Genomic DNA, 57671 nt, shown 5'->3' on the forward strand with positions numbered 1-57671 from the left:
TATCGGCGTCTTCCTGCAGGTGACGGCATCGTCCGCCACGGACCTGTCCATCCCGGAGCGGCCGTTCACGTTCGGCGAGCTGATCTCGGCACAGGCCGCGGGTGACGCACAGGTTCTCAGCGAGCATGGACGTCCGGTCCTCCGCCTGCACCTCACGGACCGCGCCGCCGGCGTCAAGCAGCTGCAGGACGTCATTTCAGCGCTTGCCGGCCAGGCAGCATCCCACACTGAAAGCTAAGGCACCGAAGCAACCATGCCAGAAACTGAAAACGGCAGCAGGAAGTCAGCAGGGCGGGGCCGCAACCCGTTGAGGGACCCTCGGGACCGCCGGCTGAACCGCATTGCCGGCCCCTCCTCGCTGGTCCTCTTTGGGGTGACCGGCGACCTTGCCCGCAAGAAGCTCATGCCTGCCGTGTATGACCTGGCCAATCGTGGCCTGCTGCCGCCGAGCTTTGCCCTGGTGGGCTTTGGCCGGCGGCAGTGGGACAACGAGGACTTCGCCGCCGAGGTGAAGGCCTCGGTGCAGGCTTATGCCCGTACGCCGTTTGACGAGGCGGTGTGGAACCAGCTGTCCGAGGGCATCCGCTTTGTCCAGGGGGAGTTCGACGACGACGACGCCTTTGAGCGGCTCGGCGACACGATCGATGAACTGGACGAGCAGCGCGGAACGCGCGGCAACCACGCGTTCTACCTGTCGATCCCGCCGAAGGCGTTTGAGCAGGTCTGCCGGCAGCTGTCCAAGCACGGGCTGGCGCAGGCCGAGGGTGAGAAGTGGCGCCGGGTGGTGATCGAGAAGCCGTTCGGTCATGACCTGGAGTCGGCCCGGCAGCTGAACGACATTGTGGAGTCCGTCTTCCCGCCGGATGCCGTGTTCCGGATCGACCACTACCTGGGCAAGGAAACGGTCCAGAACATCCTGGCCCTGCGCTTTGCCAACCAGCTGTTCGAACCGCTCTGGAACGCCAATTACGTGGACCATGTCCAGATCACCATGGCCGAGGACATCGGCACCGGCGGCCGCGCAGGCTACTACGACGGTGTGGGCGCGGCCCGCGACGTCATCCAGAACCACCTGCTCCAGCTCCTGGCCCTGACGGCCATGGAAGAGCCCATTTCCTTCAACGCGGACGACCTGCGTGCGGAGAAGGAAAAAGTCCTGGCCGCGGTCAAGCTCCCCGAGGACCTGTCCACGCATTCGGCCAGGGGCCAGTTCGCCGGCGGCTGGCAGGGCGGCGAGGAAGTGCAGGGATACCTGGAGGAAGAGGGCATTCCGGCTGACTCCACCACGGAAACCTACGCGGCCATCCGGGTGGACATCCACACCCGGCGCTGGTCCGGTGTGCCGTTCTACCTGCGGGCCGGCAAGCGCCTGGGCCGCCGGGTGACGGAAATCGCCGTGGTGTTCAAGCGCGCCCCCAACCTGCTGTTCCGCGATCACGCCGACGACGACTTCGGCCAGAACGCCGTGGTCATCCGGGTCCAGCCCGATGAGGGCGCCACGATCCGGTTCGGCTCCAAGGTCCCCGGCACACAGATGGAAGTCCGCGACGTGACCATGGACTTCGGCTACGGACACTCGTTCACCGAGTCCAGCCCGGAAGCCTACGAACGGCTCATCCTGGACGTGCTGCTGGGCGAACCGCCGCTGTTCCCCCGGCACGCCGAAGTGGAACTGTCCTGGAAAATCCTGGACCCCTTTGAAGAATACTGGGCCGGCCTCGGCGAACAGCCCGAGCCCTACGCGCCCGGAAGCTGGGGCCCCGCCTCGGCCGACGAGCTGCTGGCCCGCGACGGACGAACCTGGAGAAGGCCATGATCGTAGATCTTCCCGACACCACCACCTCGGCCATCTCCAAGAAGATCATGTCCCTGCGCGAGCAGGGCGGCGTGATCGCCCTGGGCCGGGTCCTGACGCTCGTGGTGGTCACCAAGTCCGGGCTGGAAGAGGAGGCCATTGAAGCGGCCAACGACGCCAGCCGGGAACACCCCTGCCGGATCATCGTCCTCGCCGACGCCGGCGCCAAGGCACCGACCCGGCTCGACGCCCAGATCCGCGTGGGCGGCGACGCCGGCGCCTCCGAAGTCATTGTGCTCCGCGGCTACGGGGAACTGGCTGAGGAAAGCGAATCCCTGGTCGCCGCGCTGCTGCTCCCGGATGCGCCGATCGTGGCCTGGTGGCCGCACGGGGCACCGAAGAGCGCCTGCGAGACCTCCATCGGCCGGATCGCCCACCGCCGGATCACCGACTCCGCCAACGAGGAGGACCCGCAGCGGGCACTGGACAACATCCGCAACACCTACAAAGCCGGCGACACCGACCTCGCCTGGACCCGCCTCACCAACTGGCGGATCCAGCTGGCCGCGGTCCTGGACCAGGTGGACTCCTCCCCCGTCACGGCAGTCGCCGTCGAAGGCGCCTCGGACTCCCCCAGCACCCTGCTCCTCGCAGCGTGGCTGACACTATCCCTGGACGCACCCGTCACCATCGTGGCCGACCCCGCCGGCACCGGCATCCGCCGCGTCCGGCTGAGCCGTGCCAGCGGCGACGTCCAGCTCTTCCGTCCCGGACTGTCCGTGGCCGAACTCACCCAGCCGGGCCAGCCCGCCCAGCGCATCTCGCTGCCACGCCGCAGCCTCCGCGACTGCCTCGCCGAAGAACTCCGCCGGCTCGACCCCGACGAAGTCTTCGGTGAAGTGATTACTATTGGACTGCCCCGTACAAACCTAAGGAGTGTCCGTCCCAGTGAGCGCTGATCCCCGAGTAAGCATCCACCCTGACTCATCCGTACTGATGGCGGCCATTGCGGCGCGGCTCATCACCAAACTTGTGGATGTCCAGGACAAACACGGTGAGGCAACGGTGGTGCTGACGGGCGGCACTGTGGGCATCGGAACCCTCAAGGCGGTTGCTGATTCCGCGGCGGCGCCGGCAGTGAACTGGTCGAAGGTCAACTTCTGGTGGGGCGACGAGCGCTTCGTCGGCAGCACGGACAGCGACCGCAACACGCTCCAGGCCCACGAAGCCCTGCTGTCCCAGATCCCGGTGGACCAGGAACGGGTGCACCAGCCGGGGTCCTCGGACGACTTCGACAGCCCGGAGGAAGCTGCGGCAGACTACGCGCGACGCCTTGCCGAGGCGGCAGCCGCCGAGCACGCGGCCGACATGTCCGATGACCGTCCGGAGAACCCGGGCACACTTCCCCGGTTCGATGTGGTGCTGCTTGGCGTAGGCCCGGATGCCCACGTGGCCTCGCTCTTCCCCGAGCAGGCCGGCATCCGCGAAAAGGAGCTCACTGTGGTGGGTGTCCGGAATTCGCCGAAGCCGCCCCCGGAACGGATTTCCCTGACCCTGCCCGCGATCAACACCGCCAGTGAAGTGTGGATGGTTGTCGCAGGCGAGGACAAGGCCGGTGCCGTTGGTCTGGCCCTGGCGGGTGCCAACCCCGTTCAGGTCCCGGCAGCAGGACCGACCGGACGCTCACGGACGCTGTGGCTTATCGACGAGAACGCCGCTGCACGCGTTCCGGAGCAGCTAGTCCGAAAAGGTCCCGCGGGCTCTTAGCCGTTCCAGCGCTCCAGCCAGTACGTCTTCGGCGTCCTGGCTGGAGCGCCGTTCTTTAACGTACTCAAGGTGGCTCTTGTAGCCCTCTTCGGGATGATGTGGGAGCTCCACCGGAGACTCGTCCCGCGTTGCGGTGCCACCGCAGCGGCGGCAGTCCCACACGACCGGGATCTGGTCTTCCGGGAGCTTAATGAAAACAGGCCGCGTCTCGTGTCCCTTGGCGCACCAATAGGAAACACGAATACGCGGCAACCGCTCACCCACAAAATCATTTGGCTGGATTTTAGGGGCTGACCCCTCTGTTACACCCACGCGGGTTCCCCGAAACCCTGAAGTAGCATGCACCATCGGGAACTCCTGGCTACTCGACTGACGGACTGTTGCAAGCAACAGCCACAGTTTAGTTCGGAGTTCCCGACGGCGGCAGGGCCGTTAGTACCGGTCGTGTAAATTCCCGGGAAATTCCAGTCCGGGTGTGTTTCCGGCAGAAACTGCTAGGAGTCCCCGCCCGAGGAAAAGCGCATCACGAGGCCGAGGGCGATGATGACAACACCCCACGTGATGCCAAGGACGACCGTGAACCTGTTGAGGTTCCGTTCCGCCACACCTGACGAGCTGAGGCCCGAGCTCATGCCTCCGCCGAACATGTCCGACAGACCGCCGCCCCGTCCCTTGTGGAGCAGGATGAGCAGCGTCAGCAGGAGGCTGGTGATGCCCAGGAGGATCTGCAGAATGACATGAAGAACGTCCACGACGGCCTTTCAGAAGTTGATGATTGCGGAGGTCAAGCCTGTGTCCGGACTAATCCGTCAGCAGGTGACTCTCGAACCTGACAATATTAGCAAACTCAGCGGGGTCGAGGCTGGCGCCACCAACCAACACGCCGTCGACGTCGGGTTCGTCCAGGATGGCTGCCACGTTGTTGGCCTTGACCGAACCGCCGTAGAGCAGGCGGACCTTAGCGGCAACGGCGTCGCCGAACAGGGTGGTGAGTTCCGCGCGGATGGCTGCGCACATTTCCTGTGCGTCCTCCGGGCCGGCCACTTCGCCGGTGCCGATGGCCCAGACGGGTTCGTAGGCAACCACGAGACTGGCTGCTTCGTCGGCGCCAAGGCCCTCGACGTTGGCGCGCAGCTGGTCCAGCGTGTGCTGGACGTGCGTCCCGGCCTGGCGGATCTCAAGGCCCTCGCCCACGCAAAGAACCGGGGTAACCCCGTGGCGGTAGGCGGCCTTGACCTTGGCGTTGAGGACGTCGTCCGACTCGTTGTGAATCGTGCGCCGCTCGCTGTGGCCCACCAGGACGTACTTGCAGCCCAGCTTGTTCAGGAACTGGCCGGAGATGTCACCGGTGTAGGCGCCGGAATCGAACTGCGACAGATCCTGGCCGCCGTAGACGACCTCAAGCTCATCGCCCTGGACCAGGGTCTGGACGCCGCGAAGGTCTGTGAACGGGGGGAAAACAGCAACTTCAACGCGGCTGTAATCGTGCTTGGCGTCGGACAGGGTCCAGGCCAGTTTCTGCAGCAGAGTGATGCCCTGGACGTGGTCCATGTTCATCTTCCAGTTGCCGGCAATGAGGGGCGTGCGGTCGAACTTGCCATTAGTTGACGTTGTCACGTGTTCTCCAAAATGTGCTTGTCATGTGAAACAGCCGGCAGGGCGCCCCACTTTTCGTAAGGGGCGCCCTGCCGGCTGGAGGATCTAGCGGTCCAGGACGCTGAGTCCCGGCAGTTCCTTGCCTTCGAGGTACTCCAGGCTGGCGCCGCCACCCGTGGAGATGTGGCCGAACTGGTCATCGGCGAAACCCAGGGTACGGACAGCAGCTGCGGAGTCGCCGCCACCAACCACCGTGAAGGCATCCGCTTCCGTCAGTGCCTGGGCGATGGCACGGGTGCCGCCGGCAAAGGCCTCGAATTCGAAGACGCCCATGGGGCCGTTCCAGAACACGGTCTTGGCGCCCTTGATCCGGCTGGCGAACGCCGCTGCCGATTCGGGTCCGATGTCCAGGCCGATGCCCTGCGCGCCGAAGCTGCTGCCTTCGATGGCGTCAGCGCGGACCGTCTCGTGGTCAGCGTCAGCCGCGAATTTGGCAGCCACTTCAACGTCGGTGGGCACGATGAACTCGGTGCCGGCGTCGGCTGCCCGCTTCAGGTAGTCCTGGACCACGGGGATCTGGTCTTCTTCCAGCAGGCTGCCAGCCACCTTGTGGCCGGCCGCTGCGAGGAAGGTGAACAGCATGCCGCCGCCGACCAGGATGGTGTCGGCCTTGCCGATCAGGTTGTCGATGACTGCGAGCTTGTCCGAGACCTTGGAGCCGCCCAGGACCACAACGTAGGGCCGCTGCGTGTCAGTGGTGAGCTTACGCAGCACCTCGACTTCCGTGTGCACAAGGTCGCCCTGGTACGACGGCAGCCGGGTGGCGACGTCGTACACGCTGGCGTGCTTGCGGTGGACGGCGCCAAAGGCGTCATCCACGTAGGCACCGTTGCCGCCTGTCAGCGCAATGAGTTCATCCGCGAAGGCGCCCCGCTCGGCGTCGTCCTTGCTGGTCTCGCGGGCATCGAACCGGACGTTTTCAAGGACCAGCGCTTCGCCGTCCTGCAGCGAAGCGGCAAGCTCCTTTGCCGAGGCACCGACGGTGTCTCCGGCAAGGGTGACCTTGAAGGAGGCCAGTTCCGCCAGCCGCGTGGCGGCAGGCTTGAGGGAGTATTTTTCCTCCGGAGCGCCCTTGGGGCGTCCGAGGTGGGCTGTGACCAGCACGCGGGCACCGGCGTCCGTGAGCTTCGTCAGTACTGGCAGGGAGGCCTTGATGCGGCCGTCGTCAGTCACTTCAGAGCCGTCGAGCGGCACATTCAGGTCACTTCTGACAAGAATGTACCGCCCGCGGACACCATCAGCGATCAGTTCGTTGAGGGTGTGGAATGTCATGTGTCTAACCCTAGCCCAGCTTGGATGCGACGAGCTCCGTGAGGTCGACAAGCCGGTTCGAGTAGCCCCATTCGTTGTCATACCAGGAAACAACCTTGACCTGGTTGCCAATGACCTTGGTCAGTCCTGAGTCGAAGATGGAGGAAGCGGGATCGCCGACGATGTCCGAGGAGACGATCGGAGCGTCCGTGTAGGTCAGGATGCCCTGGAACGCGTCCGAATCGGCAGCCTTCTTCAGCGCAGCGTTGACTTCCTCAACCGTGGTCTCGCGACCGACGGTCACGGTGAGGTCCGTGGCGGAACCGGTGGGGACCGGTACGCGGATGGCGTAGCCGTCCAGCTTGCCCTTCAGTTCCGGGAGCACCAGACCGATGGCCTTGGCAGCACCGGTGGAAGTGGGGACCATGTTGATGGCGGCGGCGCGGGCGCGGCGGAGGTCGTTGTGCGGGCCGTCCTGCAGGTTCTGGTCGGCAGTGTAGGCGTGAACCGTGGTCATCAGGCCGCGTTCGATGCCGAACTCGTCGTTGATGACCTTGGCCAGGGGGCCGAGGCAGTTTGTGGTGCAGGAAGCGTTGGAGATGATGTTGTGGGCTGCGGGGTCGTACAGCTCATGGTTCACGCCCATCACGATGGTGATGTCCTCGTCGGAGGCCGGGGCGGAGATCAGGACCTTCTTGGCGCCGGCGTCGATGTGCTTCTGCGCGGCTGCGGCCTTCGTGAAGAAACCGGTGGACTCGATGACGATGTCAACACCGAGCTCGCCCCACGGGAGGTTGGCGGGATCGCGCTCCGCCAGGACCTTGATGACGTTGCCGTTGACAACGATGTTTCCGTCCTTGACCTCAACGGTTTCCTTCAGGCGGCCGCCGACGGAGTCGTACTTGAGCAGGTGGGCCAGCGCTTCGGGGCTGGTGAGGTCGTTGACGGCAACGATCTCGAGGTCCGCACCCTGTGCGAGTGCAGCGCGGAAGTAATTGCGGCCAATGCGGCCAAAGCCGTTGATACCAATACGGGTCGTCACTTTTTTAGTCTCCTTGGTGCTTGTAGAAGCACAACTAGTTAAGCGGGCGTTCAAGCCAACTAACAGATCCCGCACGCCATTGGGCAGAGATGATTACCAGATCGGAGGGCGACCAGCCACATTGCTGAAGGCTAACCGCCTTCCGTGATCCATCTTACGTTTAAGAAGGTCCGCCCCCGCAAGTGCGGGGGCGGACCGTCCACGATTCGGCCCAAAACGGGCCAAATGTGAACTTTGTTACACGTGGATGTCTTCCACATCACACCTGAAACGCATTAGAGGGTAATGAGTCCCGTTGCGTTCTTGCGCGCGCCGTCGAAGCGCTTGGCGACGTCGGCCCAGTTCACGATGTTCCAGAAAGCCTTGACGTAATCGGCCTTGACGTTGACGTAGTCCAGGTAGAAGGCGTGCTCCCACATGTCGAGCATGAGCAGCGGGGTGGTGCCGAGCGCCACGTTGCCCTGCTGGTCGTAGAGCTGCTCGATGACCAGGTTTCCGCCGATGGGCTCGTAGGCCAGGAAGCCCCAGCCCGAACCCTGCAGGCCGAGTGCTGCGGCGCTGAACTGCGCGCGGAACGCGTCGAAGGAACCGAAGGCGTCGTCGATGGCTGCCGCCAGCTCACCCTCGGGCTTGTCGCCGCCGTCCGGGGACAGGTTGTTCCAGAACACGGAGTGGTTGACGTGGCCGCCGGTGTGGAAGGCCAGGTCCTTCGAAAGGCGGTTGATGTTGGCGAAGTCGCCCTTGTCGCGTGCCTCGGCCAGCTGCTTCAGCGCATTGTTGGCGCCGGCCACGTAGGCAGCGTGGTGCTTGCTGTGGTGCAGCTCCATGATGCGTGCGGAGATGTGGGGCTCCAGCGCTGCGTAGTCGTAGCTGAGTTCAGGCAGTACGTACTCGGTCACAAAATCCTCCAATGTCGTGGACAGGTTGTCCGGTTTGGTAACTCTCGGATTGTGCATCCGGATGACGGGTCACCCGGAAATCTGTGGGGACGGAATCCAGCGCGGATCCGGCAGGCATGGGTCCCAGGGGGCACAACCGCCGAACGCCGCGAGGTATTTCCGTCATCCGGTCTCGATTCTAGGGGCGCCGTTACTCGTCCAGCATTTCCGGCGTCACATTGGCCTCGGTCCCGGGAATCCCCAGGTCCAGGGCACGTTTGTCCGCCATTGCCAGCAGCCTGCGGATCCGGCCGGCGATGGCGTCCTTGGTCATGGGCGGATCAGCCAGCCGGCCGAGTTCGTCAAGGCTCGCCTGCTTGTGCGCCACGCGGAGCTCACCGGCATATTTGAGGTGGTCCGGGACGTCGTCACCGAGGATCTCCAGGGCGCGGTCCACACGGGCACCGGCAGCCACTGCGGCCTGGGCCGAGCGGCGGAGGTTGGCGTCGTCGAAGTTGGCCAGCCTGTTGGCCGTGGCCCGCACCTCTTTGCGCATGCGGCGTTCTTCCCACACCATCAGCGCGTCATGGGCTCCCATCCGCGTGAGCAGGGCGGCAATGGTGTCCCCGTCCCGGATGACCACACGGTCCACTCCCCTGACCTCGCGTGCCTTGGCCTGGATGCCAAGCCTGCGGGCCGCGCCGACCAGGGCAAGGGCCGATTCAGGGCCCGGGCAGGTCACCTCCATGGCGGAGGACCTCCCCGGCTCGGTCAGGGATCCGTGGGCCAGAAACGCGCCGCGCCACACGGCCTCGGCGTCGGCGGCCGAGCCGTTGACCACGGCTGACGGCAGGCCCCGCACGGGGCGGCCGCGCGCGTCAAGCAGGCCGGTCTGGCGGGCAAGGGCCTCACCGTCGCGCACGACCCGCACCACGTAGCGGTTGCCGCGGCGGAGGCCGCCGCCGGAGACGACGATGATCTCGCTCTGGTGGCCGTAGACCTCGGCGATGGCGGCACGCAGCCGGCGCGCCGTGGAGGCGAGATCGACCTCGGCCTCAATGACGATCCGGCCCGAGATAATGTGCAGGCCGCCGGCGAAGCGCAGCATTGCGGAGACTTCAGCCTTGCGGACCGAGGACTTCTTTATGTCCAGGCGGGACAGTTCTTCCTTGACTGATGATGTCAGTGCCATGGCACCTTCCTAACTGTTCCCGAAAATATCGTGGTACGCCGTTGCCAGACGCAGGGGGTCGTGGATCGGACGGCGGCTCGACGCCCCTACTTTACCCAACACCACCTCGGCACCGAGCATCCCGGCGGCCCGCTTGAACTCCTCAACGTCCGGTACGGACACCGGGTCCGCAAGCACGACGTCGACGCTGAAGTCGGGCGCGTAACTTCGCAGCACATGCAGATGGTCGGCAGCGGACATCCCGGAGGTTTCCTTGGTGTCCGTGGCCAGGTTCATGGTCAGGCACCGCTTCGCCGGGGTGTCCGACAGCGCCTGGCGCATTTCCGGCAGCAGGAGGTGCGGCAGCACGGACGTGTACCACGAGCCCGGGCCGAGGATGACCCAGTCAGCCAGTTCGATGGCCGTCAGGGCCTCTACGCAGGCCGGGGCCGAGTCCGGCAGGAGCCGGACGCTCTCAAGCGAACCCGCCACCGCGCATTTGGCCTGGCCCCTGACCGTGTCCACTGTGAAGGTTCCGTCCGGGCCCGGCACGCGGACATCGCCCTCGATGGTCAACGGCACACTCGACATGGGTAGGACCTGCCCGCGGGCCCCCAGGAGGGCCCCGGCCCATTTCAGGCCGCCCACGGTGTCGCCCAGCAGTTCCCAGAGCGTGACGATGAGCAGGTTGCCCATGGCGTGGTCGTCGAGTGAACCGCCCCGGCCTTCCCCGGGCTGGAAACGGTGCTGCATGACGTCCCGCCAGGTCCTGCCCCAGTCGGTGTCGTCACACAGGGCAGTAAGTGCCATCCGGAGGTCTCCGGGCGGGAGGACGCCGTACTCCTCGCGCAGACGCCCGGAAGACCCGCCGTCGTCCGCAACGGTGACGATGGCGGTCAGCTCGGAGGTCAGCAGTCTCAGTGCGGACAGGGATGCTGACAGTCCGTGGCCGCCGCCCAGGGCAACGACGGACGGACCCTTGTCCAGCTGCCCGCCGCCGGAGCCGCCCGCCGGCGGCACCAGGGGCAGCGGCCCGGTAAGCAGTCCCATTATTCGCGGCCCAGGTCCCGATGGGTGGTGGTCACAGTGACGCGAGGATACTGTGCCAGCTTCTTCGACAGTTCGACGGCCACTGCCACGGAACGGTGCTTGCCGCCGGTACACCCCACGGCGACGGTGGCGTAGTGCTTGTTTTCCCTGCGGTAGCCGTCCAGGACAGGCTCGATGGCCAGCACGTAGCGGTCCACGAAGCTCTTGACCCCTTCGGCCTCGAGGACGTAGTCGCTGACGTCCTTGTCCAGGCCCGTGTGCGGACGCAGCTGCGGGACCCAGTGCGGGTTCGGGATGAAGCGGGCATCGACCACAAAGTTTGCGTCCACCGGCAGGCCGTACTTGAAGCCGAAGCTCATCACGTTGAGCCGCAGGGCCACGGGACCGGTTTCGCTGAAGAGCTCCGTGATGGCCGTGGCAAGGGCGTGGACGTTGAAGTCGGACGTGTCCAGGACAATGTCCGCGGAATCACGGAGTTCATGCAGCAGTTCCCGCTCGGCGGCGATGCCGTCGAGGATCCGTCCGCCCTCCTGAAGGGGGTGCGGACGGCGGCCCTGCTCAAAACGGCGCACCAGGACGTGGTCGTTGGCGTCCAGGAACAGGACGCGGAACATCACGCCGCTTGCCTCGAGGGTCTTCAGCGCCGTACGGATGTCCGTGAAGAGCGCCTTGCTGCGGACGTCCACCACCACGGCGAGCTTGGGAATGGACTGCGGGGCGTGCGACACCAGTTCGGCCAGGGTGCCGAGCATCTGCGGCGGGAGGTTCTCAACGACATACCAGCCATGGTCCTCGAGGGCGTCAGCGGCAGTACTGCGGCCTGCCCCGGACATCCCCGTCACTACGAGCAGCTCCGCTTCAACGGGTTTGACGGGCGTCATGCCGTCCTGTTCCGCTTCGGATCCTGCCGTTGACTCTGCCATGAGTAAAGCCCCATTCCTACTATGTAATTCGACGCAACCGCGCGTTCCGCTTCCGGTCCTTACCCTAGCTAAGTTTCAATGATTTCGCCGGTCGTCATATTGATGGCCGGTACGTCCGCACCGGAGGCTGCGCCGCCGTTGCCGAAATGACTGATGATCGCATCCGCCAGCGACGGCCCGATGCCCTTGGCCGTTGCCAGTTCGGCGGCGCTGGCGGTCCGAATGCTCCTGACCGAGCCGAACTGTGCCAGCAGGGCCTTGCGCTTGGCCTCGCCGAGCCCGGGGACGCCGTCCAGGGCCGACACCGTCATGGCCTTGCCGCGCTTCTGCCGGTGGAACGAGATGGCGAAGCGGTGCGCTTCATCGCGGATGCGCTGGAGCAGGTAGAGCCCCTCGGACGTCCGCGGCAGGATCACCGGGAAGTCACTGTCGGGCAGCCAGACCTCTTCCAGGCGTTTGGCCAGGCCGACGACGTAGACGTCCTCGATGCCGAGTTCCGCCAGGGCGCGTGCAGCGGCGTTGACCTGGGGCTTGCCGCCGTCCACCACCACGAGGTTGGGCGGGTAGGCGAACTTCGCGCGGGGTGCCGGCGTTGTGGTGTCCTGCACCGAGGCAACCGCAAGGGCCTCGAGCGCGGCCTGATGCCCGGGCAGCTGCGCCGCTTCCGCCTGCACCGCCTTCTCCTGGAGGTAATTCCGGAAGCGGCGCGTGAGGACGTCATGCATGGCGGCGGTGTCATCCTTAGCCGCGGCTCCGGTGATGGAGAACTTGCGGTAGTCGGACTTCTTGGGAAGCCCGTCTTCCACCACCACCATGGACGCCACCACGTTCGTGCCCTGCACGTGGGAGATATCGAAGCACTCGATGCGGAGCAGCGCGACGGGAAGGTCCAGGGCTTCCTGGAGTTCCTGCAGCGCGAGGGACCGGTTCGTCAGGTCGCCGGCGCGGCGGGACTTGTGCAGTTTGAGTGCGTGCTCGGCATTTTCCCGGACCGTGGACATGAGCGCCGCTTTGTCCCCGCGGCGCGGGACCCGGACGTCCACTTTGGCGCCGCGCAGGCCGGAGAGCCACTGCGTCAGCTCTGCAGCGTTGCTCGGCTCTTCAGGAACCAGGACTTCCCGGGGCATCCTTCCCTGGCTGTCGCCTTCCTCGCCGTAGACCTGCTGGAGCAGGTGCTCAACGAGGTCCGGAGTGGTGGAGTCCTCCACCTTCTCCACCACCCAGCCGCGCTGGCCCCTGACCCGGCCGCCCCGGACATGGAAGACCTGGACGGCGGCCTCCAGCTCGTCCTCATGCAGCGCGAACACATCAGCGTCGGTGTCCTCGGCGAGGACCACGGCATTGCGTTCGAAGACCTTCCGCAGGGCGATGATGTCGTCCCGGACCCGGGCTGCGCGTTCGTAGTCGAGCTCGGCAACCGCCGCGGCCATATCCTTCTCCAGCCGTGCGATGAAGCGCTTGGCTTCGCCGCCCATAAAGGCACAGAAGTCCTCCGCCAGCGCCCGGTGCTCCTCGGGTGTCACCCGGCCGACACACGGTGCCGAACACTTGTCGATATAGCCGAGCAGGCACGGCCGCCCGCTGGCCTGCGCCCGCTTCAGCACGCCGGGACTGCAGCTGCGGACGGGAAATACGCGCAGCAAGGTGTCCATCGTTTCGCGGATGGCCCCGGCCGTATACGGGCCGAAGTAGCGGGTGCCTTTCCGGCGTTCTCCGCGCAGCACCTGGACCCGCGGGAACTTCTCCCCCATGGTCACCGCAAGGTACGGGTAGGTTTTGTCGTCCCGGAAGACGACGTTGAACCGCGGCTTGAATTCCTTGATCCAGGTGTATTCCAGCTGGAGCGACTCCAGTTCGCTCCCGACGACGGTCCACTCCACGCTGCTGGCCGCGTGGACCATGGCGTAGGTCTTGGGCAGCAGGCCCCCGGGGTTGGCAAAGTACGAATTCAGCCGGGACCGCAGGCTCTTGGCCTTGCCCACGTAAATGACGCGGCCGTGCGGATCCCGGAAGCGGTACACGCCCGGGTTGGTTGGAATTTCACCCGTTTGGGGTCGGTAACTAGCTGGATCTGCCACGATTCAAGTCTACTGAGGATGCGGGGCGTCCCTGACAGTGGCGCCCCTGACGGGGAACGCTCTTGCCCGGAATGCGCCTGGAAGGAACGCTCGGCCGCTACTCCGCTGCTTTGCTCTGGTTGTAGCTCGTGGAGCGCTCCTGGCCGCTGAGTTCGGCGATGGCGTCCATGATCCGGTCCGTGACCTGGCGGCGGGCGGGCAGCGAGTGGTCGGGGCCGGTCTTTTCGAAGTACAGGGGCTCGCCCACCTTCATGATGAAGTGCTGCGGCTTCACTCCGTTCTGGCCCGCCGGCTGGAGGTTTTCGGTACCGATGAGACCGACGGGAATGACCGGGGCGCCGGTGGTCAGGGCAAGCCAGCCGACGCCGGTGCGGCCACGGTACAGGATCCCGTCACGGGATCGCGTGCCCTCGGGATAGATCCCGATCCCCTTGCCTGCCTCGAGGATGTCCAGCAGTGTCTTAAGGGCCGCCACGCTGGCAGCCTGTTCGCCGCGCTCCACGGGAATGGAGCCGACGGATTCGAAGAAGGATTTCATGACCTTCCCCTTCACGCCGCCGGTGGTGAAGTATTCGGCCTTTGCAAAAAAGGCCACGGGCCGGGGCATCAGGGCCTGGACAATCACGCTGTCCAGGAAGGACAGGTGGTTCGGCGCGACGATAAAGGGCCCGTCCTTGGGAACGTTCTCAAGCCCGATGACCGTGGGCCGGCAGCTTCCGGAGATCAGCGTGCGGGTGGTCCAGCGGATTGCATCAAACAATGCCATTGTTGGGCACCTCACTCATGGCTGCGGGCCGGACGGCGTCCATGCCGTCAATGGCTGCCGCAAGGTCTGCGGTGGAGTGCACGATTGCCACGGCCCCGGCTTCGTGGAGCTCGCCGTCAGGGGCAAATCCCCAGCTGACGCCGATGCAGTCGAGGCCGTTGGCCATGGCTCCGGCCACGTCCTGGGCCCGGTCCCCCACCATCACGGCGTGCTGCGTGCGCAGGTCGGACAGGGCAGCTGCCACAATTTCAGTCTTGCCAAGCGGTGCGCCGGTGCCGGCGGCCTCATCGGCGGCTGAACCGCGGATGAAGGAGAAGGAGCCGGCGATCCCGTGGTGCTCGAGCACGATTCTTGCGAGCCCTTCCGGCTTCTGCGTGGCCACGGCGATGGCCCGTCCCGACGCGGCGTAGCCCTCCACGAGTTCCCGGATGCCCGGGTACAGGCGGCTCTGGCCGATCCCGGTTTCAAGGTAGTAGGCCCGGTAGACGCGGATGACGTCGGCAAGCTGCTCCGGCGGAACGCCGGCGATGTTCAGGAGGGAGTCACTGAGTTTCGGACCGATCATCGCGTCCAGTTGGGCCGGGGCCGGGACCCTGATGCCGAGTTGGGTAAGGGCCGCGGAGATTCCGCCCGTTATTCCCCCCGCCGGATCGACAAGAGTGCCGTCCAGGTCGAAGATCACGGGCACTGTTGAAAGGGTCACCGGCTTAGTTTCCCACAAGTGCGCGAATGGCTGAAACTCGCATTCCCGGACGGGAATACTTCTTCCCTCCGGATCAGCAAGCTCCAGCCATTCGGTGCGTCCAGCGTCCGGACTACGCCAGGATCTCCGCCAGGAACGTGGCCGTATAGCTCTGGGTGGACTTCGCAACCTGTTCCGGAGTCCCTGTGGCGATGATCTGGCCGCCGCCCGAACCGCCGTCGGGCCCAAGATCCACGATCCAGTCCGCGCTCTTGATGACATCGAGGTTGTGCTCGATGGTGATCACCGTATTGCCCTTGTCCACCAATCCCTGCAGGACCATCAGCAGCTTGCGGATGTCCTCGAAGTGCAGGCCCGTGGTGGGTTCATCCAGAACGTAGATGCTCCGGCCGTTGGACCGCTTCTGAAGTTCCGCGGCCAGCTTGACGCGCTGCGCCTCGCCGCCGGACAGCGTGGTGGCCGGCTGCCCAAGGCGCACATAGCCCAGCCCAACGTCGACGAGCGTGCTCAGGTGGCGCGCAATCGGCGAGAAGGCGGCAAAAAACTCCGCACCTTCCTCGATGGGCATGTTGAGGACGTCCGCGATGGTCTTGCCCTTGTAGTGGACTTCCAGGGTTTCCCGGTTGTACCGCGCACCGTGGCAGACCTCGCAGGGCACGTAGACGTCGGGCAGGAAGTTCATCTCGATCTTCAGCGTGCCGTCACCGGAACATGCTTCGCAGCGGCCGCCCTTGACGTTGAACGAGAACCGGCCCGGCTGGTAGCCGCGGACCTTGGCCTCGGTGGTCTCGGCGAACAGCTTCCGGATGTTGTCGAACACGCCGGTATATGTGGCCGGGTTGGACCGCGGCGTCCGGCCGATGGGGCTCTGGTCGACGTGGACCACTTTGTCCAGGTGCTCGAGGCCCTGGATGGACTTGTGCCGGCCGGCCACCTGCTTGGCGCCGTTCAGCTTGTTGGCCAGCACCTTGTAGAGGATTTCATTGACCAGGGTGGATTTTCCGGAGCCGCTGACGCCGGTCACAGCCGTCAGCAGTCCCAGGGGGAAGGCGGCATCGACGTTGACCAGGTTGTTTTCCCGGGCCCCGACGACCTTCAGCTCGCGCTTCTTGTCGTACTTGCGCCGCTTCTTGGGGATCTCGATCTTTTTCCGGCCGGAAAGGTAGTCGCCGGTCAGAGATTCGGTGTTTTCCAGGAGCTCCTTGTAGGACCCGGAGTGCACCACCTGCCCGCCGTGCTCGCCGGCGCCCGGTCCGATGTCCACAATCCAGTCGGCTTCCTGGATGGTGTCTTCGTCGTGTTCCACCACGATGAGGGTGTTGCCGAGGTCCCGCAGCCGGGTGAGCGTTTCGATCAGCCGGCGGTTGTCGCGCTGGTGCAGGCCGATGGACGGTTCGTCGAGGACGTAGAGCACGCCGACCAGGCCGGACCCGATCTGCGTTGCGAGCCGGATGCGCTGGGCTTCGCCGCCGGACAGGGTGCCGGAGGGGCGCTCCAGGTTCAGGTACTCGAGCCCGACGTCGAGGAGGAAGGTCAGCCGGGCCTGGATTTCCTTCAGGACCTGGTGTGCGATCTGGGCCTCGCGGCCGGTGAGCACCAGGGTGTCCAGGAAGTCGGCGCATTCACGCATCGGCATCGCGGCCACTTCGGCGATGGACTTGCCGTTGATCAGCACCGAGAGCGAGGCCGGGTTCAGGCGGGCGCCGTTGCAGGCCGGGCACGGGATCTGCCGCATGTACTCTTCGTAGCGGTCCCTGGCAGAGTCCGAATCCGTTTCCAGGTGCTTGCGGTGGACGTACTGGACGACGCCCTCGAAGCCCGTGCTGTACTTGCGCTCCCGGCCGAAACGGTTGCGGTACTGCACCACCACCTTGTGGTCCTTGCCGTGCAGCACGGTCTGCCGGATATCGTTCGGAAGCTTCTGCCACGGCGTCTTCATCGAGAAGTCGAGTTCTTTAGCGAGCCCGGAAAGGAGCCTGTTCCAGTACTCGCTGGTGGCCGTACCCAGCGACCACGGCGCGATGGCGCCCTCGCCAAGGGAGAGCTCCGGGTTCGGAATGATGAGTTCCTCATCAACTTCCAGCTTGGTGCCGATGCCGCTGCACGCCGAACAGGCGCCGAAGGGGTTGTTGAACGAGAACGAGCGGGGCTCGATTTCATCGATGGCGAGCGGGTGTTCGTTGGGGCACGCCAGGTGCTCGGAGAACGCCCTGATACGTTCCGCATCATCCGCTTCGAGGTCGACGAATTCGGCGAGCACACGGCCCTCAGCCAATCCGAGCGCGGTTTCGACGGAGTCGGTCAGGCGCTGGCTGATGCCTTCCTTGACCACAAGCCGGTCCACCACCACTTCGATGGTGTGCTTGAACTGCTTGCCGAGCTTGGGAGGATCGCTCAGCTGGATGAGGTCACCGTCCACGCGGGCGCGCGAATAGCCCTTGGCCGTCAGCTCCTTGAAAAGGTCGACGAATTCGCCCTTGCGGCCGCGGACTACGGGAGCGAGCACCTGGAATCGCGTGCCGGCGGGCAGTTCCAGCAGTTGGTCCACGATCTGCTGCGGCGTCTGCTTCGCCACCTGCTCGCCGCAGATGGGGCAGTGCGGGCGGCCCACACGGGCCCAGAGCAGGCGCATGTAGTCGTAGATCTCGGTGATGGTGCCCACGGTGGACCGGGGGTTCTTGCTGGTGGACTTCTGGTCGATGGAAACGGCCGGGGACAGGCCTTCGATGAAGTCGACGTCCGGCTTATCCACCTGGCCCAGGAACTGGCGGGCGTACGCGGACAGCGACTCGACGTAACGGCGCTGGCCCTCGGCGAAGATGGTATCGAACGCCAGGGACGACTTGCCGGACCCGGACAGTCCGGTGAAAACGATCATGGAGTCCCGCGGCAGGTCCAGGTCGACGTTCCGCAGGTTGTGCTCCCGGGCCCCCTTCACCACAAGGCGGGAAAGGTCTGGGCGCGCCGGCTTCCCTTGGTTTAGGGAGACGACGGAGGGTCGGGCATCAACGGCTGGTTCTTCAGCTACGGCTTTAGGCACCCACTAATGCTAATCGAAAACTTCTTCGAATTTCCATGCCGGCGTTTATTCGGCGTCGTAGGCCGCCGCCAGCAGCTGCACGGCTTCCGCGAAGCTTGCGCCCTGGGCCTTAGCCGCGGTGGCGAAATCGGCCGCGGCCGCAGTCAGCGAGGTCCACGCCTCGTCCCTAGCGCAGACGATGGTTCCGTGCCGGCCGCGGGTGGCGACAATCCCTGCCGCTTCCAGCTCCTTGTAGGCGCGGGCCACGGTGTGCGGTGCGACACCCAGGGCCGTGGCCAGGCTCCGCACGGCGGGCAGGCGCGTGCCGGGGGCGAGGGCACCGCTGTCTGCCCGCTCGATAATGTTCAGCCGCAGCTGTTCAAAGAGCGGGACCGAACTGCCTTGGTTCGGTTTCCACGTCCCTGGAAACTCGTTCGCGCCGCTCACTGCCCGGACTCCCCTGCGCGCAAGGCATCTTCCCTGCCTGAGAACTGGGCATCGTACAGCCGGCTGTAGGGCCCGTTGGCCGCCAGCAGCTGTTGGTGGTTCCCGTGTTCGACGATTCGTCCGTGGTCCATGACGAGAATTAGATCAGCGTCCCGCACTGTGGACAAACGGTGCGCGATCACGAAGCTCGTCCGGCCCTGCCGCAGCCGTTGCATTGCCTGCCGGATCTGCACTTCAGTCCGGGTGTCCACTGAACTTGTCGCCTCATCGAGGACCAGGATGCTGCGGCCGGCAAGCTGGGCCCTGGCGATGGTGATGAGCTGCCGCTGGCCCTGGCTCAGGGAGTCGCCGTCGTTCCCTAACACTGTGCCGTAGCCGTCCGGGAGGGACCGCACGAAGTGGTCCACGAGCGTGGCCTCGGCGGCGGCGAGAATGTCGGCGTCGCTGGCTCCGGGCCGCCCATATTCAATGTTCTCCCTGATGGAGCCGGTGAACACCCAGGCGTCCTGCAGCACCATCCCGATCATGGAACGCAACTCGTCGCGCCCGCGCCCGGCGATGTCCACGCCATCGATGGTGATCCGGCCGGAATCGAGCTCGTAGAACCGCATGAGCAGGTTAACCATGGTGGTTTTGCCTGCGCCGGTATGACCGACAATTGCCACGGTCTGCCCGGGCTCAGCTGTGAAGGACAGGTCCCTGACCACGGGCAGTCCGCTGTTGTAGCCGAAGGTGACGGCGTCGAACACCACACGGCCGCCGGCTACCGCGGGACCCTCCGGGTCCGCCCCCTCCGGGCCGGCCTGGTCCGTCCCAACCTGCTCCGCGCCGGCCCGCTCTGTGCCGTCGCGCGGAATTTCCTTCGCATCCAGCAGGGCGAACACCCGTTCAGCCGAGGCGATGCAGGATTGCATCAGGGTCAGCATGCCGCCGATCTGCCCGATCGGCTGGCTGAAGAGCCTGCTGAACTGGATGAAGGCCTGGACCCCGCCGATGGTCATGGCGCCGGCCGTAACCTGCAGCGCACCGACCACGGCCACGGCAATGTAATTGAGGTTGGAAACGAACACCAGGAGCGGCTGGACGGCGCCGGAAACGTACTGGGCGCGTGCGCTGGTCCGGAAGAGCCTGTCGTTGCTGTTGGTGAACGTCTCGGTGGCCATACCCTGCCGGCCGAAAGCCTTGAGCACCTCGTGGCCCGTGATGTACTCCTCGAGGTGCGCGTTGAGTTCGCCGGTGGTGCTCCATTGCTCGGAAAAGTGCGTCTGGGACTTCCGGGCTACGAGGACGGTGACCGCGGTGGAAAACGGCACGGTCACCAAGGCAATGGCCGCAAGCAGCGGGGAAAGCCACAGCATCATGGACAGCGCGCCGAGCAGCATCAGCACCGACAGGATCAGCTGGTTCAGCAGCTGGTTCAGTGCCTGGGAGATGTTGTCGACGTCGTTGGTGGCCCGGCTGAGCACGTCCCCGCGCCGCTGCTCGTCGAAATGCGCGGACGGCAGCCGGTGCAGTTTGCCTTCCACCGATGCCCGCAGCCGGTAGCCCACCCGCTGCACGGCGGTGGCGGTGACTGCTCCCTGGACCCAGCTGAAGACTGAAGCGCCGAGGTACATCACTGCCACGAGCAGCAGCAGGGCGGCGAGTTTCTGCTGATTGAAGGTCCCTCCAAAAACACCGTCAACCACGACGTCGGTGGCGTCGCCCAGCAGTTTGGGGGCCGACACGTTGAGCGCCACAAAGGCGCACGTGGCAGCAACGGCGGCGAGCATCCGCCACCTGACGGGGCGCAGCAGTCCCAGAAGACGCCTGCTGGTGGCCCAGGCCGAGGGGCCCGGGACGGCAACCGCCGTCGCCGTGGTTGTGGTTGTGTTGGCGGTTGCGGTCATACCCTGCCTCCGAGCGCCAGCTGCGAGGCGGCAATTTCCTGGTAGACCGTCGATGTACGCATCAGTTCGCTGTGCGTGCCCTGGGCCACGAGCCTGCCCTTGTCCAGTACCAGGATGAGGCCGGCGTCGAGGATCGTCGCGATGCGTTCCGCCACGATGATCACCGTGGACCGGCGGGTGAGCGGGGCGAGCGCGACGCGGAGGCGGGCGTCGGTTGTATAGTCCAGCGCGGAGAGGCTGTCGTCAAAAAGGTACACGGGGGCGTCGCGGAGCAGCGCACGGGCAATGCACAGCCGCTGGCGCTGGCCGCCGGAGAAGTTCGTTCCGCCCTGGCTTACCGGGGCGTGGAGACCGTCGGGCAGTTCGCGCACGAAGTCCTCCGCCTGGGCGGTGCGGAGCGCGCGCAGGAGGTCCTGGTCGCTGGCGTCAGGGGCAGCAATCCGGAGGTTCTCGGCCACGGTGCCGGAGAAAAGGTAGGCGCGCTGGGGCACCAGCGACATGCTGTTCCGAAGGAAATGAAGCGGGAGTGATTTCACGTTGTGGCCGCCGATCAGGACCTCCCCCGACGTGGCATCCAGGAACCGGGGCAGCAGGTTCAGCAGTGTCGACTTTCCGCTGCCCGTGGAACCGATGATGGCGGTGAACGTGCCCGGCGACGCGGTGAAACTGATGCGGTCGAGAACGGGCGCCTCCGCCCCGGGGTAGGCGAAGGTGACGTCGCGGAATTCCACGGTGCCGCCCGCCGTGCGCTGGGCGTGCGGCAGCCCGGCCCGCGAGATCGCCGGATCCGCGATGGCGGGGCGGGTGTCCAGCACGGCCTGGATCCGTTCCGCACAGGCCGCGGCGCGGGGAGCCGTCATCAGGACGTACATGGCCATCATGATGGCGATGAGGATCTGCAGGATGTAGGCGATGAAGGCCGTCAGCGCACCGAGCCGCATGTCCCCTGCCTGGATCCGGTGGCCGCCGAACCACACCACGGCCACCGATGACAGATTCACCACGATCATGATCAGTGGCAGCATTCCTGCCACCAGTAGCGCGGACTGGAGGTTGTTGCGGGTCAGCTCACGGTTGACGACGGCGAAGCGGCGCGCTTCGTGCGCCTGGCGGACGAACGCGCGGATGACGTTGGCCCCGATGATCTGTTCCCGCAGCACCCTGCTGATGCGGTCGATCAGGATCTGGCCCTCCCGGTAGAGGGGCACCAGCCGGCGCACGATCAGATACATGATGAGCACAAGCACGGGCACGATGGCGACCACAATGCCGGAAAGGACCACATCCTGGTTCAGGGCCAGGACGATGCCGCCGATGCCCATGGCGGGCGCCGCCACGAGCATGGTGAAGACCAGCACGGCCAGTGCCTGGATCTGCTGGACGTCGTTGGTGGCCCGTGTCACCAGGCTGGGCACGCCGAAGGTCCCTACCTCCTGGGAGGACAGTGCCTGGACCTTCGCGAAGAGCTCCTGGCGCAGCTGGCGGCCAAGCTTCATGGCCACATTGGCACTGAAGTAACCGGCAGCGAGGGCCGCGGCAACCTGCACGGCGGCGATTCCCGCCATCCACCCGCCCAGCCGAAGGATGAGGTCCGTGTTCCCCGCGACGATTCCGTCGTCGATGATGGCGGCATTGAGGGTGGGCAGGAGGAGGTTGGCCGTGGTCTGCAGGAGCTGCAGGACCACGATGGCCAGGACCGCCGGCTTATGCGCGGCGAGCAGCCGCATCATCATGCCTGGGAGCATAGAACCTCCCTCCGCCGTGACGGCATGCTAGCCCCGTTTCCGCGCGACTGCGAAAATCCTCCGGAACGGAAAAACTGTGCCGTGTGCCGTGGCAGGATAGGCGTCGTTGAGCAGGACCGAATACTCCGCCTCGAATTCCGCAGCGTCCGCAGGCGGGAGCACTGCCAATACGGGCCGCAGTCCTGCTCCCCTGACCCACTGCAGGACCGGATCCGGCCCGGGCAGCACCTGCTGGTAGGTGGTTTCCCAGGCGTCCGCGTCACAGCCGGCGTCGAGCATGATGTTCAGGTACCCGGCGGGTTCGGCGACGGCGTCGTCGTGCCGCAGGACGCCGTCGAGGGCCCCCTTCCAGCGGGCGGACTCCGCAAGCTGCCGCATCAGCACGTGCGAGGGAGAACTGAAATTGCCCGGAACCTGCAGGGCGAACCAGGCGCCGGGCCGGAGGGCCTTCAGCCAGCCGGCCAGCAGGGCGGGGTGGCCGGGTACCCACTGCAGGGCCGCGTTGGTCACCACCACGTCGGTCCGGTCCGACGGCATCCACCCGGCGATGTCCGTCAGTGCGAAGGAGAGGTTGGCAGCCTCCGCTGCATGGGCCTCCGCCTTCCGCAGCATCTCGGCGGACGAGTCGATTCCCACCACCTCGGCGTCGGGCCAGCGCTCCGCGAGGGTCGCCGTCAGGTTGCCGGGCCCGCAGCCGAGGTCCACCACGTGCCGGGGGTCCTCAGCGTGGACCCGGGCGGTGAGGTCAAAGTACGGCCGGTCACGGTGGTTTCCGAACTCCACATACTTAGCGGGATCCCATTTCAAGGACGTCCTCCAATGGCTCGAGCGGTTGCCGTCAGGCCGAGCCTAGCCCGGGCCGGCCCCGCGACCAAGGACGAACCACCCATTGGCTGCGGGCACTAAGCTTGAAAGCAATGAAACTCGTTGAGCAGCTCCCTGTCCCGGCCGAACGTACCTCCAGCGGGACGGACCACGACCCGGATGAGCTCTACACCCGTTTCGTTGAGTGGACGGAAAGCCGCGGGCTGTCCCTCTACGCCGCACAGGACGAAGCCATCATGGAACTGGCCTCCGGGGACAACGTCATTCTGGCCACTCCGACGGGGTCCGGCAAGTCACTGGTGGCAATTGCCGCGCACTTCCAGGCCATGGCCCGGGGGGACCGCAGTTACTACACGGCACCTATCAAGGCCCTCGTCTCGGAGAAGTTCTTCGCCCTGTGTGACATCTTCGGGGCCGAAAACGTGGGAATGATTACCGGCGATTCCGGCGTCAACCAGGACGCGCCCATTATTTGCTGCACCGCCGAAATCCTGGCCAACATCGCGCTTCGTGAAGGCGCAGGGGCGGACTTGGGTTCGGTGGTCATGGATGAGTTCCATTTCTACTCCGACCCGCAGCGAGGCTGGGCCTGGCAGGTGCCGCTGCTGGAGCTCCCCCAGGCACAGTTCCTGCTGATGTCCGCGACCCTGGGCGATGTCAGCCGCTTTGAGGCGGGCCTTACCGAACTGACGGGACGTCCGACGACGACCGTCAGTTCCGCTGAACGCCCGATTCCGCTGCACTACTACTACGAGCAGACGCCTGTCCACGAGACACTCGAGGAGCTGCTCGCCACGAAGCAGGTCCCCGTCTACGTGGTCCACTTCAGCCAGCTTGAGGCAATCGACCGGGCGCAGAACCTGATGAGCATCAACGTCTGCACCCGCGACGAGAAGGACAAGATCGCCGAGCTGATTGCCGGCTTCCGCTTTGCGGCGGGCTTCGGGAAGACCCTTAACCGGCTTGTGCGCCACGGCATCGGCGTGCACCATGCCGGCATGCTGCCGAAGTACCGGCGGCTGGTGGAGCAGCTGGCGCAGGCCGGCCTGCTCAAGGTCATCTGCGGCACCGACACCCTGGGCGTGGGCATCAACGTGCCCATCCGCACTGTCCTGCTCACGGCCCTCAGCAAGTACGACGGGGTCCGCACCCGGCTGCTGAACTCCCGCGAGTTCCACCAGATCGCGGGCCGTGCAGGGCGGGCCGGCTACGACACCGCCGGCACCGTGGTGGTGCAGGCGCCCGAGCACGTGATCGAGAACGTCAAAGCGATGGCGAAGGCCACCGCCAAGTTCGGCGACGACCAGAAGAAACTGCGTCAGGTGGTCAAGCGGAAACCGCCGGAGGGCTTCGTGTCCTGGGGCGAACCCACCTATAACCGGCTTGTGGATTCCGTTCCGGATCCGCTGAACTCCAGCTTCACCGTGACGCATGCCATGCTGATGAACCTGATGGAGCGCCCCGGCGACCCCTTCAAGGCTGCCCGCCGCTTGCTCACGGAAAACCACGAACCCCGCACCTCGCAGCTGCAGTTGATGAAGAAGGCCCTGGGTATCTACCGGGAACTGCTGGCCGCAGGCGTCGTGGAGCGGATTCCGCCCGAGGAGCAGGGCCCCGACGGCAGGACGGTCAGGCTCACGGTCCACCTGCAGGCCAACTTCGCGCTGAACCAGCCGCTCTCGCCGTTCGCGCTGGCTGCCTTGGAACTCCTGGATCCGGAGTCGCCGTCGTACGCCCTTGACGTGGTGTCCGTCATCGAATCCACGCTCGAAAAGCCCCGGCAGATCCTGTCGGCCCAGCAGAAGAAGGCCCGCGGCGAAGCCATCGCCGCCATGAAGGCCGACGGCATTGAGTATGACCAGCGGATGGCGATGCTGGAGGACGTGACCTATCCCCAGCCGCTTGCGGAAATCCTGGGTGAGGCGTTCGACGTCTACCGCAAGGCCGCGCCGTGGATTGGCGATTTCGAGCTTGCCCCCAAGTCCGTGGTCCGGGACATGTACGAGCGGGCCATGAACTTCGGCGAATTCGTCCAGTTCTACGGCCTGGCGCGCTCCGAGGGCATTGTGCTGCGCTATCTCGCAGACGGCTTCAAGGCGCTCCGCCAGACGGTCCCGCAGGACTCCCTCCGGGAGGACCTCGAGGACCTGATTGCCTGGCTGGGTGAACTCGTCCGGCAGGTTGATTCCAGCCTCCTGGATGAATGGGAGGAGCTGACCTCCGGGGCCGCGCCGACACCGCACGACGCGCCCCCGCCCCCGCCGCCGTCGCTGACGTCCAACATCAGGGCGTTCCGGGTGATGGTCAGGAACGAAATGTTCCGCCGCGTGGAGCTTTTCGCTGACGAGGCGGCCACGGATCTCGGGGAGCTCGACGGCGGCACCGGCTGGGATGCCGACCGCTGGGAAGACGTCCTGGACGACTACTTCGACGAACACAACGATATCGGCACAGGACCGGACGCGCGGGGACCCGGGCTGCTGATCATCACTGAAGAACCGGGGATGTGGAAAGTCCGCCAGATCTTCGACGATCCTGCCGGAAACCACGACTGGGGTATCTCGGCGGAGGTGGACTTGGCGGCGTCGGATGAAACCGGCACGGCCGTGGTCCGGGTGACCGACGTGAACCGGCTGTAGGCGCTAGTAAACTCGAATAATGAGTGTAATCCGGCCCGCCACCGTTGAAGATGTCCCCGCGATCCTGCAGATGATCCACGAACTTGCCATCTACGAAAAGGAACCGCACGCAGTCCGGAACACCCCGGAAATGCTCGCGGACGTGCTGTTCGGCGAACACCCCAGGGTTTACGCCACGATGGCCGAAAACGCGGCGGGCGAGGTCCAGGGGTTCGCGCTCTGGTTCCTCAACTACTCCACGTGGGAGGGCGTCCACGGGATCTACCTTGAGGACCTCTATGTGACTCCGGAGGCCCGCGGCGAAGGCCACGGCAAGGCCCTGCTGCAGCATCTGGCGGCCACCGCCGTCGAACGCGGCTATGCGCGCGTGGAGTGGAGCGTCCTGGACTGGAACGAACCGTCCATCAGCTTCTACAAGAAACTGGGCGCATTGCCCATGGAGGAATGGTCCACCTTCCGGCTGACCGGTGAAGCCCTGGAGTCCTTCGGCACCGCCCGCGAGGCACACGCCCGTGGCTGACCTGCCGATGACCGGGCTGGCGGCCGTAGCAATGCTGGAGGCGGCGTCCAGCATCGCCAAAGCCGTTCCGCACACCATCAAGGCACGGCATGAATACCGTGGAATGCGTACGGCCGAACACTATTTTGAGGTGCCGCTGGACCACTTCAATGGCGGCGCCGGGGAGACGATCACCGTGTTCGCGCGCGAGTATGTCTCCACGAACCACAGCGAGGAAGAGGCCGTCCAGCTGCCGTGGCTGCTGTATCTGCAGGGAGGCCCGGGCGGGCGCGGGAACAGGTTTCCCGCCCTAGGCGGCTGGAGCAAAGCGGCCGCAAAGGACTTCCGCATCCTGATGCTCGACCAGCGCGGCACCGGGCTGTCCACTCCGATCGACCGGAACACGCTCCCGCTGCGGGGAAACGAGACGGAGCAGCTGGACTACCTGGCGCATTTCCGGGCCGACTCCATCGTCGCGGACGCCGAGGCTATCAGGCATGCCCTGGGATCCGGTCCGTGGACCATCTACGGGCAGAGCTATGGCGGCTTCTGCGCGCTCAGCTACCTTTCCTTCGCCCCGGACGGCCTGCGTGAGGCACTTATCACCGGCGGGCTCGCGCCGCTGCACGGACCCGCGGACAGGGTTTACCAGGCGACCTTTCGCCGGGTAGCCGCCCGGAATGCCGAGTACTTCGCCTCTTATCCCGAGGACCGGGCGGCAGTCACCCGGATTGCCCGGCACCTGCGCGGGACTGAGGAGCTTTTGCCCGACGGCGAGCGGCTCACCGTGGAGCGGTTCCAGATGATGGGGTCGTTCCTGGGCGGCAACACCAGGGTGGACACCCTGCACTATCTGCTGGAGGACGCCTTCGTGGTGACGCCCGACGGCGAACGCCTCTCGGACGTATTCCTGGAGCAGGTCCGCGGCATCGTCTCGCGCGCTGCCAACCCGCTGTATGCCCTCATGCACGAGTCGATCTATGGCCAGGGCAGGGCCACCGACTGGGCGGCGGCCCGGGTGCTCCAGGACTTTCCGGAGTTCGGCCCGGACGCCGCCGAGCCGCTGCTGACCGGCGAGATGGTCTATCCCTGGTACTTCGAACAGGACGCCGCGCTCCGCCCGCTGCGGAACGTAGCCTGGCTCGTGGCCGGGAAGTCCGACTGGAAACCGCTCTACGACCCGGAACGGCTGGCAGCGAACACCGTCCCGGTGGCTGCCGCGGTGTACAGCGATGACATCTATGTCGACCGGGATCTGTCCTTGGAAACAGCCAACGCGGTGCGCGGGCTCCAGGTCTGGGAAACCGCGGACTTCCACCACGACGGGATCGCAGACGACGGTGAAGGCATCTTCGGCCGGCTGCTGGGAATGGTGCGCTCAGTCCGCAACTGAGCGGCCGCGGGGCCTGCCCTGCAACTTGGCCGCGCTCCTTCCTGCCCTGGCAGGAAGGAGGGCGATGACCGCGGCGGCAAGGACAACCGCGGCAACCAGGCCGCCAGCCAGGTTGAGTCCCGGGTAACCCGCCCAGCTGAGGATGAGGCCCGAGAACGCGCCGCCCACGGCACCGGCTGCCCCCATCAGCATGTCCGAAACGCCCTGGACCACCACGCGGTCCTCCTGGTGCACGCTTTCGGCCAGGAACGTGGATCCGGCGATGGTGGCGGCGGACCACCCAAGCCCCAGAAGAACCAGCCCCACGGCCACCGCGGTGGTCGACCGCTGGCCGAAACCCGCCACGGTCACCGCCGCCACCAGCATGACGAACCCGAGGACAACGGTCTGCCTGCGTCCGGTCTTATCCGTCAGCCACCCCATCACGGGCGACAATGCGAACATCCCGGCAATATGCAGGGAGATGGTGAAGCCAATGATCACCAGAACGTCGCCGGCGGCCGTGTGGCTGGCGTGGGAGGCGCTGCCGGGACCGGCCACCAGCTCCTGCAGGTGCAGCGGCGTCACCGACATGACACCCACCATGACGCCATGCGCACCGACGACGGCGGCCAGCGCCAGGATGGCGGACGGTGAATGGCGGGCGGCCCGCAGCCCGCGGCGAAGGGCTCCGCCCCGGGAAGCTGGAACCGCCGCTGCCGGGTGGTCCGGGAGGCCAGCGCCGGCGAAGCCGACGGCGTCCGCTGCCAGTTGCCGCGCGAAGAGCAGCGGGTCCGGGCGTAGCCCCGCGAGGAGCAGGGCGCACGCCAGCACAAGCCCGGCCGCGGAAATGACGAAGGGACCGGCGATGGGCGGCAGGCCCACGGCCTGGCCCACCACAGCACCAGGCTGGATGAGGTTGGGCCCCGCCACTGCGCCGATCGTGATGGCCCACACGACGGCGGACAGGGCCCGTCCGCGGTGTTCATCATCGGCAAGGTCCACGGCGGCAAAGCGCGCCTGCAAGCTGGCTGCCGTGCCGACACCCACGCCGGCGGTCCCCAGGAGCAGCAGCACGAAGATCCCGGACACCACGGAACCCACGATCAGCACCATACCGGCCAGGGCTGCGCCGAGGCCCGCCACGAGGCCGGTCCGGCGGCCGCGGCGTTCCGCCAGCGAAGCCAGCGGCAGCGCCGACAGTGCCGCGGCGAGCGTCATGACGGTGGCCACGGAGCCTGCCCACGCGTTGGAGCCGGCAAGATCCACCGCCAGCAGCGAGCCGATGGAAACGGTGGCCCCCGTGCCGATTCCGCTGAGCAGCTGCGCCGAGCCGAGGAGCACAACCGTGCGGCGCTGGACTGTCTGGCGTTGCAGGGGGCGCCGTGGAACGTGGCGCACACCGGGCTCCGCCCCGGAAGTGTTTGCCATCCTCAGAGCATAGCCCTGCACGTGTCCCGTAGACAGGCCGGCTGGCCTGGCGGATGGCATGGCGGATGGCCTGATTGGGAGGAGCGCCTGATGAGGGGATGGCGTGTGAATGCAGACAACCCCGGCCAACGATGTGGCCGGGGTTGTCTGGTGCGTGCCGGGAAGCGGTGCGGGTGCCTACTCGGCTTCGCTCATGCTCTTGCGTGCGTCCTCTTCGAGGCGGGCATCGACCTTCGCCTGGGCGGCTTTGGAGCTCACCAGGCTGGCGATCACGGCCACGACGATGGTGCCAACGATGACAGCCAGGGACACGAAGGTGGGGATCTCGGGAGCCCATTCAATGTGGTGGCCGCCGTTGATGAACGGTAGTTCGTTGACGTGCATCGCGTGGAGTACCAGCTTGACGCCAATGAACGCCAGGATGAAGGACAGTGCGTGCTTCAGGTAGATCAGGCGGTTCATCAGCCCGCCCAGCAGGAAGTACAGCTGACGGAGGCCCATGAGGGCGAAAAGGTTCGCCGTGAAGACAATGAACGGGCTCTGCGTCAGGCCAAAGATCGCCGGAATGGAGTCAACAGCGAAGAGCAGGTCGGTCAGGCCGATGGTGACGAAGACGATCAGCATCGGGGTGAAGACCTTCTTGCCGTCCACCGTGGTGCGCAGCTTGCCGCCGTCGAACTTCTCCGACATCGGAATCACCTTGCGGAGCCTGGCGATCAGCGGGTTTTCCCTGTCCTCTTCGTCTTCGCCCTCGTCCTGGGCCTGCTTCCAGGCGGTCCAGAGCAGGAACGCGCCGAAGATGTAGAAGACCCAGCTGAACTGCTCAATGACGATGGCGCCGAGCAGGATGAAGATGCCGCGCAGGATCAGCGCGATGATGATGCCCACCATCAGCACTTCCTGCTGGTACTTACGGGGCACCGAGAAGCGCGCCATGATGATGATGAAGACAAACAGGTTGTCGATGCTGAGGCTGTATTCCGTCACCCAGCCGGCAACGAACTGCCCGCCGAACTCCGGGCCGGTGAAGGCGAACATCGCGCCGGCGAACACCAGGGCCAGGGTGACGTAGAACGCCACCCACAGGCCGGCTTCCTTCATGGACGGTTCGTGGGGGCGCCGGATAACCAGGAGGAGGTCGATGGCGAGGATAAGGCCGAGGACGACAAAGGAGCCGACCTCGAACCACACGGGCAAATCGAGCACAGGATGGCCTTTCGCAGGGTACGGAACAGTGGTGTAAGTCTCTCCGGCTGGCCTGTGCACTCTGTGCTGAATCGGCAGCCCGCTACGCCCGGCAGGGCATCAGTGCCGTGCGTGTTGACGATCGTAGCGCTTGGGATACTCCCCTACGTGACAATAACCTTACCCTAGGCGTGGCCCGCGGCCTGCATCTGGCGCAGTTCCTTCTTCAGGTCCCCCACCTCATCACGCAGCCGGGCAGCCAGTTCAAACTGCAGTTCGCCGGCCGCGGCGTGCATTTGTTCGGTCAGCTGTTCGATGAGCCCGACGAGGTCCTCCGCCGGTGCAGCTGCGAGACCGTCCGCCCGCACGGCGGTCGCGCCCTTGCCCTTGCCGCGCGTCTTCCCTGCCGTGGCCAGCAGTTCGCGGGTGTCCGCGTCCTCCTTGGCCAGCTGGTCTGTGATGTCCGCAATTTTCTTGCGCAGGGGCTGAGGGTCGACGCCGTTCGCCGTGTTGTACGCCACCTGGATGGCGCGGCGCCTGTTGGTTTCGTCGATGGCGTGCGCCATTGAGTCGGTGATGCGGTCCGCGTACATGTGCACCTGCCCGGAGACGTTACGGGCGGCGCGGCCGATGGTCTGGATCAGGGAAGTCCCCGAGCGCAGGAAGCCCTCTTTGTCTGCATCCAGGATGCTGACCAGGGACACCTCGGGAAGGTCGAGGCCTTCGCGGAGCAGGTTGATGCCCACCAGGACGTCGAACGTGCCCATCCGCAGTTCGCGGAGCAGCTCCACGCGGCGGAGGGTGTCCACGTCCGAGTGCAGGTATTCCACTTTGACGCCGTGGCCCAGCAGGTAGTCGGTGAGGTCCTCGGCCATCCTCTTGGTGAGGGTGGTGACCAGGATGCGTTCGTTCTTCGCCGTCCGGGTGCGGATCTCCCCCAGGAGGTCATCGATCTGGCCCTTGGTGGGTTTGACCACGATCTCGGGATCGATCAGGCCGGTGGGACGGATGATCTGCTGCACGAAGCCGTCAGCCTTGCCAAGCTCGTACTTGCCGGGAGTAGCGGACAGGTAAACGGTCTGGCCCACTCGTTCGAGGAATTCGTCCCATTTGAGCGGCCGGTTATCCATGGCCGAGGGCAGGCGGAAGCCGAAGTCCACGAGGTTCCGCTTACGGGACATGTCGCCCTCGTACATGGCGCCGATCTGCGGCACTGTGACGTGGGATTCGTCGATCACCAGCAGGAAGTCGTCCGGGAAGTAGTCAAGGAGGCAGTGCGGAGCGGTTCCGCGGGCGCGGCCGTCAATGTGCGACGAGTAGTTTTCGATGCCGTTGCAGAAGCCCATCTGCTGCATCATCTCGAGGTCGTAGGTGGTTCGCATCCGGAGCCGCTGGGCTTCGACCAGTTTGTTCTGGCTTTCCAGCACCTGGAGGCGTTCGGCGAGTTCGTCTTCGATCCGCTTGATTGCCCGGGCCATCCGTTCGGGCCCGGCCACATAGTGCGAGGCCGGGAAGACGTACATTTCCTCTTCGTCCCGGATCACCTCACCGGTCAGCGGGTGCAGGGTATGGATGTTCTCGATCTCATCGCCGAAAAATTCGATCCGGATGGCCAGTTCCTCATACATCGGGATGATTTCCACGGTGTCGCCGCGGACCCGGAACGTGCCGCGATGGAAGTCCATGTCGTTGCGCGCGTACTGCATGGCTACGAATTTCCGGAGCAGGTCGTCGCGGTTCATTTCCGCCCCCTTGCGGAGCGTGACCATGCCGGCAATGTATTCCTCCGGCGTGCCCAGGCCGTAGATGCAGGACACCGTGGCAACCACGATGACGTCGCGGCGGGTCAGCAGGGCGTTGGTGGCGGAGTGGCGGAGCCGTTCGACTTCCTCGTTGATGGACGAGTCCTTCTCAATGAAGGTGTCCGTCTGCGCCACATATGCCTCGGGCTGGTAGTAGTCGTAGTACGACACGAAGTACTCCACCGCATTGTTGGGAAGCAGTTCGCGGAACTCGTTGGCCAGCTGCGCGGCCAGGGTTTTGTTCTGCACCATCACCAGGGTGGGCCGCTGGATCTGTTCAATCAGCCAGGCGGTGGTGGCGCTTTTTCCTGTGCCGGTGGCGCCGAGCAGGACCACGTCCTTCTCACCGTTCTTGATCCGCTCCGTGAGTTCAGCGATGGCGGCCGGCTGGTCGCCTGCCGGCTTGAACTCGCTGATGACCTCGAAGGGAGCCACGACACGGTTGATTTGCTGGGCAAGACTCATGAATATAATCTACCGCCGGGCACTGACATCGTGGCCCTGATTCAGCTTTGGGCGGTACCAGCGGCGGTGCCAGCGCCACTTTCGGCCCCGGCGGCCGGCGATGCCGCATAGGGCGGCGGGCGCCAGCCGGTGCGCTGCACCCAAGCCTCCATCCGGGCGGCGGCGTATCCGGTGAACCACGCCTCCTTGTCCGCGGCGTAGCCTGCCGTCGACTTGTCCACGCGGTGCAGGGCGGCGACCCTGCGCTTCTCCGCAAGATAGTCGCTCCTGGCTGCAGCGTCATCACGCAGCCAGTCCCGGAAGCAGAGGGCAAACCGACACCCGGGCGATCCCGCGGGCCGGACGTGCAGGTTCACCGGCCGGCCCGGGTCCGCGTTCCCGTGAAGGCGTTTGGCCCAGTCGGCCGGGTCGGGGTGGGACGGCTTCGGGTTGTCCGCCAGCACTCCGGGCCACAGCGGGAAACCGGCCGCGGCAAGCAGCGGCGCGATCCCGTCCGCCGTCGCCAGGTCCGCAACGGTCAGTTGGAGGTCGATGATGTCCTTGGCATCGAGTCCGGGGACCGCTGTGGACCCGATGTGGTCCACCGCAATGATCCCCGCCGGGGCCGCCGCCTCGAGCCGGGCGGCCAGTTTTGCTGCCTGGGCCTCCCACGTCGGGTCGGCCGGGGCCAGCACGGGCCCGCCCTTTCGGGGGGCCGCGCGTGCATGGGTGATGTTTGCCGCAAAGGGTGCCAGCCGGCGGCGCCACAGGGTGTCCACCGAGTCCCTCAGTTCCTGGGTGGTGCCGGAGTTGTCCAGCACCACGTCCGCCGCGGCGAGGCGGGCCTCCCTGCCGGCCTGCGCCGCCATCCTGGACAGCGCCTGCTCTTCGGTCATGTTCCGGTGCTCCACCATGCGCTGCACCCGCACGTCGTCCGGGGCGTCAACCACCAGAACCAAGTGGAAATTGCTGCCCTGGCCTGTTTCCACCAGCAGTGGAATGTCCTGGACGACGACGGCGCCAGCGGGGGCGGCGGAAATCATCGCTGCGGCCCGCTCCCGGACGAGGGGATGAACAATGCCGTTGAGGGTTGCGAGCCTGTCGGGATCGCCGAACACCACGGCGCCAAGCTTCGCCCGGTCGAGTCCGCCGTCCGCTCCGAGCATTTCCTGTCCGAAAGCCTCCACCACCTGCGCGAGGCCGGAGGTGCCCGGTTTCACCACTTCCCGGGCGAGGGCGTCGGCGTCGACCAGCACCGCCCCCAACTCCCGCAAACGCGAGGCGACAACTGACTTCCCCGAGGCGATGCCGCCCGTCAACCCGATCTTCAGCACTCCACCAGACTAGTCCCCACCGCCTCCCTGACCTCGCTCCGCTCGCCCAGGGAACCCTGACGGCGTGGGCCCACCCACCGCCTCCCTGACCTCGCTCCGCTCGCCCAGGGAACCCTGACGGCGTGGGCCCATCCACCACCTCCCCCGACTAGACTTGGGCGGTGCGAGAGCTAGAAAGCAGGGCAACTGCCTACACCACCCTTGCGGACGGGCCGGACTTCCGCCACGAGCTGGAGATCAAACGGTCACGGTTCATCACCGTGATCCGTCGCACCGGGGATGAGGAGGGCGCGAGGGCGTTGGTTGCCGGACTGCGCAGGGAATTCCACGATGCCCGCCACCACTGCTCCGCCTTTGTCCTGGGACCGGACCGTGACATCCAGCGTTCAAGCGACGACGGCGAACCTTCCGGAACCGCTGGCATCCCGATGCTGGAGGCCCTCGTCCGGCGGGAGACAGCGCCCGGGGTGACGGACCTCAGTGACGTCAGCGCCGTCGTCGTCCGCTATTTCGGCGGCATCCTCCTCGGAGCCGGCGGACTGGTGCGGGCGTATTCGGAATCGGTGTCCTCCGCACTGGACCTCGCACCGCTGGTGCGGCGCAGCCGGCTGAGGGTCTGCTCCGTTGAGGTGGCGCATCCGTCAGCAGGAAGGCTGGAAAACGATCTCCGCGCAGCCGGCTATGTGATGGCGGAAACCAGCTACGAGGCCACGAATACAGTCCTCAGGATCGCCCTGCCGGACCAGGCTGATGAACTGCGGCGGGCGGCCGAACGGCTCGCCGGCATGACGGCCGGCAGCGCCGCCCTCGTACCGGGGGGAACGGAGTGGATTGATGTCCCCTTCTGACCACACGCTCCTGGCCGGCCGCGTGCAGTTGCTGGACGTTACCGAGGGGATCCTCGAGGAACTGCTCGACGTCGCCCTCGCCGACGCAGCGCCCGACGACGTCACTCCCCCGCTGGGGGAAACCGACGGATGGAACCCGGAACGGATCGGCTGGTTCCGTGACTACCACCGGGCCGCTGCCGCCGGCCTGGACGGCCCGGCTGCCCAGAAGACGTGGACGATCAGCTGCGACGGGCAGGTTGCGGGATCCATCCGGCTCAAGCGGCCCGGTACGGCACCGCCGGAAGGCGGCCCACTGGAGACGGGGCTGTGGCTCGGCCGCAGCTTTCGTGGCAGGGGAATCGGCCGGGAGGCGCTTACGCTCGTCGGTGAGATGGCCGCACGCGCCGGCGCCTCGATACTCCAGGCCGAAACAACTGCCGGAAACCTGGCGGCCCAGGCGCTGCTGCGCTCTGCGGGGGCAAAGCTGGCAGGAGGCGGTGTCGCAGGAGACGGTGGGGCTTCAACGGTGACCGCGCGAATCAATCTTCGCTGACACGGGCGGGTGCGGCACCACGGGGGGGTGGCAAGCCTCACCATAACGGTCGATCCCCCAAGGGCGAATAGCTCAGCCGGGAGTACATGTACATGTCTTTGCGTTCGCCGCCGACGTCCTGCCAGCTCCGAAGCAGCCCTTCCCTGGCGTAGCCGTTCCGGTCCGCGGTTCGCCAGGATCCCTCGTTCCACGGTTCCACGTATAGCTCAAGCCGGTGGATGCCCGGCTGCCTGAGTGCCCACGACGACACGGCACCGACCGCACTGGAAGCAGCACCCCTCCCCCGGTGATCTGGTGCGATCCAGTAGCCGACGCTGACCCGGCCGTGCTGGTGGTTCTTCAGCCACAACCCGAGCCGCCGGAATGTCGGCGGGTTCCCATGGCCGGAGCCTGAAAGGCGGTGCTTCCAGTACCGGCATCTGCAGAGCTTCCATGCTCCCCACTCTAAGTGCGGCCAACAACGGACGCAGGCAATGGCGGTCCTCGTCAGGAATCGGATCCGGTGATTGGATGGAATCCACCAGATTTGAGGAGGCAGCGGTGGAAGATTCCTTCGACCTTGAGCGGTTCGTGCTGGCCCAGAACGCCGGTGGGACATACCAGCGGGCCTTGGAGGAGCTCCGCAACGGGGAGAAACAGTCCCATTGGATGTGGTTCGTCTTTCCCCAGGTCGCAGGCCTCGGACAGAGCCCAACCTCCAGGAAATACGCCATTTCCTCGCTGGCGGAAGCGGAGGCCTACTTCCGGCACCCTCTACTGGGACCCCGGCTACTGGAGTGCGCCAACGCTGTTGCCGCCCACACCGGGCTCAGCGCCATGCGGATATTCGGCGGGATCGACGCGCAAAAGCTCAGGTCATCCATGACGCTGTTCCTGCGCGCCGCTCCGGAGGAGCCCGCGTTCCAGGCGGTCCTCGACCGGTACTTCGGCGGCAGCCCCGACCCCGCAACCGACCGGTTGCTGGAATAAACAAAAAGGTGGCCGCCCCCTTTCGGGGACGGCCACCTTCAGCGCGCTAACTGCCTGGGTCCTTGGGGGAATGCACCCTCAGGGACAACCGGGCAAAATTAGTTGCCGGTCAGCTTCTCGCGCAGAGCGGCAAGAGCCTCGTCCGAAGCAAGCGTGCCTGCACCGGTCTCGGCTGCAGCGGGCTCGGAGGAGTAGCTGGTGGTGCCGGAATCGCTGTCGCCGGACGTTGCAGCTGCAGCGTCGTCGGCAGCGTGCTGGGCAACCTGCTTCTTGTGTGCTTCCCAGCGGGTCTGGGCGTCAGCGTACTGCTGCTCCCAGGCGGCCCGCTGGTTCTCGTAGCCTTCAAGCCACTCGTTGGACTCCGGGTCGAAGCCCTCCGGGTACTTGTAGTTGCCCTCTTCGTCGTACTCAGCGGCCATGCCGTACAGAGCCGGATCGAATTCGGTGGACTCGGCGTCAACGCCCTCGTTAGCCTGCTTGAGGGAGAGGGAGATGCGGCGGCGCTCGAGGTCGATGTCGATGACCTTGACGAACAGCTCGTCACCAACGGAGACAACCTGCTCAGCCAGCTCCACGTGGCGGACAGCCAGCTCGGAGATGTGCACGAGGCCTTCGATGCCGTCTTCGACGCGAACGAACGCACCGAACGGAACGAGCTTGGTGACCTTACCCGGAACAACCTGGCCGAGGGCGTGGGTGCGGGCGAAGGTCTGCCACGGATCTTCCTGCGTAGCCTTGAGCGACAGGGAAACGCGCTCGCGGTCCAGGTCGACCTCGAGAACCTCGACGGTGACTTCCTGGCCAACTTCGACAACCTCGGACGGGTGGTCGATGTGCTTCCAGGACAGCTCGGAAACGTGAACCAGGCCGTCTACGCCGCCCAGGTCCACGAATGCACCGAAGTTGACGATGGAGGAAACGACGCCGGGACGAACCTGGCCCTTTTCCAGCTTGTTGAGGAACGTGGAGCGGACCTCGGACTGGGTCTGCTCGAGCCATGCACGGCGGGACAGCACAACGTTGTTGCGGTTCTTGTCCAGTTCGATGATCTTGGCTTCGATCTGCTGACCGATGTACGGAGCAAGGTCGCGCACACGGCGCATCTCGACGAGGGATGCGGGCAGGAAGCCGCGCAGACCGATGTCGAGGATAAGACCACCCTTGACAACCTCGATGACGGTACCGGTGACGACACCGTCTTCTTCCTTGACCTTCTCGATATCGCCCCAGGCGCGCTCGTACTGAGCACGCTTCTTGGAGAGGATCAGGCGGCCTTCTTTGTCTTCCTTGGTGAGCACCAGGGCTTCGACCTGATCGCCAACGGAGACGACGTCTCCGGGATCAACGTCGTGCTTGATGGACAGCTCACGGGAGGGGATGACACCTTCGGTCTTGTAACCGATGTCGAGCAGGACTTCGTCGCGGTCGACCTTGACGACGGTACCTTCGACGAGGTCTCCGTCGTTGAAGTACTTGATGGTGGCGTCGACTGCTGCGAGGAAGTCCTCAGCGGTACCGATGTCGTTAATCGCGACTACGGGGGTACCGGGCTTCTCGGTGGAGGTGATGGTCATGTAGTAGGGGCTCCGTTGTGGATAGTTAGTCGGTCAGGCGGACCGCCGCACGCCCGTATGGACGGGGGCGCGGGTGATGGCAGACCACATGGACCTGCCAGGTTCATCCTGATTGTGTGGATTCCAGATACGTGCACGTAGTACACGCCCGTTTATTCTAGTCGTACGCTCCAACGCCGGTCAAAGCGGCCGGCACGGCTGCCGGCCGCTTTAACGCAGGTCAGGCGGCAGTCGGACGGTCGGGTAACCGCTCAGAAATGCGTGAGGCAGTGGGGCGCCCGCTCGACGGCGAACATACGGGCGGCGCGGAACGCTGCGTCCGGCGTACGCTCGAGGATGCGTCCCGAGTCAACCAACGTCACTGGATGCACACCACCCAAGTACATCGAGGACAATGCCGCCACATCCATTTCAAGGTCCGCTGCGCTGGTGCCCGCGTCCGCGACCACCGCGGATCCTCCGCTCACGTCGAGGGCGAATGTGCCGGCCGTCAGGCCGAGGGGATCGGCAACTTTCAGCACAAGCCGCCCGTCAGCCGGGTAGTGGCGGGCTTCCAGGGCCTGCTTCACATCCAGGATCCGCAGCCAGAGCATGTCCCTGGCAGCCGACGCCTCGACACAGCGGGCGTCCTCGAGCGCCCAGCTGAGCGCGTCGTCCACCGGGGCCTCCTCCCAGGAAACCTGTTCCACCAGGTCGATGGCCCCAAGGTACTGCCACAGGTCGAGGTACGCCGGACCGGTCGCGGCCACCAGGTCAAGCACTTCCATGGTGTAGGGCTTGCTGGACCAGCCGGAAAACTTATAGGAGACGTAGCCGTCCACCTCGCCGTCGTGCCCGTAATGCAACGCGACCTTCACCTTCGGGTCCTCGCCGCCGTCCCGGCTGATGGATCCCGAAATGAACTCCCGGTAGAACTCGTGGCGGTCGATTGACCCCGGCGTGAGGCGGTGCTTCCGGTCAAAAACCACCGGAGCCACGTCCAAGAGTACTTTGGGGTCGGCCACTTCTACGCTGCCCACGGGAGTGTGGTTCAGCTTGAACCTTGTTGTGGTGTCAACTTTGATGGATTGCTCGGAGGTCGCCACGCCAAATCCGAACCGGCCGTAGATCGACGCCTCGGAGGCCGTGAGTGCGGCCATGGCCAGGCCGTCCTGACGGGCCAGCGCCAAGTCTTCGACCATCATGCGGCGCAGCAGCCCGCGGCGGCGGTGGGAAGTCCGTACAGTCACCGCCGTAACCAGCCGGGTGGGCATCAGCCGTCCGAATCCGATGTTCAGGCTCTTGACCAAGGTTCCGAAAGTGGCGACAGGTACGTCGGCGCCCAACGAATGGCCGGCGACCGATCCGGTTTGGTAGACGCCGGTCATCACCCGCCTGTCGGCGCGCTGCATCTCGATGCCCTTGTCCACCCGCTCATCCGTGCGGCGGGCATCGTGAAAGCCGAAGGCCACGGCCCGCATCCAGGCAACCGACTGCGGGTACGCAGGATCGTCTTTGGCCGCCGGCTCAAATCGCCGGATTTCATAGTCCGCACTCAAATTAGGCACAGTCCCGAGCCTAACCAATCCATCCGGCGCCTGGCCAGCATCAACACGCCTGCGCCGGCGGGAGGCACGTCAGAGCTGCCGCACGGGCTGTCGGAGGATGGTTTTGAGCTTTTCCGGCGCCACCCTGCGGGCGTCGCTGAGGTAGATCTCGTGATGCGGGCCGCCGAATCCGAAACCGCTGGCCGGCATGAACTCATGGTGCAGGCGGTGCAGCGTGGGAGCCTCGTCGTCGTAGCTGCCAATGTGCAGGATCTGCACCGAAAGTCCTTCGTCGAGGGTCCCAAGTCTGAGCTGGTCCAGCCCGGGAACTTTCTTCGAAGCGGCCTTCGCGAGGCCGTCCTGCACCTCGGCGGAGCCGATCCAGTCCGGCTGCGTGATCATCATGGTCCATTTCCAGCTGTCCTTGTCGCCCCGGGTGAAGGCCTCAGGATCGTCGGCTGTCCACAGACCCTCCAGCGGCCCGACGGCGTAATCCCGGCCCGCGTGCTTGCTGGCGAACTTCACGGCGTAGGAGACCGAATACAGCGCTTCCAGGGCAGTGGCGTACGTGGGCGCTGTCCCCGGGTTGCCGTGCCCGTCCAGCATCAGGTAATTCAGCGGAGGAACATTGACCACCTCGAAGTCCCGGGCACGGGGCGCGTACAGCTCCTTGAACTGTTTCCTGATGTCGTACTTGTCCATCGCGCCCCGCCCCTCCGCTCCTGTGCCCCTGACCGTCCTAGTGGCCGGCGTCGTACCAGCTCGGACCGACACCGATCTGGACGTCCAACGGAACGCTCAGGTCCGCGGCGGAGCCCATCTGCTCCGTCACCAGCTTCTCCACCGCTTCCCGTTCGCCGGCCGCCACTTCAAGCACCAGTTCGTCATGGACCTGCAGCAGCATCCTGGACTTGAGGCCTTGTGCCTTGAGCTCGGCGTGCACACCCAGCATGGCCCGCTTGATGATGTCTGCCGCCGAACCCTGGATGGGCGAGTTCAGCGCAATGCGCTCCGCGTTTTCACGCAGCTGGCGGTCCGTGCTCGTCAGGTCCGGGAGGTACCGGCGGCGCCCCTCGATAGTGGCGGTGTAGCCGTCGATCCGGGCCTGGTCCACCACACCGCGGAGGTAGTCGCGGACGGCGCCGAACCGGTCGAAGTACTCCTTCATGAGGGTCCGTGCCTCGTCAACGGAAATCTCCAGCTGCTTGGAGAGGCCGAACGAGGTCAGTCCGTAGGCGAGTCCGTAGGACATGGCCTTGACCTTGGACCGCATGGCACTGGTCACCTGGTCAGTGGGCACATGGAAGATGTTGGAGCCCACGAAACGGTGCAGGTCTTCCCCGTCCTTGTACGCCTGGATCAGGCCGGCGTCCCCCGAGAGGTGGGCCATGATGCGCATTTCGATCTGCGAGTAGTCCGCGGACAGCAGGCAGTCATAGCCCTCGCTGACCACAAAGATGCCGCGGACGCGCCGGCCTTCCTCGCTGCGGATGGGGATGTTCTGCAGGTTGGGGTTATTGGACGAGATCCGGCCCGTGGCTGCGACGTTCTGCGCATACGTGGTGTGGATCCGGCCGTCCTCCGTGACGGATTTCTTGAGCGTCTCCAGCATCTGGCGCAGCTTCGACGACTCGCGGTGCGCCATCAGCTGGACCAGGAATTCGTGCCCGGTCTTTTCCAGCAGGTTTTTCAGTGACGCGGCATCCGTTGTGTAGCCGGACTTGATTTTCTTGGTCTTCGGCAGCTGGAGTTCGTCGAACAGGACGGTCTGCAGCTGCTTGGGCGATCCGAGGTTGACCTCGTGGCCGATCGCCGCGAAGGCCAGCTCCTGGGCGTTGTCGATCACCTTGGCAAGATCCGCCAGCTGGTCGTCCATGCGCGGCATGTCGATGGCGATTCCGGCAAGTTCCATGTCGGCAAGAACCCGGCTGACGGGCAGCTCGAGGGTGGTCAGCAGGTCCGCGGCTTCGCGTTCCTTCAGTTCCGATTCGAAGTATCGGCTCAAGGCCTGCACGACGGCGGCCACCCGGACCAGCTCGCCGGCAGCGGCGGCGTCGTCGCCGTCGAACGACAGCTCCAGCTGGCCTGCCTTGGCGGTCTCGGGCGAGATGCTTATGTTCAGGTGGTGTTGGGCCAGCTCAGCGAGCTCGTAGGTGCGGCGGTCGGGCTGGATGAGGTACCCGGAGATTGAGGTGTCATCCACTACCCCTTCCAGGCCCAGGCCACGGCTGGACAGGGCCTTGATGGCGGCCTTGTAGCCGTGCATGACCTTCGGCGATTCCCCGTCCCGCAGCCAGTCAGCCAGGACGTTTTCGGCTGCGGCGTCCTGGGTGGCGAGGTCGATGTAGACGGCGGCGTCGTCACGGACAATGGCCAGTGCGGCGGCGTCCTCGCCGATACGGCCCGGAACGAGGTCGACGGCGACGGCGGACCGTTTGCCTGCGCCTGCGGCCAGGAAGGCGCTCAGTTCCGTTGCGCCGGCGGGGGTGACGAAGTCCGGTGTGTCGATGCTTTCGCGCTCAGCGGATTCCACTTCCTCGCTGCTGTAGAGGGCAAAGAGCCGGGTGCGGATGGTCTTGAATTCAAGGTCGTCGAACAGCTGTTCCAGGGCGGCTTCGTCCGGCCGCGGTTCCGCGAGTTCGTCCAGCGTTACCGGGAGGTCCAGGTCCGTGTGGAGCCTGTTCAGCCGCCGGTTGCGCTTGACGTCCTCGACGTTTTCGCGCAGGGCGTCCCCCACCTTGCCGCCGATCGCGTCGAGGTGCTCCAGGACACCCTCCAGACCGCCGTACAGGTTAATCCATTTGGCCGCTGTCTTGGGCCCGACGCCGGGAACACCGGGGAGGTTGTCCGCGGACTCCCCCACCAGGGCGGCAAGATCCGAGTACTGCGGCGGCGTCACAAAGTACTTCTCCTGGATGGCTGCAGCATCCAGGCGCGGAATGTCGCTGACGCCTTTCCGGGGGTAGAGCACAAACACGTTGTCGGTGATGAGCTGGAAGGCGTCACGGTCACCGGTCACCAGGAGCACCTCGTGGCCGGCCTTTTCTCCCATGGCGGCGAGTGTTGCCAGGATGTCGTCAGCCTCATAGCCCGGCATTTTGATGGTCTTGATGCCCCAGGCCTGCATGACCTTGTCGATGAGGTCGATCTGGCCGCTCATCTCGCGGGGCGTTTCGTTCCGGCCGCCCTTGTACTCGCTGTACTCGGCCTTGCGGTGGGTGGTTTCATCCGAAACATCGAAGGCCACGGCGATGTGCGTGGGCTTCTGTTCCTTGATCAGGTTGATGAGCATGGACGTGAATCCATGGATCGCGTTGGTGTGCTGCCCGTTTGCGGTGGAGAACTTGTCCGCGGGCAAGGCGAAGAAAGCGCGGAAGGCCATCGAGTGCCCGTCCAGGACGAGGAGGCGCGGCTGGTCCGTGATGGGAATCACGGGTGCTTCAGTGGCGGAAACCGGCTCCGCGGTACGCGTGGTTTTCCGGGCGGGCGTGGCCGCAATCACTGATTCGGACTCAGTCGCCGGGAGGATGTCTGCTGCAGAGGGGGCTAGGGCCGGTTTGGTAGTTTCACTCACAGGTGCCAGCCTAGTTCCCATGATGGACAATTTCACGCCCGGCCGGTTCGCCGGTGAACTGGCGGCCGCCGGTATTCCGGAAGAACTGCACGATTGGCTGGGCGAGTACGGCGTCGGCGCGCTGGTGGTGAAGATGGGAATCCACTTCATCGAGATGAGCCCGGAACGCACTGTGGCAACCATGCCTGTCGAAGGCAACACCCAGGTGGCCGGGATCCTGCACGGCGGGGCCCACGTGGTGCTTGCCGAGACGCTCGGCTCGTTTGCTGCCGGGATGCACGCCGGCCCGGGACGGCAGGCGCTTGGAATCGAGGTGGGGGCAACGCACCACCGCGCCATCGCCTCCGGGACGGTGACCGGTACCTGCACGGCCATCCACCTGGGCCGGACGCTGACCACCCATGAAATCGTGATCACGGATGAAAAGGGGCGCAGGCTCTCCACCGCGCGCATCACGAACCTGATCCGGGATATCACTTCCTGACGATCCCGTCCTTACGGCTTCCTGGCGACAGCTCAGTCCGAGGCCGCGCCCTCGGGTCGACCGCTGTCGGACTCGACGCTGCCAAGCCGGTATCGCAGCTCGACGATCCCCCGACCCATGGCGTTGGACGCCACCAGTTCCATTGGGCGGGTGGGACCGGCCGTGATCGGCAGCACGGGCTTACCCGCGCCGAGCACCACCGGAATGATGGAGACGATAATTTCGTCCAGCAGGCCGGCGTCGGCGAACTGGGCCGCGAGCTCTCCGCCGCCCACCAGCCAGACGTTCTTCTCCCCCGCCTCCGCCGCGAAGTCGTCCATGAACTCGCGGACGTCACCCCGGACGAATGTGACGTTGGCCCCCCGCGGTGCGGAGTGCTCGTGATGCGTGAACACCCAGCATGGCGTGTCGGGATAAGGCCAGTTGCCTGGCTCGTGCTCCATCAGCCAGGCGTAGGTTTCCCCGCCCATCACGATGCAGCCGACATCGGCCATGAACGTTTCGTAGCTTTCCCGGCCGCCCTCGAACCCGTCGAACTCGAGGAGCCATGCCAGGTTGTCGTCGGACGTGGCGATGAATCCGTCAAGGGATGAGGCCACGAAGTACTGAAGACTGGACATGGCCCCAGCCTAGTCATTTCGACTCGGGGTTCCCATACTCCACGCGCGTGCCGGGATCATCACGCAACACCACCACCTTGCCGCTCCGAAGCGTCCAGCCCTCATTGAGGAGAAAGATGCGTCCGCCGCTCACCACCAGGAGCCGGAGGCCGGTGTACTGATACACCGGATGCTCTGCCGTGCCGCTGGACTGTTCGAGCACGTTGGGTGCGCTGATACCCAGCCGGTCCTTGCTGTAGACAACCGCGGTGGGCAGGAGCATGGACCGCTGTTCATAGCTCACCGCCAGTCCCCGGCCCAGCGCCTGTGCGTAGTCCGATGTGCCCCAGAACAGCAGCAGGCTCACCAGGCAGAAGATGAGCGTCTTTTCGGATCCGCGGGAAAGTGCGGCAGTGCTGCGTTCTGGCCCTTCCGTGGCGCGCCGCCACAGGCTCAGGCCCCATGCGGCCAGCAGGACCCCGGCAGCCATGATGTACGGGACAAACAGCACGGTCCGTTCGGGCTGGAGGATCACCACCAGCCACATGGCCGCGGCACAGGCCAGCCCGGCAAACAGGATCACTGCGGCCAGCCGCCGGATCCCGGTGACGCGGCCGGCTGTGAGGTGCCCGGCCAGGAACCGGTCCAGGGCGAGCCAGAGGACGGCCAAAATCAACAGCCAGACCAGCGGGATGAACAGTGAGGGGATACTCCTGAGGACGAAATCCTGCACGGTGTACCCGAAGAGGCTGACGTCCAGCCCCATCGCCTTCGCCTGGGCGTCGGTCCGCGCCCAGCCGAAGTAGACCAGCAGGGCCGTGGAAATGGTCAACGGCGGACCGATGACCGCCAGCATGTCGACGGCGCGTTTCCAGCGCGGATCCGCCACCGGTTCACTGCTCATGACCGCGCTCATGACGGCGGCGGCAGCAACAGCGGGGCTTCGGCTGCCGGGGGTCCGACTGTCGGAAGTCCGGTTCCGGGCGGGTCGGAGGGCGGGGACGTGGTCGGCGTTGTGGGTGAGGGATCCGGCGTCGTGGGGTCGGCATAGAACAGCACGGCTTCACCGGACACCGGGGGTGTCGCCTGCACCGTCACCCGCGCGGGCCCGATGCCGGCTGCGGCCGGGGCGTAAAACACGAATGGGCCGAACTGCTGGCCCTCAAATTCAACCGGATTGCCGTTCACCAAAACGTTGTCCACGTTCACGAAGAACCCTTCAAGCCGCACCGGCGTTCCCCCGCCCGCGGGGACGGTGGGCGCGGGAGCACCGGCATGGGGGCCGTCGAGGACCGTCAGGCCTGTCAGCCGCCGGGGGCAGTCATCACCTGCGCCTGAGGCATCCACCAGGAGCTGGACTCCCGGGTTGGCGGTCCGCAGATCCACGGCCTGGCGCAGGGATTCGGTGACCTTGATTTCCCAGCACCTCCCGGGCGGCAGGCCAGGGATGCCGGCCAGCGCAGTTTGGGCCCGCTGCCAGTCTTGGGGCAGGTCAGTGGCCAGCGCAAGGCAAGTGGCCTCCGCAGCGGTCCACACCGCGGGAAAGCCCGTGTTGAGGGTGGAATCCCGCAGACCGTCGCAGTCCCGGTTGCGGAGGAGTTCGTAAAGCGTTCCCTCCGGCGGGTCGGTGGGGGCAGCAGGACCGATGGGGATCCAGCGAATGACCGGCGCACCAGCTACAGGCGGGCCGTCTCCGGGGCCGGGCAACGGCCCGGCAGTGGCGTCGCCGTTGGCGGAGGCACTGCCGGTAGGATCCGTGGCGGAGGGGGATGCCGACGTCGTTGTACTTGTCGGGGACTCCGGTGACGGGGACGGAGGGCTGAAGCATCCACTGGTGAGGAGCAGCAGGCAAACGGCCGCCGCGGTCCTTGCTGTTCGGGCAGTTGCCCCGGTTTGACTGTGCATGACAGACCCACCTGCTTGCGGTTCCCGGCAGGGGAACCGGCCTGGATAGAACCCTTCGGGATGGCTCCCGGCATGGGCCGGCGGTGGAGCCGGACCAAACTCGCTGAAACAGTGTTAACTATTCCCCCGATGGGCCATATCCGCCAGAGCAGCCCCTTGCGCTCCAGCCTTAACCGGGTTCACCGACCGACCCCGAAGCAAGGACGGAAGCCGGCCCTGCGGAGGCAGCTACTTGCTGAAGTACGGAATGATCAGGTACAGGCCGAACAGCACCGCGAGCCCGCAAAGGCCGAAGCAGACGTAGGCGAGGGATTTCATCCACCGCGGCGTGGCCTGCTCGGGATCGCCGGCGATGGCGGTGAAACGCACTCCTACGGAGTACAGGACAACCACTGTCACTGCCGCAACGAGGGTGGCTCCGGCCACCTGGATCAGTTCGATCCATTTCATTACTGGACACCCTTCGACTTGTTGGCGCGGCTGGCGGCCATTGCCTTCTTCTTCCGGAAGCGGACCGCCTGTCCGGCTTCTTCGACTTCCACGGCATTGTGGTGGCCGACGTGGGATTTGCGGGATTGGAAGAACATAAACAGTACTGCGCTGGTTCCGGCTACGGCGGCGATCAGAACGCCCACAACGCCGGTCTTGACCAGCAGGGCGGTGAGGGCGCCGACGATTCCGGCGGCGGGGAGCGTGAAGAGCCAGCCGATGGCGATGCGGCCGGCGGTTCCCCAGCGCACCGAGGTGCCCTTGCGGCCCAGTCCGGAGCCGATCACGGATCCGGAGGCCACCTGCGTGGTGGACAGCGCGAAGCCCAGGTGGGAGGAAGCGAGGATGGCTGAGGCAGTGCTGCTTTCCGCTGCGAACCCCTGGGCCGGTTTGACGTCGGTGAGGCCCGAGCCCATGGTGCGGATGATCCGCCAGCCGCCGGCGTAGGTGCCGATGGCAATGGCGAACGCACAGGCTGCAATCACCCAGAACTGCGGGCCGGAACCCGGCTGCTGCGTTCCGGCGGCGATCAGCACCAGGGTGATGATGCCCATGGTCTTCTGCGCATCGTTGGTTCCGTGCGCGAGTGCCACCAGGCTGGACGTGAAGATCTGGCCGGTGCGGAAGCCGCCGCGCTTCTGCGTGAGCTTGCTGCCGGTCTCGGGGTCGTGCCGGGAGGTCAGCGCGTAGGCAAGACGGGTGCAGATGTAGGCCACTCCAGCCGCGATGAGCGGGGCGAAGATGGCAGGGAGGATGACCTTCTGCATCAGGGATTCGAAGTTCACCGAATGGATGCCGATTCCGGCGATAGCCGCACCGATCAGGCCGCCGAAGAGGGCGTGCGACGAACTGGACGGGAGCCCCTTCAGCCACGTGATCATGTTCCAGAGGATGGCGCCCATCAGGCCGGCAAAGATGATGTCCGGCGTGATCTGGATGCCGTCGGACCCTTCCTTGATGATGCCGCCGGAAACGGTTTTTGCCACTTCCGTGGACAGGAACGCTCCGACCAGGTTCAGGACCGCTGCCAGGGCAACTGCCGTCTTGGGTTTGATGGCACCGGTGGCAATTGGCGTGGCCATTGCATTGGCGGTGTCATGAAAGCCGTTGGTGAAGTCGAAAAAAAGTGCCAGCGCTATTACCAGCGCCACCATGAAGGTGATTTCCACCTGTTGCCCAATCTGCAGAGTCGACGGTCAGCAGTTCCACTTCCCCGTGCCCCGGCCGCACGCAGGATTGTTCCAGGTGTTTTCTGGAAGTTCATACGGTGTTGTTCGGAAGGGGCTTGAAACCCTAACGATCGTACGCGTCAACGCCGGAACGACAAAACACCATAAGCTCAAAGGAAAGCACGCACGGAGTCCAGCTCCGCCCGGGACAATCCGCGCCTGGGATGCGGGGAAATCAGCAGCAGGCGGCTGCCAATGATGGATGCCCAGGCGCGGGCCTCAGCTTCGTAGTCGAGCTGGTCATCGATCCACACCGCACGGTCCGGCGCTGACGCCTCGATGTCCCGCTGCAGGGCCTGGAGTTTCCACCAGCTTGCGCCTCCGCCCAGTCCATCACTGGCCAGGACGGGCCATTCCTGCCCTGCGAGGCCAATCGCCGGGCACAGGTATTCGGGCGCCATCTCCTCCCAGCTGGTCAGCCAAACGCACCGGAGACCGGGCGTCCTGGAGAGCCTGTTGAGGGACTCGACGAGCTCCCCGGCGTACGCAACCTCAAGCAGTCCGGCGCCGGAAATCCGCCACCGGCTCCCCCAATCCGTGGCGCCTGTTGCCCCGAAAGGGCAGATCACGCCGTCGACGTCGAGGTACAGGGAGACATTCATCACGGCACTGTCCTTCCTCCCCGGTGCAGAACGGGAGCCGTGCGCGGTCAGCGCAGCTGGATGTCCGTTGCCTCGCCGGCGCCGAGCACCCGCGCGACCTTTGCTTCCAGCGCAGCGATGGTCGGCTCCGGCAGGACGATCAGGCCTTCCAGCTCATGGCGTGCCCGTTTGTAGGCGGTCTGCCGTTCCGCCGGGGTCGCGGCCTCATCCTCGGCGATCCTCAGTAATTTCCGCGCCCTGGCGAGGCGGTCGCGTTCCGGTCCCGAAAAGTTGCGGTCCTTGATGCGCCTGGCCTCCCGTTCGGCCACGTCGAAAGCGACCTGGAAACTGTTCACAGCGGCCCGGTACTCGTCCATCCGTACCTTGCTCGTGACGTCCGCCGCCGCCGCCGGCCGCAAGCCGTCGGCCTCCCGTTTGGCGCGCAGGAAAGCGACTGTCAGAGGTTCGCGGACGTCGGTCATCACCGGGTAGTCGATGAGCTTCCCGACGTCCAGTTCGTAGTCCAGCCAGCGCTTGTTGATGTCCGAATGGGTGTCCATCAGCAGCTGGACCTCCGAGGCGGTGGCCTGTTCGGCCTGGACGGCCTGGTGCTTGAGCTTGTACAGCTCCACTTTGCGCTGGTGCCGGCGCTCGCTGGCCTTCGACCACGCACGCAGCCAGCCCCCTGCCATCCCGCTAAGCGGGAACACCAACCACCAGTAGTGGGCGAAGAAATCCATAAGGGGCTCCACGCTTCAATCCTCGCATCGCGCGCAGCCCGCCTCAAGGGGATTCAGGGGCCGCTTACGGTCGTGGGCTGGCGTGCCCGCAGCGTCCCGCCGGATTTGGCCGCGCCGCTATTCCTCGTGCTTGACCTTGTGCACCAAGGTGACAACTGTCGGGCACGGAACCCGCAACAGCACTGCGTGGGCCGTGGATCCCAGCAGGAGCCTGCTGAAGCCCCCGCGTCCGCGGCTGCCGATCACCAGGAGCCGGGCGCTCGCGGCGGCCTCCACGAGCGCCTTGGCCGGATCCGTGTCTTTATCGAGCTGCTGATTCACTGCGAGGTCCGGATACCTGTCCCGCAGGCCCGCGACCGATTCAGCGAGCACGATCCTGTCTTCTTCCTCGATGACTTCCGCAAGGCCGCTGGCGGGCAACCCGCTCTGGACCCATCGGGCCGGGCGCCGGAAGGCAAGCAGCGCAGTCAGCTCGTCGCCTTCGCGGTCAGCTTCCGAGGCGGCAAATGCAACAGCCTGCAGGGACTCCTCCGAACCATCAACGCCGACCACCACGCCGCGGCCCTCGGGTCCCTGCCCCTGCGGAATAACCGCCACCGGGCTATCCGACGCGGTAACGACCTGAAGGGCCCGGTCCGTCATGGGGCCGCCGTCGGCCCAGTGGCGGTGGTGCGAACCGATGACCACCATGGAAGCGTCCTTGGACATTTCCTTCAGGGCTGAGCCGGCGCTGCCGTGCCGCAACTGTACGTCGACCGTCACGCCGGGTGCCTTCTTCGCGGCATCCTCCTGCACCTGCCTCAGCAGCTCCATGCCTGATTCCCGGATCAGTTCGTGATACTGGAAGTCCGGCGACATCCACCGGTCGTCCACTGCGTGGACGCCGATCACCGGCAGCTTGAGCCTGGCCGCCCGGTGAAGTGCCCACGACATAGCGGCCTCGCTGCCGGCGGAGCCGTTAATGCCGACGACGATTGGTTTGCTCATTGTGGATCCTGCTCTTCTTCATCGCGTTTTCAGGGATCAGCACGCCGAACTGCCGCTGACACCTTCAGTGTGCTCCGGGGGAAAGACAGCGGTTAGGGCCTTAAGCCCCGCACACGGACGCACGACGGCGGCGGGCGCCGCCGTCGTGCGTCCGGTATTTGCTTACTGCTGGGCGCCTGCGATGTTCACGAGCCAGGCGACACCGAACTTGTCCGTGCACATGCCGAAGGTGTCGCCCCAGGGAGCCTTTTCGAGCGGCACCGCCACAGTGCCGCCGTCGGACAGTTTCTCCCAGTACCCGCGGAGTTCGGCGTCGTCCTCGCCGCTGAGGGAAACCGAGAAGTTGTCGCCGGGGGTGTAGCTCATGCCGTTGGGCGTGTCGGCACCCATGAGCACCAGGCCGGAGTCGGTGGTCAGCATGCCGTGCATGATCTTCTCCTGCTCGGACGCATCCTCGCTGGCTTGGAACTCGCCGAAAGTGCTCAGTGCCAGTTCGCCTCCAAATACGGACTGGTAAAAGTTCATGGCCTCCCGTGCATTGTCCTTGAAGCCGAGGTAGGGATTGAGTCTGGTGGTCATATTCAGGTGTCCTCTCGTACCGGTCGATACCCGGACCGCCTGTGGATCACGTGGCCACCCGGGCTTGGAACACTTCATATGTTGCCCCAGACCCGCGGGGCTGCATAGGGCGGGCCGCGTGGGCAAGTGCACAATTCCCTGCCGGGGCCATAAGCTCAGGGCATGGCGAGATATTTTGACGTGCACCCCGATGATCCCCAGCCGCGAGCGGTAGGACAGATAGTGGAGCTGGTGCGGTCGGGCGGGCTGATCGCCTATCCCACGGACTCCTGCTACGCCCTCGGTGCGCAGCTGGGCAACCGTGAAGCCCTGGACCGCATCCGTGCCATCCGGCAGCTGGACAGCAAACACCACTTCACCCTGGTCTGCAAGGATTTTGCCCAGCTGGGCCAGTTCGTGCAGATCGACAACGACGTATTCCGCAGCATCAAGGCGGTGACGCCGGGCAGCTACACCTTCATTCTTCCTGCCACGAAGGAAGTGCCCAAGCGCCTGCTGCACCCGAAGAAGAAGACGGTTGGCGTGAGGATCCCGGACAATGCCGTGGTCCAGGCGCTGCTGGCCGAACTGGGCGAGCCGCTGCTTTCCAGCACGCTGCTGCTGCCCGATGAGGAAGATCCGCTGACCCAGGGCTGGGAAATCAAGGAACGGCTGGACCACGTGGTAGACGCCGTGGTTGATTCCGGGGACTGCGGGGCGGAGCCGACGACGGTCATCGACTTCTCCGGAGGTTCGGCAGAAGTGGTGCGGCGCGGCATGGGCGATCCATCCCGGTTCGAGTAACTGCCTTTTCGGTGGGGAGGCGTCCGGGAGCGGGCGCCCGTTCCCGTCAGTCCCGCCCCCGTCAGTCCTTCTTGCGCGCGCGGCTGGGCTGCACGCGCGGCGGTTCACCGGGCATCTTCGGGTAGTCGGGCGGGAACGGCAGTTCCCCGAGCCCGGATCCGACGTCGCGTTCCCACCACTCGAGCAGGACGTCGATTTTTCCCGGTTTGGCCTTCATGTCCGCCCACGGGTCCCCGACGGTTTTCAGCCGTTCAGGGACGGTGAGAATGGTGAAGTCCTTCGGATCGGCGTTGCCCAGTTCGTCCCACGTGATGGGGCAGGAGACGGGGGCGTGCGCCAGGGCGCGGGGGCTGTAGGCGCCGGCTATGGTGCGGTCGCGGTTGGCCTGGTTGAAGTCCACAAATACCCGTTCGCCGCGCTCTTCCTTCCACCACGCCGTGGTGACCTTGTCCGGCATCCGCCGTTCCAGTTCACGGGCAGCGGCGATGACGGCGTGGCGCACATCCAGGAATTCGTAGGTCGGCTCCACCGGCGCATAGACGTGCAGCCCCCGGTTGCCCGAGGTCTTGATGAACGTGGTGAGGCCGGCTTCTGCCAGCACATCCTTCAGCTCAAACGCAGCGGGGACCGCGTCGTCGAAGTCCGTTCCGGGCTGGGGGTCCAGGTCGATCCTCAACTGGTCCGGGTTGTCGGTGTCTCCGGCCCGGGAGGGCCAGGGGTGAAACACCACGGTGTTCATCTGCGCGGCCCAGATCGCAGCGGCCGGCTCGTCAAGGACCAGCATGGGATGCGAGCGCGCACTTGGAAACACCACCTTCACCGTCCGGATGAAGTCCGGTGTGCCTTTAGGCGGATTCTTGGAGAAGAATTGCTCGCCGTCCACGCCGTCCGAAAACCGCTGCAGTGCCACCGGCCGGTCACCGTTCGCCGCGATGAAGGCCTCCCCCACTTCCGCCAGATAGCGCGCCAGGTCCAGCTTGGTCAGGCCGAGATCCGGCCAGAGGACACGGCTGGGACTCGAAATGCGCATGTCGCGGGGGCCGTTCGGCCCGTCAACGGTGAGGGTGGTCGCTTCGCTCGCCATGGGGACAACCTACCCCGCCCGATGCGCGGCGTCAGCAGTTGGCGCCCGAAACGAAGAAACTAGTTCCTTTCCACTGGGAACGCCCGGGTCCGTCTGTAAGGATGTGAACGGACCGGACGCCGCACGGCTCCCGGCACGACGTCGAAGGAGACCCGTTCCATGGTTGAAGCCGCTGGTGTGGACCAGGCATCGAGGCAGCACGCACTGAGCGCTTTGGTGGCGCAGACGGACCCCACGCCACGGGGGCGGGACACCGCCGAATTCCAACAGCGCTTCGACCGTCACTTCCCCGACCTGTACCGGCTCTTCCATTCCCTGTACGGCTCGCGCCCGGACTTCCAGGACCAGCTGACCGCGCTGGTCCTCCAGGCTGCCCGCTCCTGGAACGAACGCCCGGCGGAACTGAAGGCACTGGATGCGGAACGGGAGAACAACGCCGGCTGGTTCCAGTCGAACGGCATGCTGGGCGGCGTCTGCTACGTGGACCGGTATGCGGAGGACCTTGAAGGAGTCCGCGGCAGGATCCCCTATTTCAAGGAGCTCGGCCTCACCTACCTGCACCTCATGCCCCTGTTCCTGGCACCCGAACCGCATTCCGACGGTGGCTATGCGGTCTCCAGCTACCGTGACGTGAACCCGAAACTCGGCACCATGGAACAGCTGCGGGAACTCGCTGCAGAGCTGCGGGACAACGGCATCAGCCTGGTGGTGGACTTCATTTTCAACCACACCTCGGATGAGCATAACTGGGCCAGGCGCGCTGCCGAAGGGGACCCCGAGTTCAGTGACTACTACTGGATCTACCCGGACCGGACCATGCCGGACGCCTTCGAACGAAACGTGCGGGAGATCTTCCCGGACGACCACCCCGGTTCCTTCGTGCAACTCCCTGACGGACGGTGGGTCTGGGCCACGTTCCACACCTTCCAGTGGGACCTGAACTATTCCAACCCGGACGTCTTCCGGGCCATGGCCGGAGAGATGCTCTTCCTGGCCAACCAGGGGGTGGAGATCCTCCGGATGGACGCCGTGGCCTTCATCTGGAAGCAGCTTGGGACCCCCTGTGAGAACCTTCCCGAGGCCCACACCCTGCTGCAGGCCTTCAACGCCGTCTGCAGGCTCGCAGCGCCGTCGTTGCTCTTCAAGTCCGAGGCAATCGTCCACCCGGACGAAGTCGCCCTGTACATTGATCCCGCAGAGTGCCAGCTTTCGTACAACCCGCTGCAGATGGCACTGATCTGGGAGGCCATGGCAACCCGCGACGTGTCCCTGCTGTCGCAGGCACTGGAGCGTCGGCACAATATTCCGGCAGGCACGGCCTGGGTGAACTACGTGCGGAGCCACGACGACATCGGCTGGACGTTTGCCGACGAGGACGCCGCGGAGCTGGGCATCAACGGGTTCGACCACCGCCGCTTCCTCAATTCCTTTTACGTCAACCGCTTCCCGGGCAGCTTCGCCCGCGGCGTTCCGTTCCAGGACAACCCGCGGACGGGGGACTGCCGGATTTCGGGCACGACGGCGTCGCTCTGCGGCCTGGAGGACGGCACGGCCGAGTCAGTCCGCAGGATCCTGCTGGCGCATTCGGTGGCCTTCAGCACCGGCGGGATCCCCCTGCTGTACCTGGGTGACGAAGTGGGGCAGCTCAACGACAACGGCTATGCCCACGAGGAGGGCCACGGCGCGGACAGCCGGTGGGTGCACCGGCCGCACTACCCGGAAGGCCGGTACGCGAGCCGTCACGACCAGTCGACGCCGGAAGGCGCGGTCTTTGAAGGGCTGCGGTTCATGATCGCCGCGCGGTCCCGAACTCCCGAATTCGCCGGGACCCGGCTAGTCCATTTCGACACGAAGAACCGGGCTGTGCTGGGCTACCAGCGGCCCGGAAGCAACACGCTCATTCTCGCGCTCGCCAATTTCAGCGACGAAAACCAAACGGTCACCGCCGAGACTCTCTCGGGATTCGCTGCCGAGGCGGTCGACATCCTGACCGGCAAGCCGGTGCGCATCGGCGGAGGGTTTATGCTCAAGCCGCAGGAGTTCGTCTGGCTGCGGGTCACCCCGGCACGCAGCTAGGTGCTGGCATCATTGACTCATGCCCCTACCCGAGTCCCCCGTAACCATCACCGTCGGCGATCTTCAGGTTTCCGGCCTCTACGCCCGGCCGGACAACCCGTTCGCCACGCTCGTTCTTGCCCACGGCGCCGGCGCCGGGATGGAGCACCCCTTCATGGGCGGCTTCACCCAGGCGTTGAACGACGACGGCGTGGCCACCTTGCGCTTCAACTTTCCCTACCGCGAGGCCGGACGGAAGTTCCCGGACAGGCCGCCCCTTGCGATAGCCACATGGCGCGCAGCCATGGAGGAGGCCTCCGCCAGGGCGGCCGCGCACTCGGACACCGGCCCGCTGTGGGCGGCGGGCAAGTCGTTTGGCGGACGCATGGCCTCGATGGCCGTCGCCGAAGGAATGCCGGCGGCCGGGCTCGTCTACCTGGGCTACCCGCTGCATCCCCCGGGCAAACCGGAGAAACTGCGCGATGAGCACCTGTACGGACTGACCCTGCCGATGCTTTTCCTGCAGGGGACGCGGGACACGTTTGCCACCCCTGAACTGCTGGAGGGTGTGGTTGCCCGGATCGGGCCAACTGCCACTCTTCACTGGTACGACGGCGGCGACCACTCGTTTGCGGTCGCGGGCAAAAAGCGAAGCGCCGAGGAAATCGGTGCGTCCGCAGCAGCACCGGTCGCGGCCTACCTGCGCTCGCAGGCGCAAGGCCCGCAGGGCTAGGAACTGCACGGCTAGCGACTGCGCGGCCAGCGACCGCAGGGCCAGCAAGCGCGGGCCACACAAATCATTGCCGCGGAGCAGTGTGGCCCATGTTCGGAGGCAGCGGCTCGTGGCGCAGGTAGGTGCGCCGGAAGCGGCCGGTGCCCGCTGTCAGTGCCCGGAGTTCCACTGCGTAGCGCAGCAGTTCCTGTTCCGGGATCTCCGCGCTGATCTCGGTGCCGCTGCCGTCTGCCGATGCGGTTCCCGTCAGCCGCCCGCGACGGGAGGACAGATCGCTCATCACCGCTCCCACGTAATCGTCAGCGACGCTGATGGTCACCGCCAGGACGGGTTCCAGGAGCTGGATCCGGCCCGCGGCGGCGGCTTCGCGCAATGCCAGGGCACCTGCCGCCTGGAAGGCCGCGTCCGAGGAGTCCACGCTGTGCGCCTTGCCGCCGGTCAGCGTCACGCGGATGTCCACCACCGGGAACCCTGCTGACACGCCCTTCTGCATCTGGGCCCGGACACCTTTCTCCACGGAACCGATGTATTGCCCCGGGATGACCCCGCCCACCGTCTTGTCAACGAACTCGAAGCCCGCGCCGCGTTCGAGTGGCTCGACCTCGATGTCGCAGATGGCGTACTGTCCGTGTCCGCCGGACTGTTTGACGTGCCGGCCGTGGCCCGATGCCGGTGCCACGAACGTTTCCCGCAGCGGCGTAATCACTGGCACCGTCTGCAGTTTGACCCCCTGGTCCCGCAGCCTGTCCAGCACCACTTCGCCGTGGGCTTCGCCCATGCACCACAGGATCAGCTGGTGGGTTTCGGAGTTCCGTTCCACTCGCAGCGTCGGATCGCCGGCTGCCACCTTTCCCAGGCTCTTGGCGAGGGCGTCCTCATCACTGCGCGAGGCCGCTTCCACGGCCAAGGGCATAAGCGGCTCCGGCATGTTCCACGAAACCACCACCAGTGGTGCCTCCTTGGCGGACACCGTGTCTCCTGTCTCGGCGCTGGCCAGCTTGGCGATGGCGCAGATGTCCCCCGCAACGCAATGCGGAACCGCCTTCAGGGTGGAACCCACCGGAGAGTAGAGGTGGGTGAGGCGTTCGTCGCTGTCGTGGTCCTCGTGGCCCCGCTCGGACAGCCCCCGCCCACTGACGTGAACGGCAGAATCCTCCCGCAGGGTGCCGGAGAACACGCGTACCAGGCAGACACGGCCAAGGAACGGGTCGATGGTGGTCCGCACCACCTCGCCGGCCAAGGGACCCGCCGGATCGCACGCCAGTGGCGCTGCCGCCGCGCCGGAGAGGCTGGTTACCTGCGGCAGGCTGCGCTCAAGCGGAGACGGAAATGCGCGGGTCAGCATTTCCAGGAGTTCGGTCATGCCCAGGCCTGTTTCGGCGGACGTTGCCAACACGGGAAAAAAAGTACCGCGGGCGACGGCGGTCTCCAGATCGCTGACCAGGGCGTCGACGTCGATCTCCTCGCCGCCGAGATAGCGGTCCATCAGGGTCTCGTCCTCGCTCTCCGAGATGATCCCTTCGATGAGCGTGCCGCGTGCGCTATCGGACGCAGCGAGCTCCTCCGCGCCCGCCGCCCGCACGTTCGGCGTCGGGGAGCTTTCTGAATAGTCCGAGACTGTTTGCGAGAGCAACCCCAGCAGCCCGGTGATGGCATCCCCGGTGCGCACGGGGAGATACGCCGGCACCACTAAGTCCCCGAATGCGTGCTGGCATGCGGCCACGGCGGCCTCGAAATTCGCGCGCGGGTGGTCCAGCCTGCTGATCACGACAGCCCTTGGCATCCCCACCTGGTCGCACTCAGCCCACAGCGCTGTGGTGGCGGCGTCGATGTCCTCGATGGCCGACACCACGAACAGGGCAGCGTCCCCGCCCCGCAGGCCCGCCCTTAGTTCACCGGTGAAGTCGCCGTAGCCCGGCGTGTCGAGAAGGTTGACCTTGATGCCGTCCACCACCAGCGGCGCCACGGAGAGCACCACCGAGCGCTGTTGGTGCACCTCGGAGGGCTCGGCGTCGCTGACAGTGGTGCCGTCCTCGATCGAACCCATCCGTGAGATGACTCCGGTCGCTGCCAACAGCGCTTCCAGCAGCATCGTCTTTCCCGCGCCGGAGTGGCCCACGAGAACTACGTTGCGGACTTTCTCGGGTGCATCGGCAGGAGCCCCGGCTGCGTCCGCCCGCCGGGATTCAGAGGTGCCGCGGGCCGGGCTCTTGGCCCGGCCATTTGAGCCTTTTACCGACATGAGCAACTCCAGGCGTCTTAGTCGTGAGCCGCCGCGCGGCCTCTGTAAGACGATTCGACACCCTGAGGCTGCCGAACTTCAAGAGGAAGTCGTGTCGCCTTTTGCCTGCACGGCTAGGGTTCGTCGTGCCACCAGCCTTCCCAGGGGGTGGATGAGAGCTGGCCGCTGGGAAATGCACCCATGGAGCCGGCCCCGCCAATGTGAGGGTCCTTGTCCTTCCAGCCGGCATGAAGGGAAAGTGTCAGAGTGCTCAAAAGCGTCATCATGGTGTGTCCTTTCGTTCGCTGCGTGGACCCCGATGTCCAGGTAGGAATGAGCCTAACCGTCCAATGTTTCGCCGCCACGACACAACGTTTCAGGCGTGTATCAGTTACCTCACATGGCCCTCCGCTCTCACTCCGCGAGAATGAGGTACAGGGCGCGGCGGGCTTCGTCGATCTTGTC

The 57671-nt window shown here is 65.6% G+C and carries 53 protein-coding genes (2 of these 53 only partly in view); 14 read left to right on the forward strand and 39 right to left on the reverse strand.

What is annotated here, in order from left to right:
• The 4 genes in view from J2S97_RS05000 to pgl are tightly spaced (at most 15 nt apart) and all read left to right on the forward strand, a layout consistent with a single transcriptional unit that may run on beyond the window.
• A protein-coding gene (locus tag J2S97_RS05000; RefSeq protein ID WP_307047157.1) for a glucose-6-phosphate isomerase crosses the window boundary here: on the forward strand, nt 1-238 show its 3' end. 1400 nt of this gene lie to the left of the window's left edge; 238 of the gene's 1638 nt are visible here — the last part of the coding sequence; the start codon falls outside the window, past its left edge; the stop codon is at nt 236-238.
• 15 nt (nt 239-253) lie between these two features.
• A complete protein-coding gene (gene zwf / locus J2S97_RS05005) occupies nt 254-1816 on the forward strand; it encodes a glucose-6-phosphate dehydrogenase (RefSeq protein ID WP_307047158.1) in 1563 nt (520 codons plus the stop codon).
• On the forward strand, nt 1813-2754 hold the full coding sequence (locus J2S97_RS05010; protein ID WP_307047160.1) for a glucose-6-phosphate dehydrogenase assembly protein OpcA: 942 nt from the start codon (nt 1813-1815) through the stop codon (nt 2752-2754). Before zwf ends, J2S97_RS05010 begins: the two co-directional genes overlap by 4 nt.
• Nucleotides 2744-3562, forward strand: a complete 819-nt coding sequence (pgl, locus tag J2S97_RS05015; protein WP_307047162.1) for a 6-phosphogluconolactonase — start codon at nt 2744-2746, stop codon at nt 3560-3562. The genes J2S97_RS05010 and pgl overlap by 11 nt, the downstream gene beginning before the upstream one ends.
• On the opposite strand, the gene J2S97_RS05020 is transcribed toward pgl, so the two are convergent.
• From J2S97_RS05020 to J2S97_RS05100, 17 genes are all read right to left on the reverse strand, one after another.
• On the reverse strand, nt 3533-3910 hold the full coding sequence (locus tag J2S97_RS05020) for an RNA polymerase-binding protein RbpA (RefSeq protein WP_307047765.1): 378 nt from the start codon (nt 3908-3910) through the stop codon (nt 3533-3535). The genes pgl and J2S97_RS05020 overlap by 30 nt on opposite strands.
• A gap of 146 nt (nt 3911-4056) precedes the next feature.
• Complete coding sequence (gene secG, locus J2S97_RS05025) at nt 4057-4314, reverse strand: preprotein translocase subunit SecG (protein WP_307047164.1); 258 nt, start codon at nt 4312-4314, stop codon at nt 4057-4059.
• 49 nt (nt 4315-4363) lie between these two features.
• Nucleotides 4364-5179 (reverse strand): triose-phosphate isomerase, encoded by an 816-nt coding sequence (gene tpiA, locus J2S97_RS05030; protein ID WP_307047166.1) that lies wholly within the window; start codon nt 5177-5179, stop codon nt 4364-4366.
• 84 nt (nt 5180-5263) lie between these two features.
• The gene (locus J2S97_RS05035; RefSeq protein WP_307047168.1) at nt 5264-6490 is read right to left on the reverse strand and encodes a phosphoglycerate kinase; all 1227 of its coding nucleotides are present in this window, start codon (nt 6488-6490) and stop codon (nt 5264-5266) included.
• Nucleotides 6491-6500: 10 nt separating this feature from the next.
• A complete protein-coding gene (gene gap, locus J2S97_RS05040; RefSeq protein WP_307047170.1) occupies nt 6501-7511 on the reverse strand; it encodes a type I glyceraldehyde-3-phosphate dehydrogenase in 1011 nt (336 codons plus the stop codon).
• Between the two features lie 275 nt (nt 7512-7786).
• Entirely contained in the window at nt 7787-8410 is a 624-nt protein-coding gene (locus tag J2S97_RS05045) for a superoxide dismutase (RefSeq protein ID WP_307047173.1), read from the reverse strand.
• Between the two features lie 190 nt (nt 8411-8600).
• Nucleotides 8601-9581: a DNA-binding protein WhiA gene (gene whiA, locus J2S97_RS05050; RefSeq protein ID WP_011691931.1), complete on the reverse strand. Its 981-nt coding sequence runs from the start codon at nt 9579-9581 to the stop codon at nt 8601-8603.
• Nucleotides 9582-9590: 9 nt separating this feature from the next.
• Entirely contained in the window at nt 9591-10610 is a 1020-nt protein-coding gene (locus tag J2S97_RS05055; protein ID WP_307047175.1) for a gluconeogenesis factor YvcK family protein, read from the reverse strand.
• Complete coding sequence (gene rapZ / locus J2S97_RS05060; RefSeq protein ID WP_307047176.1) at nt 10610-11533, reverse strand: RNase adapter RapZ; 924 nt, start codon at nt 11531-11533, stop codon at nt 10610-10612. Before rapZ ends, J2S97_RS05055 begins: the two co-directional genes overlap by 1 nt.
• A gap of 68 nt (nt 11534-11601) precedes the next feature.
• Entirely contained in the window at nt 11602-13611 is a 2010-nt protein-coding gene (gene uvrC, locus J2S97_RS05065; protein ID WP_307047177.1) for an excinuclease ABC subunit UvrC, read from the reverse strand.
• A 97-nt stretch (nt 13612-13708) separates the two neighbouring features.
• Entirely contained in the window at nt 13709-14377 is a 669-nt protein-coding gene (locus J2S97_RS05070) for a lysophospholipid acyltransferase family protein (RefSeq protein ID WP_307047178.1), read from the reverse strand.
• Complete coding sequence (locus tag J2S97_RS05075) at nt 14364-15080, reverse strand: HAD hydrolase-like protein (protein WP_307047179.1); 717 nt, start codon at nt 15078-15080, stop codon at nt 14364-14366. The genes J2S97_RS05070 and J2S97_RS05075 overlap by 14 nt, the downstream gene beginning before the upstream one ends.
• Before the next feature lie 112 nt (nt 15081-15192).
• The gene (gene uvrA / locus J2S97_RS05080) at nt 15193-18120 is read right to left on the reverse strand and encodes an excinuclease ABC subunit UvrA (RefSeq protein ID WP_307047181.1); all 2928 of its coding nucleotides are present in this window, start codon (nt 18118-18120) and stop codon (nt 15193-15195) included.
• A gap of 45 nt (nt 18121-18165) precedes the next feature.
• Nucleotides 18166-18546 carry a GntR family transcriptional regulator gene (locus J2S97_RS05085; protein ID WP_307047182.1) on the reverse strand — a complete coding sequence of 127 codons (381 nt, stop codon included), beginning with the start codon at nt 18544-18546 and terminating at the stop codon, nt 18166-18168.
• Nucleotides 18543-20435 (reverse strand): ABC transporter ATP-binding protein, encoded by a 1893-nt coding sequence (locus J2S97_RS05090; RefSeq protein ID WP_307047184.1) that lies wholly within the window; start codon nt 20433-20435, stop codon nt 18543-18545. Before J2S97_RS05090 ends, J2S97_RS05085 begins: the two co-directional genes overlap by 4 nt.
• Nucleotides 20432-22180 carry an ABC transporter ATP-binding protein gene (locus J2S97_RS05095; protein ID WP_307047186.1) on the reverse strand — a complete coding sequence of 583 codons (1749 nt, stop codon included), beginning with the start codon at nt 22178-22180 and terminating at the stop codon, nt 20432-20434. The genes J2S97_RS05090 and J2S97_RS05095 overlap by 4 nt, the downstream gene beginning before the upstream one ends.
• Before the next feature lie 27 nt (nt 22181-22207).
• A complete protein-coding gene (locus tag J2S97_RS05100) occupies nt 22208-22987 on the reverse strand; it encodes a trans-aconitate 2-methyltransferase (protein WP_307047187.1) in 780 nt (259 codons plus the stop codon).
• 110 nt (nt 22988-23097) lie between these two features.
• Here J2S97_RS05100 and J2S97_RS05105 point away from each other — a divergent pair, with 110 nt between their 5' ends.
• Genes J2S97_RS05105 through J2S97_RS05115 form a run of 3 tightly spaced genes read left to right on the forward strand, consistent with a single transcriptional unit; the run spans nt 23098 to nt 27536 of the window.
• Nucleotides 23098-25644, forward strand: a complete 2547-nt coding sequence (locus J2S97_RS05105) for a DEAD/DEAH box helicase (protein ID WP_307047188.1) — start codon at nt 23098-23100, stop codon at nt 25642-25644.
• 19 nt (nt 25645-25663) lie between these two features.
• A complete protein-coding gene (locus J2S97_RS05110) occupies nt 25664-26164 on the forward strand; it encodes a GNAT family N-acetyltransferase (RefSeq protein WP_307047189.1) in 501 nt (166 codons plus the stop codon).
• A gap of 31 nt (nt 26165-26195) precedes the next feature.
• The gene (locus tag J2S97_RS05115) at nt 26196-27536 is read left to right on the forward strand and encodes an alpha/beta fold hydrolase (RefSeq protein WP_307047766.1); all 1341 of its coding nucleotides are present in this window, start codon (nt 26196-26198) and stop codon (nt 27534-27536) included.
• Here J2S97_RS05115 and J2S97_RS05120 read toward each other — a convergent pair.
• From J2S97_RS05120 to coaE, 4 genes are all read right to left on the reverse strand, one after another.
• Entirely contained in the window at nt 27522-28946 is a 1425-nt protein-coding gene (locus J2S97_RS05120; RefSeq protein WP_307047190.1) for an MFS transporter, read from the reverse strand. The two genes, J2S97_RS05115 and J2S97_RS05120, sit on opposite strands and share 15 nt — an antisense overlap.
• A gap of 177 nt (nt 28947-29123) precedes the next feature.
• Complete coding sequence (locus J2S97_RS05125; RefSeq protein ID WP_307047192.1) at nt 29124-30152, reverse strand: TerC family protein; 1029 nt, start codon at nt 30150-30152, stop codon at nt 29124-29126.
• Nucleotides 30153-30316: 164 nt separating this feature from the next.
• A complete protein-coding gene (gene uvrB, locus J2S97_RS05130) occupies nt 30317-32398 on the reverse strand; it encodes an excinuclease ABC subunit UvrB (RefSeq protein WP_307047193.1) in 2082 nt (693 codons plus the stop codon).
• A gap of 41 nt (nt 32399-32439) precedes the next feature.
• The gene (gene coaE / locus J2S97_RS05135) at nt 32440-33711 is read right to left on the reverse strand and encodes a dephospho-CoA kinase (protein WP_307047194.1); all 1272 of its coding nucleotides are present in this window, start codon (nt 33709-33711) and stop codon (nt 32440-32442) included.
• A 161-nt stretch (nt 33712-33872) separates the two neighbouring features.
• On the opposite strand from coaE, the gene J2S97_RS05140 reads away from it, so the two are divergent.
• Together J2S97_RS05140 and J2S97_RS05145 are read left to right on the forward strand one after the other, a co-directional pair.
• On the forward strand, nt 33873-34559 hold the full coding sequence (locus tag J2S97_RS05140; protein ID WP_307047196.1) for an IMPACT family protein: 687 nt from the start codon (nt 33873-33875) through the stop codon (nt 34557-34559).
• Nucleotides 34546-35094, forward strand: a complete 549-nt coding sequence (locus J2S97_RS05145; RefSeq protein WP_307047197.1) for a GNAT family N-acetyltransferase — start codon at nt 34546-34548, stop codon at nt 35092-35094. The genes J2S97_RS05140 and J2S97_RS05145 overlap by 14 nt, the downstream gene beginning before the upstream one ends.
• A gap of 37 nt (nt 35095-35131) precedes the next feature.
• On the opposite strand, the gene J2S97_RS05150 is transcribed toward J2S97_RS05145, so the two are convergent.
• Complete coding sequence (locus tag J2S97_RS05150; RefSeq protein WP_307047198.1) at nt 35132-35692, reverse strand: GNAT family N-acetyltransferase; 561 nt, start codon at nt 35690-35692, stop codon at nt 35132-35134.
• Between J2S97_RS05150 and J2S97_RS05155 the strand changes: the two genes are divergently transcribed.
• Complete coding sequence (locus tag J2S97_RS05155; RefSeq protein WP_373460497.1) at nt 35605-36063, forward strand: DUF1810 domain-containing protein; 459 nt, start codon at nt 35605-35607, stop codon at nt 36061-36063. The two genes, J2S97_RS05150 and J2S97_RS05155, sit on opposite strands and share 88 nt — an antisense overlap.
• 98 nt (nt 36064-36161) lie before the next feature.
• Here the strand turns inward: J2S97_RS05155 and rpsA are convergent, their stop codons facing one another.
• The 4 genes from rpsA to polA form a co-directional block, all read right to left on the reverse strand.
• On the reverse strand, nt 36162-37637 hold the full coding sequence (gene rpsA / locus J2S97_RS05160; RefSeq protein ID WP_305940977.1) for a 30S ribosomal protein S1: 1476 nt from the start codon (nt 37635-37637) through the stop codon (nt 36162-36164).
• A 251-nt stretch (nt 37638-37888) separates the two neighbouring features.
• Complete coding sequence (locus tag J2S97_RS05165; protein WP_307047768.1) at nt 37889-39175, reverse strand: GNAT family N-acetyltransferase; 1287 nt, start codon at nt 39173-39175, stop codon at nt 37889-37891.
• Nucleotides 39176-39253: 78 nt separating this feature from the next.
• A complete protein-coding gene (locus tag J2S97_RS05170) occupies nt 39254-39865 on the reverse strand; it encodes a GyrI-like domain-containing protein (protein WP_307047200.1) in 612 nt (203 codons plus the stop codon).
• A 37-nt stretch (nt 39866-39902) separates the two neighbouring features.
• The gene (polA, locus tag J2S97_RS05175) at nt 39903-42545 is read right to left on the reverse strand and encodes a DNA polymerase I (RefSeq protein ID WP_373460508.1); all 2643 of its coding nucleotides are present in this window, start codon (nt 42543-42545) and stop codon (nt 39903-39905) included.
• A 211-nt stretch (nt 42546-42756) separates the two neighbouring features.
• On the opposite strand from polA, the gene J2S97_RS05180 reads away from it, so the two are divergent.
• Nucleotides 42757-43221, forward strand: coding sequence for a hotdog fold thioesterase (locus tag J2S97_RS05180; RefSeq protein WP_307047202.1), 465 nt, complete (start codon nt 42757-42759; stop codon nt 43219-43221).
• A gap of 32 nt (nt 43222-43253) precedes the next feature.
• On the opposite strand, the gene J2S97_RS05185 is transcribed toward J2S97_RS05180, so the two are convergent.
• The 9 genes from J2S97_RS05185 to J2S97_RS05225 all read right to left on the reverse strand — a co-directional run bounded on the left by J2S97_RS05185 (nt 43254) and on the right by J2S97_RS05225 (nt 50330).
• On the reverse strand, nt 43254-43841 hold the full coding sequence (locus tag J2S97_RS05185) for a dihydrofolate reductase family protein (RefSeq protein ID WP_307047204.1): 588 nt from the start codon (nt 43839-43841) through the stop codon (nt 43254-43256).
• A 13-nt stretch (nt 43842-43854) separates the two neighbouring features.
• Nucleotides 43855-44724, reverse strand: coding sequence for a hypothetical protein (locus J2S97_RS05190; RefSeq protein ID WP_307047205.1), 870 nt, complete (start codon nt 44722-44724; stop codon nt 43855-43857).
• Between the two features lie 8 nt (nt 44725-44732).
• Nucleotides 44733-45725: a hypothetical protein gene (locus J2S97_RS05195; RefSeq protein ID WP_307047206.1), complete on the reverse strand. Its 993-nt coding sequence runs from the start codon at nt 45723-45725 to the stop codon at nt 44733-44735.
• 228 nt (nt 45726-45953) lie between these two features.
• Nucleotides 45954-46175, reverse strand: a complete 222-nt coding sequence (locus J2S97_RS05200) for a hypothetical protein (RefSeq protein WP_307047207.1) — start codon at nt 46173-46175, stop codon at nt 45954-45956.
• A complete protein-coding gene (locus tag J2S97_RS05205; RefSeq protein ID WP_307047208.1) occupies nt 46175-47383 on the reverse strand; it encodes an inorganic phosphate transporter in 1209 nt (402 codons plus the stop codon). The genes J2S97_RS05200 and J2S97_RS05205 overlap by 1 nt, the downstream gene beginning before the upstream one ends.
• A 170-nt stretch (nt 47384-47553) precedes the next feature.
• Nucleotides 47554-48045, reverse strand: a complete 492-nt coding sequence (locus J2S97_RS05210) for an HAD domain-containing protein (protein ID WP_307047770.1) — start codon at nt 48043-48045, stop codon at nt 47554-47556.
• 47 nt (nt 48046-48092) lie between these two features.
• The gene (locus tag J2S97_RS05215) at nt 48093-48776 is read right to left on the reverse strand and encodes a hypothetical protein (RefSeq protein ID WP_307047210.1); all 684 of its coding nucleotides are present in this window, start codon (nt 48774-48776) and stop codon (nt 48093-48095) included.
• Between the two features lie 105 nt (nt 48777-48881).
• Nucleotides 48882-49751 (reverse strand): universal stress protein, encoded by an 870-nt coding sequence (locus J2S97_RS05220; protein ID WP_307047211.1) that lies wholly within the window; start codon nt 49749-49751, stop codon nt 48882-48884.
• A 162-nt stretch (nt 49752-49913) separates the two neighbouring features.
• A complete protein-coding gene (locus J2S97_RS05225) occupies nt 49914-50330 on the reverse strand; it encodes a VOC family protein (protein ID WP_307047212.1) in 417 nt (138 codons plus the stop codon).
• Nucleotides 50331-50492: 162 nt separating this feature from the next.
• Here J2S97_RS05225 and J2S97_RS05230 point away from each other — a divergent pair, with 162 nt between their 5' ends.
• Nucleotides 50493-51113 (forward strand): L-threonylcarbamoyladenylate synthase, encoded by a 621-nt coding sequence (locus tag J2S97_RS05230; RefSeq protein WP_307047214.1) that lies wholly within the window; start codon nt 50493-50495, stop codon nt 51111-51113.
• A 61-nt stretch (nt 51114-51174) separates the two neighbouring features.
• Here the strand turns inward: J2S97_RS05230 and ligD are convergent, their stop codons facing one another.
• On the reverse strand, nt 51175-52197 hold the full coding sequence (gene ligD, locus J2S97_RS05235) for a non-homologous end-joining DNA ligase (protein WP_307047215.1): 1023 nt from the start codon (nt 52195-52197) through the stop codon (nt 51175-51177).
• 159 nt (nt 52198-52356) lie between these two features.
• Between ligD and J2S97_RS05240 the strand changes: the two genes are divergently transcribed.
• Both J2S97_RS05240 and J2S97_RS05245 read left to right on the forward strand, forming a co-directional pair.
• Complete coding sequence (locus tag J2S97_RS05240) at nt 52357-54273, forward strand: alpha-amylase family protein (RefSeq protein ID WP_307047216.1); 1917 nt, start codon at nt 52357-52359, stop codon at nt 54271-54273.
• 19 nt (nt 54274-54292) lie between these two features.
• The gene (locus J2S97_RS05245) at nt 54293-54985 is read left to right on the forward strand and encodes an alpha/beta hydrolase family protein (RefSeq protein ID WP_307047217.1); all 693 of its coding nucleotides are present in this window, start codon (nt 54293-54295) and stop codon (nt 54983-54985) included.
• A 64-nt stretch (nt 54986-55049) separates the two neighbouring features.
• Here the strand turns inward: J2S97_RS05245 and J2S97_RS05250 are convergent, their stop codons facing one another.
• The 3 genes from J2S97_RS05250 to J2S97_RS05260 form a co-directional block, all read right to left on the reverse strand.
• The gene (locus J2S97_RS05250) at nt 55050-57227 is read right to left on the reverse strand and encodes an elongation factor G-like protein EF-G2 (protein ID WP_307047219.1); all 2178 of its coding nucleotides are present in this window, start codon (nt 57225-57227) and stop codon (nt 55050-55052) included.
• A 113-nt stretch (nt 57228-57340) separates the two neighbouring features.
• Complete coding sequence (locus J2S97_RS05255) at nt 57341-57493, reverse strand: hypothetical protein (protein ID WP_307047221.1); 153 nt, start codon at nt 57491-57493, stop codon at nt 57341-57343.
• A 127-nt stretch (nt 57494-57620) separates the two neighbouring features.
• On the reverse strand, nt 57621-57671 hold the 3' portion of the coding sequence (locus J2S97_RS05260) for a PadR family transcriptional regulator (RefSeq protein ID WP_307047222.1). Its footprint extends 564 nt past the window's final position; only the last 51 of its 615 coding nucleotides appear in the window; the start codon falls outside the window, past its right edge; it ends in the stop codon at nt 57621-57623.

It is taken from the genome of Arthrobacter oryzae (assembly GCF_030812315.1).
Classification (GTDB): domain Bacteria; phylum Actinomycetota; class Actinomycetes; order Actinomycetales; family Micrococcaceae; genus Arthrobacter; species Arthrobacter oryzae_B.

Excerpts from the sequence above, each read along its gene's own strand:
- J2S97_RS05180 (WP_307047202.1), top strand. The coding sequence starts at position 42,757 with ATGATGGACAATTTCACGCCCGGCCGGTTCGCCGGTGAACTGGCGGCC.
- J2S97_RS05220 (WP_307047211.1), bottom strand. The coding sequence starts at position 49,751 with ATGAGCAAACCAATCGTCGTCGGCATTAACGGCTCCGCCGGCAGCGAG.
- polA (WP_373460508.1), bottom strand. The coding sequence starts at position 42,545 with ATGGCCTTCCGCGCTTTCTTCGCCTTGCCCGCGGACAAGTTCTCCACC.
- J2S97_RS05170 (WP_307047200.1), bottom strand. The coding sequence starts at position 39,865 with ATGGACAAGTACGACATCAGGAAACAGTTCAAGGAGCTGTACGCGCCC.
- uvrB (WP_307047193.1), bottom strand. The coding sequence starts at position 32,398 with ATGAGTCTTGCCCAGCAAATCAACCGTGTCGTGGCTCCCTTCGAGGTC.
- J2S97_RS05120 (WP_307047190.1), bottom strand. The coding sequence starts at position 28,946 with ATGGCAAACACTTCCGGGGCGGAGCCCGGTGTGCGCCACGTTCCACGG.
- J2S97_RS05095 (WP_307047186.1), bottom strand. The coding sequence starts at position 22,180 with ATGCTCCCAGGCATGATGATGCGGCTGCTCGCCGCGCATAAGCCGGCG.
- J2S97_RS05240 (WP_307047216.1), top strand. The coding sequence starts at position 52,357 with ATGGTTGAAGCCGCTGGTGTGGACCAGGCATCGAGGCAGCACGCACTG.
- rapZ (WP_307047176.1), bottom strand. The coding sequence starts at position 11,533 with ATGGCAGAGTCAACGGCAGGATCCGAAGCGGAACAGGACGGCATGACG.
- J2S97_RS05255 (WP_307047221.1), bottom strand. The coding sequence starts at position 57,493 with ATGATGACGCTTTTGAGCACTCTGACACTTTCCCTTCATGCCGGCTGG.
- J2S97_RS05185 (WP_307047204.1), bottom strand. The coding sequence starts at position 43,841 with ATGTCCAGTCTTCAGTACTTCGTGGCCTCATCCCTTGACGGATTCATC.
- J2S97_RS05020 (WP_307047765.1), bottom strand. The coding sequence starts at position 3,910 with ATGGTGCATGCTACTTCAGGGTTTCGGGGAACCCGCGTGGGTGTAACA.
- J2S97_RS05090 (WP_307047184.1), bottom strand. The coding sequence starts at position 20,435 with ATGACCGCAACCGCCAACACAACCACAACCACGGCGACGGCGGTTGCC.
- J2S97_RS05035 (WP_307047168.1), bottom strand. The coding sequence starts at position 6,490 with ATGACATTCCACACCCTCAACGAACTGATCGCTGATGGTGTCCGCGGG.
- whiA (WP_011691931.1), bottom strand. The coding sequence starts at position 9,581 with ATGGCACTGACATCATCAGTCAAGGAAGAACTGTCCCGCCTGGACATA.
- J2S97_RS05070 (WP_307047178.1), bottom strand. The coding sequence starts at position 14,377 with ATGGCATTGTTTGATGCAATCCGCTGGACCACCCGCACGCTGATCTCC.
- J2S97_RS05115 (WP_307047766.1), top strand. The coding sequence starts at position 26,196 with ATGCTGGAGGCGGCGTCCAGCATCGCCAAAGCCGTTCCGCACACCATC.
- J2S97_RS05110 (WP_307047189.1), top strand. The coding sequence starts at position 25,664 with ATGAGTGTAATCCGGCCCGCCACCGTTGAAGATGTCCCCGCGATCCTG.
- J2S97_RS05230 (WP_307047214.1), top strand. The coding sequence starts at position 50,493 with ATGGCGAGATATTTTGACGTGCACCCCGATGATCCCCAGCCGCGAGCG.
- J2S97_RS05210 (WP_307047770.1), bottom strand. The coding sequence starts at position 48,045 with ATGAATGTCTCCCTGTACCTCGACGTCGACGGCGTGATCTGCCCTTTC.
- J2S97_RS05105 (WP_307047188.1), top strand. The coding sequence starts at position 23,098 with ATGAAACTCGTTGAGCAGCTCCCTGTCCCGGCCGAACGTACCTCCAGC.
- J2S97_RS05195 (WP_307047206.1), bottom strand. The coding sequence starts at position 45,725 with ATGCACAGTCAAACCGGGGCAACTGCCCGAACAGCAAGGACCGCGGCG.
- J2S97_RS05245 (WP_307047217.1), top strand. The coding sequence starts at position 54,293 with ATGCCCCTACCCGAGTCCCCCGTAACCATCACCGTCGGCGATCTTCAG.
- zwf (WP_307047158.1), top strand. The coding sequence starts at position 254 with ATGCCAGAAACTGAAAACGGCAGCAGGAAGTCAGCAGGGCGGGGCCGC.
- J2S97_RS05145 (WP_307047197.1), top strand. The coding sequence starts at position 34,546 with ATGTCCCCTTCTGACCACACGCTCCTGGCCGGCCGCGTGCAGTTGCTG.
- J2S97_RS05155 (WP_373460497.1), top strand. The coding sequence starts at position 35,605 with ATGGAATCCACCAGATTTGAGGAGGCAGCGGTGGAAGATTCCTTCGAC.
- J2S97_RS05055 (WP_307047175.1), bottom strand. The coding sequence starts at position 10,610 with ATGGGACTGCTTACCGGGCCGCTGCCCCTGGTGCCGCCGGCGGGCGGC.
- J2S97_RS05150 (WP_307047198.1), bottom strand. The coding sequence starts at position 35,692 with ATGTCCCACCGGCGTTCTGGGCCAGCACGAACCGCTCAAGGTCGAAGG.
- J2S97_RS05010 (WP_307047160.1), top strand. The coding sequence starts at position 1,813 with ATGATCGTAGATCTTCCCGACACCACCACCTCGGCCATCTCCAAGAAG.
- J2S97_RS05190 (WP_307047205.1), bottom strand. The coding sequence starts at position 44,724 with ATGAGCAGTGAACCGGTGGCGGATCCGCGCTGGAAACGCGCCGTCGAC.
- J2S97_RS05200 (WP_307047207.1), bottom strand. The coding sequence starts at position 46,175 with ATGAAATGGATCGAACTGATCCAGGTGGCCGGAGCCACCCTCGTTGCG.
- rpsA (WP_305940977.1), bottom strand. The coding sequence starts at position 37,637 with ATGACCATCACCTCCACCGAGAAGCCCGGTACCCCCGTAGTCGCGATT.
- ligD (WP_307047215.1), bottom strand. The coding sequence starts at position 52,197 with ATGGCGAGCGAAGCGACCACCCTCACCGTTGACGGGCCGAACGGCCCC.
- J2S97_RS05250 (WP_307047219.1), bottom strand. The coding sequence starts at position 57,227 with ATGTCGGTAAAAGGCTCAAATGGCCGGGCCAAGAGCCCGGCCCGCGGC.
- J2S97_RS05225 (WP_307047212.1), bottom strand. The coding sequence starts at position 50,330 with ATGACCACCAGACTCAATCCCTACCTCGGCTTCAAGGACAATGCACGG.